Genomic DNA, 48224 nt, shown 5'->3' with positions numbered 1-48224 from the left:
GTGCCGTCGCCACCAGAGTCCGGTGGCGACGGCACCCCGGTGGTGCCGTACGCCGAACTGCACGCGCACTCGAACTTCAGCTTTCTCGACGGAGCTTCATCTCCCGAAGAGTTGCTCGAAGAGGCGGCACGGCTCCGGATGCACGGCATCGCCCTCACCGATCACGACGGCTTCTACGGGGTGGTGCACCTGGCCGAGGCGGCCGAGGCATACCCGAGCGTTGCCACCGTGTTCGGCGCGGAACTGTCGCTCGGGCTCAGCAAACCGCAGAACGGATTTGCCGACCCCGAAGGCACCCATCTCGTGATTCTGGCGCGCAGACAGGAGGGCTACCACCGACTCTCGGCGGCGATCACCACCGCGCAGCTGGCGGGTGGGGCTGAGAAGGGGCGCCCGCTGTACGACCTCGAGCTGCTCGCAGACCAGGCCCGGGGTGGCAGCGGGGCCGACGGCAGCGAGGTGCAGGCGGGCTGGGCAGGCGCTGGCACAGGCTCGGGTGCGGGCTCACCCCGGGCATCCGGAAGCGTCGCATGGACCGTGCTGACCGGCTGCCGCAAAGGTGCCGTGCGGCAGGCGCTCGAGGCAGAGGGGCTGCCCGGTGCGTCGCGCGAACTCGACCGACTCGTGGCTCTGTTCGGGCGCGACAACGTACTGGTCGAACTGTTCGACCACGGTAATCCGCTCGACAGCGACGCGAACGATGCGCTCTATGAGTTGGCTCTCAAACACAAGGTCAACGCGGTGGCGACCGGCAATGTGCATTACGCGACGCCAAAACAGTTTCCGCTTGCGCAGGCACTGGCGGCCGTACGGGCCCGCCGCAGCCTCGATGACCTCGAGGGGTGGCTGCCGGCTTCGGCCGGGTCGCACCTGCGCTCGGGCGCCGAGATGGCGGCGCGCTTCGGCCGTTACCCGGGGGTTGTCGAACGAACGGTCGAGGTGGCCGATGACCTGTCGTTTCAGCTGCGCACGGCGAAACCACGGCTGCCTCGGCAGGAGGTTCCCGAGGGGCACACGCCCATGTCGTACCTGCGTCACCTGGTCGACGAGAACATGGCGAGCCATTACCCGCACGCAACCGCCGCCGACCGCCAGCGAATCGAGAGCGAGCTGGCAGTCATCGAGCAAAAAGACTTTCCCGGCTACTTTCTGATCGTATGGGACATCGTGCGCCACGCCCGGGAGCAGGGAATTCTCTGCCAGGGCCGGGGCTCGGCGGCCAACTCTGCGGTGTGCTTCATTCTCGACATCACCGCGGTCGACTCCATTTTCTTCAAGCTGCCATTCGAGCGGTTTCTGTCGAGCCTGCGTGACGAAGAGCCCGACATCGATGTGGATTTCGATTCGGGCAGACGGGAGGAGGTCATCCAGTACGTCTATACGAAGTACGGTCGCCGCAATGCTGCCCAGGTGGCGAACGTCATCACCTACCGGCCCAAGTTCGCGGTGCGCGACATGGCGAAGGCGCTGGGGCACAGCCCCGGGCAGCAAGACGCGTGGTCGAAGCAGATCGAGCGCTGGGGCCCTGCGATCGCCACGCAAGACCACGATATTCCTCCGGCGGTCGTGGGGCTGGCCGAGCAGGTGCTGAAGTTTCCACGCCACATGGGCATTCATTCGGGAGGAATGGTGCTCACCGACCGACCCGTGGGTGAGGTCTGCCCTATCGAGAACGGGCGAATGGATGGCCGAACCGTTCTGCAGTGGGACAAAGACGACTGCGCCTGGATGGGCCTCGTGAAGTTCGACCTGCTGGGCCTCGGCATGCTCTCGGCCCTGCAGCACTCGTTCGACCTCGTGCGCGAGAACCTCGGCGAAGACTGGAACCTCAAGAACATTCCCAAAGAAGAAGAGGGCGTGTACGACATGCTCTGCCGGGCCGACTCCATCGGCGTCTTCCAGGTCGAGAGCCGGGCGCAGATGGGCACGCTGCCGAGACTGCAGCCGCGCCGGTTCTACGACCTCGTGGTGGAGATCGCGCTGATTCGCCCGGGGCCGATTCAGGGCGGAGCCGTGCATCCGTACATCCGGCGCAAACTGGGCCTCGAACCCGTTACCTACCTGCACCCGTCGATGCAAGAATCTCTCGAACGAACGCTAGGGGTGCCGCTGTTTCAAGAGCAGCTCATGCAGGTCGCGCAGGCGGTGGGTAACTGCACACCCGAAGACGCCGACCTGCTGCGCCGGGCCATGGGGTCGAAGCGCGGTATCGAGAAGATCTCGTCGCTGAAGGAGAAACTCTTCGCCGGAATGGCCGAGAACGGCATCGAACCCGATGTGGCCGAAGAGATCTACCAGAAGATCGAGGCCTTCGCGAACTTCGGGTTCGCCGAAAGCCATTCGAACAGCTTCGCCCTGCTCGTCTATGCGAGCTCGTGGTTCAAGCTGCACTACCCCGCCGCGTTTCTGGCGTCACTGCTGCGCGCCCAACCCATGGGCTTCTACTCGCCGCAGACCCTGGTGGCGGATGCTCGTCGGCACGGCGTTGTGGTGCACCGACCCGACATTCAGCGCTCCGGCGTTCAGGCGGGGCTCGAGCCGCGGCAGGCACCGGACTCCGCCACCAATCTCGTTACCCCCACCGGTATGCCCGCCTGCGCCGTGTTCGAGCAGCCTCCGGTCAGCGGGAAGTTCGACCGCGATGCCGTTGCCGCCGCCGACGTCGCAGTTCACACCGCTCGGCACCGACGCGACGGCACCCTCGATGTGCGGCTGGGCCTCGCCGATATCACCTCCATCGGCGAGAAGGTGGGCCAGCGTATCGTCGCCGAACGCGACCGCGGCGGCCCCTACCGCAGCATGGCCGACGTGGCCCGGCGCAACGATCTGAACACCACGCAGATGGAGGCCCTCGCGTCGGCGGGGGCGTTCACCAGCCTCAACCTCACCCGGCGCGAGGCGCTGTGGGAGGCGGGCAACGCCGCGCAAGACAAGTCCGAATACCTGCCGGGCACGTTCGTCAGCGTTCAGCCGCCGCTGCTGCCGATGTTGAGCCCCACCGAGCAGGTGATCTACGACCTCTGGAGCACAGGCATCTCGCCCGACGATCATCCGGTGTCGCATTCGAGAGAACTGTTGAGCGATCGGGGTGCCCTGCCGATCTCTGCGCTGATGACCACCGAAAATGGGCGGCGCATCGAGGTGGGCGGTGTGGTGACGCACCGGCAGCGGCCGGCAACGGCGAGCGGAATGACCTTCGTGAACCTCGAAGACGAGACGGGCATCCTGAACGTGATCTGCAGCGTGGGAGTGTGGGATCGCTACCGCCGGGTAGCGCGGGAGGCGCCGGCGATGATCGTGCGCGGCATCATCGAGCGCTCGCCCGAAGGCATCCTGAACCTCATCGCTGACCGCTTCGAGCTGCTGCCGCTCGGCGCCCCCACTCGCTCCCGCGACTTTCGCTGACCGGCCGAGCCGCACGTCGCACGTCGCCCTTCGCCCTTCGCTCGACTGATCGTTGAGGTACGGGTTTTGCGCACCTGCACCGTCGCAAACCGGGCAAAACCCGTACCTCAACGGCAGCGGAGAGCGCGGCGACAACGCGGCGGCGGAACCTAGTGCGCCGCCTCGTTCCAGTTCTGCCCGCGACCGAGCTGCACGTCGAGCGGAACCTTCAGTTCGGCCGCGGTCGACATGCGGGCGGTCACGATGGCGGCCAGTTCGTTCCACTCGCCGGGGTACACGTCGAAGACCAGCTCGTCGTGCACCTGCAGCAGCATGCGCGACTTCAGCTGGTGCACCTGCAGGTCGGCCGCGATGTTCACCATGGCGATCTTCAGGATGTCGGCGGCCGTGCCCTGGATGGGCGCGTTCAGCGCCGCCCGTTCGGCGTTGTCTCGCAGCACCCGGTTGGGGCTGTTCAGGTCGGGGAACATACGGCGACGCCCGAAGATGGTCTCGGTGTAACCGTCTTCGCGCGCCTGAACCACTACGTTCCGGAGGTAGTCGCGCACTGCGCCGAAACGTTCGAAGTAGTCGCTCATCAGCTGTTTGGCTTCGGAGGTGGGAATGCGCAGCTGTTTCGACAGGCCGAACGCCGAGAGGCCATAGGCAAGACCGTACGACATGGCCTTCACCTTCGATCGCATCGCCGAGCTGACATCGGCCGGCTCGACACCGAAGATGCGCGCGCCGACGAACCGGTGCAGGTCTTCGCCCGACTGGAACGCGGCGATGAGCCCCTCGTCTTCGGAGAGGTGCGCCATGATGCGCATCTCGATCTGCGAGTAGTCGGTCGTGAGCAGGGTCTCGAAGCTCTCGCCCACCATGAAGGCCTCGCGGATGCGGCGGCCCTCCTCGGTGCGAACCGGGATGTTCTGCAGGTTCGGGTCGGTCGAGGAGATACGACCGGTGGAGCTGCCGGTCTGCACGTAGGTCGTGTGGATGCGCCGATCGGACGCGATCGACTTGTCGAGTGTCTCGACGATCTGGTTGAGCTTCGTGGCGTCGCGGTGTGACAACAGCAGGTCGAGAAACGGATGCGGCGAGCTCGCCTGCAGATCGGCCAGCGACACGGCATCGGTCGAGTACCCCGTCTTCGTGGCCCGGGTCTTGGGCATACCGAGCTGCTCGAAGAGCACCTCCTGGATCTGCTTGGGCGACCCGAGGTTGATCTCCCGCTCGATGATGGCGAACGCTTCGGCAGCGAGGGCGTTGGCGCGTGTGCTCAGCTCGCCCGAGAGTTCGGAGAGCTGCGCATGGCTGACGGCGACGCCGTCGAGCTCCATCTGCGCGAGTACCGCGAGCACGGGCATCTCGATGTCGACGAGTACCGATCGTGAGCCCTCGTCGAGCCGCTCGTTCAGGGCGCGGGCGACGCGGCCGATGTACCAGGCCTGTACGGCCGGACCGATGACCGAGTCGTCGTCGGGTACGAGCTGGTTGGGGTCAGGGGTCGGCAGGGTCTCGCCGAGCTGCCGGTCGACGAGGTCGGCCAAAGTGGGCGGGGTACCGTCGGATTTCAGCAGCCACGCAGCGATCGACGTGTCGAAAGTGATGCCCGTGGTCGGGAGCCCTGCCGAGATCATCGCTTTGATCTGGTGTTTCGCGCCGTGCATGATCTTCGGCGAATCGCTGGCCAGCCAGTTCTCGAACGGCAGGTAGTCGCGGCTGTCGGGCGACCAGGGCACAAACACGGCCGCGTCGGAGGCGGCGACTCCGAAGCCGATGGGCCGGCCATCCAGTATCTCGGCCGACAAGGCGAGCCCGAACGGCTCGGCGGCGCTGTGCCGGGTGAGCCACGCGCCGAGCTCTTCGTCGAGCTCGTTGCTCGGCACCGGTACGACGACGGCCTGCTCGTCGATGAGTGAGCCAGCAGAGCCAGCCCCGCCGCCACCGGATGCCCCACCCCCGTCGACCGTGATGCCGTCGAGTTTGAACACCCGCTCGAGCAGCGTGCGAAACTCAAGGCGCGCGAACAGATCGCGCACGGCCTGCTCGTTGACGGGCTTGCGGTCGAAGTCGGCGGGGCCTGCGCCCAGCTCGACATCGGTGAGCAGCCGGTTCAGCCGGCGGTTGCGCACCGCATTCTCCTGGAATTCGCGGAGGCTCTCGCCCACCTTGCCGCCGATCTCGTCGGAGCGGCGAAGAATCTCGTCGAGACTGCCGAACTGGTTCAGCCACTTGACGGCGGTCTTCTCGCCGACCTTCGGAATGCCGGGCAGGTTGTCGCTCGTCTCGCCCACCAGCGCGGCGATCTCGGGGTACTGGTGCGGCTCGATACCGTAGCGCTCGAAGACCTTGTCACGGTCGTACCGGGTGAGGTCTGTCACGCCCTGGCGTGACGGGTACAGCAGGGTGACGTCATCGGTCACGAGCTGAATGGCGTCGCGGTCGCCCGAGACGACCAACACGCGAAAGCCCTGCTCAGAGCCCTGTCGGGCGAGGGTTGCGAGAATGTCGTCGGCCTCGAAGTCTTCTTTTTCGAGGGTTTCGATGTTCATGGCATGCAGTACATCTTTGAGCAGGGGAATCTGGCCGATGAACTCGGCCGGGGTCTCACCGCGGGTGCCCTTGTACTCGGGGTATTCACGCGTACGAAAGGAGAACCGAGAGATATCGAACGCAACTGCCAGGTGTGTGGGCTTCTCGTTTTTCAGCAGGTTGAGCAGCATGGAGATGAAGCCGTGAATGGCGTTGGTGTGCTGCCCGTCGCGGGTCTGAAAACTGTCGACCGGCAGAGCGTAGAAGGCACGGAACGCCAGCGAATGACCGTCGATGAGCAGAAGAGTGGGGGGAACGTTGTCAGGCACAGCCCCAGCCTACTAGCGGGCTCCGACACCCCGTGGGGCTCTCGACCTACGGAAGGTCGCGCAGAAAATTCGTGATGCGAACGGTTGAAAGCCGCCGCCCGGCCTCGTCGGAGACGACGATTTCGTGCACCGTGAGGTTTCGCCCGAGCTTGATGGCCGTGCACACTCCGGTGACGACACCGGCCGACGCCGAGCCCGTGTGGCTCGCGTTGATCTCGATGCCCATGGCCAGTCGGCCCTCGCCCGCGAAGATGTTCGCAGCGAACGACCCGAGGCTCTCGGCGAGCACCACGTACGCACCCCCGTGCACCACGCCGAACGGCTGTGTGTTGCCCTCGACCGGCATGGTCGCGACCGAGCGTTCAGGGCTCAGCTCGAGAAACTCGATGCCCATCTTCTCGGCCAGGGCGCCACTGCCGCGCCCGAACAGTTCGGTCATGTCGAGGGGGGTCAGGGCATCCGGATGCCCGGTGCCGGGTGGTGTCGTCATGAGGCTCTGAAGCGTGCGGCCGTTGCCGGTGCCTCTGCGGCTACTTCTTGACCGACAGCTGCTCGATGATGGCCTGGGCCACATCGTGCATGGTGAGCCGGCGATCCATGGAGGCCTTCTGGATCCACCGGAACGCCTCAGGCTCGGTGAGCCCCATCTTCTCGTTGAGCAGGCCCTTGGCCCGGTCGACGAGCTTGCGGGTCTCGAAGCGCTCGACCAGGTCGGCGACCTCGGCCTCGAGCGTGATGATCTGGGTGTAACGCGAGAGCGCGATCTCGATGGCCGGCAGCAGGTCGCTCGGCGTGAACGGCTTCACCACGTAGGCGAGGGCGCCGGCTTCGGTTGCCCGCTCGACCAGTTCTTTCTGGCTGAAGGCGGTGAGCAGCACGACGGGGGCGATGTGACCCTTGCTGAGCCTCTCGGCTGCCGAGATGCCATCGAGAAGCGGCATCTTGACATCCATGATGACGAGGTCGGGGCGAAGTTCGGTCGCAAGCGCGACAGCGGTCTCGCCGTCGCCCGCTTCTCCTACAACTTCAAAACCGTTGTCACGGAGAATCTCGACGATGTCGAGGCGGATAAGGGATTCGTCTTCTGCAACAACCACACGACGGGGTGCGGGAGTCGACGCGGGTTGGTCAGTCACAAACACAACCCTACGGTATTCTTGTGAATGTTGACGCGAGCCGGTGTGGCGGAATGGTAGACGCGGCGCACTCAAAATGCGTTGTTGCAAAACGTGTGGGTTCGAGTCCCACCACCGGTACTCAACGTCACGGAGCACAGCTCTGGTCTACGAAGGTGGCCGAACCGGGCGCCGTGAGGCTGTGGTCTCGCACCATTGTGCTGCGGGGCCTCGGCGAAGTTGCACAGACGTGAGCAATGGCCGCGGTGAGATCTGTGCTTGAGGCCGCGCCAGCGCCGCCGGAGCCCCCGAGATTCTCGGCGTATTCGATGTCGATGACATTCTCTCCGTAGACAGCAGCGTACGCCTCGCACTCGGCGAAGCGGATGCACTCCTCTGCTACAGCGAAGTCGAACCCGGCAGCGCTGTGGGCGCGGGCGGCGAGATCGGGGGCGTTCTTCTGCCCCGCAGCCAGGTTGTTCGTGTGGGCGAGGGTCACGAGCTGCGTGGCGAACGCCAGGGCGTCGTCGACGGTGAGGGCACCGTTCGAGCGGGTGTACGAGTCGAGGTTGTCGAACTCCACGGCGCGGTAGCCGGCGGCCGAGCATCCGGAAACCGTGGCGGTGAGACGCGCAAGCAGTTCGGTGCGATTGGCGGCAGTCGAGGTGTCGAAGATCGACTCGTCGGGCCAGCCGGGGTCGCGAAGGGGGGCTCCAGATGCGTCGTGCAGCACCAGCGCGCTCGGCCAGTCGACGCCGGGCTGGCTCTGAAAGGCGTTGACGTAGCAGATCGAATAGAGGCCCGGAGCCGGCGGCGCAGTGCTATCGCGGGTGACGACCATCACAGCGGAAGCCGGAGGGAATGCCCCGCCCAGCTGGTAGTCGGCCGGTGCCCCGGCAGGCGGGAGTGCAATGCCTGCTGCGGGGCTCGAGCTCGCCGGCGACGTAGCCGACGTAGATGCCGATGTAGATGTAGATGTAGATGCTGACGCAGACGCCGACGTACTGCCTGACACCGGTTCTCCCCCGGCGCACCCGGTCAGCGCCACCACAACCACCCCGCAGCAAACCATGAAGGAGCCCAACGCTTTCACGCCGGACTCCTTCATGGTGCGACTCGAATCGCCGATGTGCAGACCTAGTGGTCGAGCGCGTCGGGGTCGGGCTTCTGCGGGTTGTGGCCTTCACCGATGATGTGCACGCGCATGTCGTTGGTGGTGCCGGCTTTTCCGGGAGGCGAACCGGAGATGACGACCACGCGGTCACCGAGCTCGGCCAGTTTCTCTCCGAGCAGAACGTCATCGACCTGAACCATGAGCTGGTCTGTGTGGTTGACGCGAGCGACCAGGTACGACTCGACACCCCACGAGAGTGCCATGCGGTTGCGGATGCCCGCCTCAGGCGTGAGCCCGATGATGGGGATGCTCGACCGAAGCCGGGTCATGCGGCGAACCGAGTCGCCCGACTCGGTGAACACCACGAGGAACTTCGCGCCGACGAAGTCGGCGACCTCGGCTGCGGCGAGCGTGATGGCGCCGGCCTGGGTGCGCGGCTTGGTGCCGAGCGCGGGGATGCGCTCGAGGCCGTGGATCTCGGTCGACTCGACGATGCGTGCCATGGTCTGCACCGTGATGATGGGGTACTCCCCCACGCTGGTCTCGCCCGAGAGCATGACCGCGTCGGCGCCGTCGAGCACCGCGTTCGCGACGTCAGACGTCTCGGCACGGGTCGGGATGGGGCTCGAGATCATCGATTCGAGCATCTGCGTTGCAACGATGACGGGCTTCGCCATGCGGCGTGACAGCTCGATGGCGCGCTTCTGCACGATGGGTACGGCTTCAAGCGGAAGCTCGACACCGAGGTCACCGCGGGCGACCATGATGCTGTCGAACGCATCGATGATCTCTTCGAGGTTGTCGACGGCCTGCGGCTTCTCGATCTTCGCGCAGACGGGAACCTTGCGGCCCTCCTCTGCCATGATCTCGTGCACGCGGGTGATGTCTGCTGCGTCGCGAACGAAGGAGAGGGCGATGAGGTCGGCGCCGAGGCGGAGGCCCCAGCGGAGGTCTGCTTCGTCTTTCTCCGACAGGGCAGGCACGTTCACGGCGACGCCGGGAAGGTTGATGCCCTTGTTGTTCGACACGTTGCCGGCCACGATGACCTCGGTCGTGACGACGGTACCGTCGGTCTCGAGAACCTTGACCTTCACCTTGCCATCGTCGATCAGCAGGAAGTCGCCGGGGGCGACGTCTTGCGGCAGGCCCTTGAACGTGGTGCCCGAGAGCTCACGGGTACCGATAACGTCGTCGGTGGTGATCTTGAAGATGTCGCCCTGGGCCAGGTAGTACGGGCCGCCCTCGAACTTGCCGAGGCGGATCTTGGGGCCCTGCAGGTCGACCAGCACCGCGACGGCGCGACCCGAGTCTGCGGCCGCCTTGCGCACGGTGGCGTAGATGCCTTCGTGTACGTCGTACGAACCGTGGCTGAGGTTCATGCGGCAGACATCAACTCCGGCGTCAATGATGGCCCGGATGTTCTCGTATGACGAGGTCGCCGGCCCGAGGGTGGCGACGATCTTTGCGCGTCTCATTCTGTGTGGTACTCCATGCTTCTGCGCGGTGTGCGCATCGGTTTGGTTCTATTAGATCGCGATTGCGCGGTCGGTTGGGGAAACGGGGAAAGGCAGTTCGGTGTCGCCTTCAAGGTACCGGTCGACACTCGAGGCCGCAGCGCGACCCTCGGCGATGGCCCAGACGATGAGCGACTGGCCGCGACCGGCGTCACCGGCAACATACAGGCCCGGGATGCTCGTGGAGTAGTCGGCACCGCGCTCGACGTTTCCGCGGGTGTCGAACACCGCCCCGACCTGGTGCGTGAGGTCATGGGTTTCGGGCCCGGTGAAGCCGAGCGCCAGCAGTACGAGGTCGGCGGGGATCTCACGTTCGGTGCCCGCTTTGGGTACGCGGCGGCCATCCAGATACTCGGTCTCGGCCACGCGGATGGCGCGAACCTCGCCCGACTCGTTGGAGAGGAACTCGACGGTGGAGGCCAGGAAGACCCGCTCGCCGCCCTCTTCGTGGGCACTCGAGACCTCGAAGAGGTTCGGAACCATGGGCCAGGGCTGGCTCTCGGCACGCTCGGTCGGTGGCTGCTGGCCGATGGCAAGGTTGGTCACAGAGAGGGCCTGCTGGCGGTGCGCGGTGCCGATGCAGTCTGCTCCGGTGTCGCCGCCGCCGAGAACGACGACGTGCTTGCCTTCAGCAGTGATCTGATCGGTGACGGTGTCGCCAGCGCCCACCTTGTTACCCTGAACGAGGAACTCCATGGCGTGGTGCACGCCCTCGAGATCGCGGCCGGGGATGACGAGGTCGCGTGGAACGGTCGCACCCGTGCAGACGATGACCGCGTCATAACGCGAACGGAGGTCGGCCCAGGTGATGTCGACGCCGATGTTGATGCCGGCGCGAAAGCGGGTGCCCTCAGCCATCATCTGCGTGAGACGCGACTCGAGGTGCTTCTTCTCCATTTTGAAGTCGGGGATGCCGTACCGCAGCAGCCCGCCGATGCGGTCGTCACGCTCGTACACGGCCACCGTGTGGCCGGCGCGGGTGAGCTGCTGTGCCGCGGCGAGACCGGCCGGGCCGGATCCGACGACGGCGACCGTCTTGCCGGTGAGACGCTCTGGCGGGTGCGGGGTGACCCAACCGTTGGCGAAGGCCTGGTCGATGATCGACACCTCGACCTGCTTGATGGTGACAGCAGGCTGGTTGATGCCGAGCACACACGAGCTCTCGCACGGTGCCGGGCAGAGCCGACCCGTGAACTCGGGGAAGTTGTTCGTGGCGTGCAGGCGCTCGATGGCCTGCCGGCCCTCGCCGCGCCACGTGAGGTCGTTCCACTCGGGAATCAGGTTGCCGAGCGGGCAGCCGTGGTGGCAGAACGGAATACCGCAGTCCATGCAGCGACCGGCCTGGCGGCGGGTCTCCGACGGGTCGGCGGCCTCGTAGACCTCTTTCCAGTCCATCAGTCGAATCGGAACGGGCCGCCGCTTGGGCACCTCACGCTCAGTGACCTTCAAGAACCCCTTGGGATCAGCCACCGGTTACCTCCAGAATTCTCTCCCAGACAACATCGCCGTCGGGGTCGAGACCCTCGTCGAGCGCCGTCTGGCGGGTTGCAAGCACAGCCGCGTAGTCACGCGGCAGCACCTTCACAAAATCACGAGCGGTCTCGTCGAAGTTCTGAAGCATCGAGGCGGCCACGGCCGAACCGGTCTCCGACTCGTGTTCGGTGAGAAGCGAACGCAGCAGGTCGTTGTCGGCCGCATCGAGCGGCAGCAGCTGCAGTTCGCCGCTGGCCACCGAGTCGGCGTTCATGAGCTCGGGGCGAAGCTTGTAGACGTAAGCAGTACCACCTGACATGCCCGCACCGAGGTTTCGCCCGGTCTCGCCGAGAATCAGCGCAATGCCACCGGTCATGTATTCGAGGGCGTGGTCGCCCACTCCCTCGGCCACGGCGATCGCACCCGAGTTGCGCACGAGAAAACGCTCACCGACGATGCCCCGGATGAACATGCTGCCGCTCGTCGCGCCGTAGCCGATCACGTTGCCGGCGATCACATTGTCTTCGGCGGCGAAGGTCGACGCACGGTTCGGCCGCACGATGACGCGGCCGCCGGAGAGGCCCTTGCCCACGTAGTCGTTGGAGTCGCCTTCAAGGCGCAGCGTGATGCCCGAGGGCAGGAACGCACCGAGCGACTGGCCGGCCGAGCCGAGCAGCGTGATCTGGATGGTGTCGTCGGGCAGGCCGTTCTCACCGTGCCGGACCGTCACCTCGTGGCCGAGCATGGTGCCGACGGCGCGCTCGGTGTTGCGGATGGGCAGGGTGATGACGACGGGCTCGCCGAACTCCAGCGCCTCTGCCGCGTCACGGATGAGGCGGTTGTCGAAGTGCTTCTCGAGCTCGTGCTCCTGCTGACGACGGTTGACGCGCGGCTCGGAGTCGGAGAACGTCGGGCCGACCAGAATGGGGCTGAGGTCGAGGCCGTCGGCCTTCCAGTGTGTGAGGGCGTTGTCGACATTCAGCAGTTCGTGGTGGCCGATGGCCTCTTCGAGCGTGCGGAACCCGAGCTCGGCCAGGTACTCGCGTACCTCCTGGGCGAGAAACTCGAAGAAGTTGACGATGTACTCTGGCTTGCCGCTGAAGCGCGCACGAAGCTCGGGGTTCTGCGTCGCGACGCCCACGGGGCAGGTGTCGAGGTGGCAGACCCGCATCATGACGCAGCCGGAGACGACGAGCGGTGCGGTGGCGAAACCGAACTCCTCCGCCCCCAACAGCGCGCCCACGATGACGTCGCGGCCGGTCTTCATCTGGCCGTCGACCTGAACCACGACGCGGTCGCGCATGCCGTTCAGCATGAGCGTCTGCTGGGTCTCTGCGAGGCCCAGCTCCCACGGGGTGCCGGCATGCTTCAAGGAGTTGAGCGGGCTCGCACCCGTTCCGCCGTCGTGGCCGGAGACCAGTACGACGTCGGCCAGGGCCTTCGTGACACCGGCCGCAACCGCGCCGATGCCGTTCTGGCTCACGAGCTTGACATGTACACGAGCTTCGGGGTTGGCGCGCTTGAGATCGAAGATGAGCTGCTTGAGGTCTTCGATGGAATAGATGTCGTGGTGTGGGGGCGGCGAGATGAGACCCACACCGGCGGTGGCGTGGCGCGTACGCGCGATCCACGGGTAGACCTTCATGGGCGGCAGCTGGCCGCCTTCGCCGGGTTTGGCACCCTGCGCCATCTTGATCTGGATGTCTGTAGCGTGCGTCAGGTACATGCTGGTCACACCGAAGCGGCCGGATGCAACCTGCTTGATCGAGCTGCGGCGTTCGGGGTCGAGAAGGCGGGCGACGTCTTCTCCGCCCTCACCGGTATTCGACTTCGCGCCGAGCCTGTTCATGGCGATGGCGAGCGTCTCGTGCGCCTCCTGCGAGATGGAGCCGTAGCTCATAGCGCCGGTGGAGAACCGCTTGACGATGGATGCGACCGATTCGACCTCGTCGAGAGCGACGGGGGGCCGGGCATCCGTGCGCAGCGTGAACAGGCCGCGGAGGGTCATCAGCTCTGCAGCCTGGTCGTCGACCAGCTTGGTGTACTCGCGAAAGATGTCGTATCGGCGCGCGCGGGTGGAGTGCTGCAGGCGGAAGACGGTGTCGGGGTTGAAGAGGTGCGGCGGGCCTTCGCGGCGCCACTGGTACTCGCCGCCGACGGCGAGCGGTTCGTGAACCGTGACGCTGCCGTCTTCGGGGTACGCGGCCGCGTGCCGGTTGGCGCTCTCGGCCGCGATGACGTCGATGCCGATGCCGCCGAGCTTCGATGAGGTGCCGGTGAAGTACTCGGAGACGAACGCCTTGTCGAGACCGACGGCCTCGAACGCCTGGGCGCCTGCGTACGACGACACCGTGGAGATGCCCATCTTCGACATGATCTTCAGAACGCCCTTGCCGAGCGCCTTGATCACGTTCTTCACGGCCTTCTCGGGCGTGATACCGGTGATCATTCCCGAGCGCACGAGGTTCTCGCACGTTTCCATGGCGAGGTACGGGTTGATCGCAGACGCACCGAAACCGATGAGGAGCGCGACGTGGTGCACCTCGCGAACGTCGCCGGCCTCGACGATCAGGCCCACCTTCATGCGATTCTGGGTGCGGATGAGGTGGTGGTGAACGCCAGAGAGCATCAGCAGCGAGGGAACAGGTGCGTGGTCTTTGTTCGAGTCACGGTCGCTCAGCACGATGAACTTGGCGCCGCGCGCGATGGCCTCGTCTGCCTCGGCGCACATCTCGGTGATGCGCTCCTGCATGGCCGACGGGCCGTTCTCCACCCGGTAGAGACCCTTGATGGTCGTGGTGGTCGAGCTGCCGGAGACGCCGTCGATGTGCTGGATCTTCGCGAGTTCGTCGTTGTCGATGACGGGAAAGTCGAGCACGACCTGGCCGGTGTGGCCGGGCGTCGCGTCGAGCAGGTTGCGCTCGGGGCCGAGGCCGAGGCGAAGAGAGGTGACGACTTCTTCACGAATGGAGTCGAGCGGCGGGTTCGTCACCTGGGCGAACTGCTGCGTGAAGTAGTCGAAGAGCAGCCGCGGGCGCTTCGAGAGCACCGCGATGGGAGTGTCGGAGCCCATGGCCCCGAGCGGCTCTGCGCCGTTCTTGGCCATCGGGGTGAGCAGAATGCGGATCTCTTCTTCGGTGAACCCGAACGTGCGCTGACGACGGGTGACCGAGGCCGGCGTGTGCACGATGTGCTCGCGCTCGGGCAGGTCGCGCAGATTGATGCGCCCCTCGTCAAGCCACTGGGCCCATGGCTCGCTTGCTGCGAGAGAGTCTTTGATCTCGTCGTCTTCGATGAGGCGACCGGCCTCGGTGTCGACGAGGAACATCTTTCCGGGGCGGAGCCGCCCCTTGCGAACGACCTTCGAGGGGTCGACGTCGAGCACGCCGATCTCGCTGGCGAGCACAACCAGGCCGTCGTCGGTGACCAGGTAGCGACCGGGGCGCAGGCCGTTGCGGTCGAGCGTGGCACCGACGAGCGTGCCGTCGGTGAAGACCAGCGCAGCCGGGCCGTCCCACGGCTCCATCAGGGTGGAGTGGAACTCGTAGAAGGCGCGCCGCTGCGGGTCGAAGGCAGCGTTGTTCTCCCACGCCTCGGGAACCATCATCATGATGGCGTGCGGCAGCGGTCGGCCAGCCAGGGTCAGCAGTTCGACGACCTCATCGAACGAGGCCGAGTCGCTGGCACCGGGCGTGACGATCGGCAGCAGGGGGGCCATGTCGCCGAGAGCAGCGCTCTTCAGCTGCGACTGGCGCGCGCGCATCCAGTTGCGGTTGCCCTGCACGGTGTTGATCTCACCGTTGTGCGCCATCATGCGAAGCGGCTGCGCGAGCGGCCACGACGGGAACGTGTTGGTGGAGTAGCGCGAGTGAACGAGCGCCAGCTTCGAGGCGAACCGTTCGTCAGAGAGGTCGGGGTAGAACGGCTCGAGCTGCAGGGTGGTGACCATGCCCTTGTACGTCAGCGTGCGCGCCGACAGCGACATGAAGTACACCTCGTGCTCGTGCTCGATGCGCTTGCGCAGGCGATAGGTGAGCCTGTCGAGCTGGATGCCCGAAGCCTTGGCCCCGTTCGCATCGTGGTGTTTCGCCTCGACGTACAGCTGCCAGATGGCAGGCATCGCTTCACGTGCCAGGCGGCCGAGCTCGTCGGGGTGCACCGGAACCTCGCGCCAGCCCAGAACCGCCAGGCCCTCTTCTTCGGCGACCTCGGTGAGCCGCTCGAGAACGGTGTCTCGTTCGGCCTTGTCAAGCGGCAGAAAAGCGTTGCCCACGGCGTAGAAGCCGACCTCGGGCAGGTCGAAGCCCGCCACAGCGCGCAGAAATTCGTCGGGAATCTGGGTGAGGATGCCCGCACCGTCGCCGGTGCCCGCATCGGAGCCGACCGCGCCGCGGTGTTCGAGGTTTCGAAGCGCGGTGAGCGCGGTCACGATGATGTCGTGACCGGCTGTTCCACGCAGCGTTGCGACCATGGCCAGGCCACAGGCGTCTTTCTCATTGCTCGGGTCGTACAGACCCTGCGACGACGGAAGCGCACTGAAGCTGAAAGCGCTGGTGGAGGAAGAGGTAGTGCTCTCAACCATAAGAATCCATCCCCCCGGAGAACTGCAACCGGGTAGCTGTGATTGGGACGCCGGCGGCCCGAGGTGAAAGGGTGGTACGAAGTGTCTACTGCTGTCGACTGGTCGTGTTGTTGTCTACAGCGTGCGTTTCGCCCCGGCCGTGCTTGTGGCACTCGGTTCGCGATCGTGAGGAAGCGGGTTGACTTCGGGGGTGTTGTCTTCAGAACTGTTGTCTTCGGAGTCTGACTCATTCGAAGCGTCGTCGCCCCGGAGATCTTCGTCTGAATACGTCTCTTTGGAGTCTACTGCAGCCGTTGCCGCCGACCACACAGTGCCGGAGGTGTACGGGCCGCGCTCGACACCGGGGTGGCGGCGCGTCTGAACGATGATGATGATGAGGCCCACCGCGATGGCGGCCCACGCGGCCCAGACGTTCGTGCGAACGCCGAAGAAGATCTCGCTCGGGTCGATGCGGATGGTCTCCCAGACGCTGCGGCCGGCGCCGTACCAGATGAGGTACGCGCCGAACAGCTTGCCCCACTGCAGGCTCAGCTTCTTGCCGATGAAGAGCAGGAACAGCACGCCCAGAACGTTCCAGATGACCTCGTATGCAAACGTGGGCTGAAAGAGGGTGCCCGGCGCGAGGCCGATCGGAATAGCAGTGTTGGGAGACGCGATCTCGAGGCCCCACCAGCCATCGGTGGGAAAACCGAAGAGTTCCTGGTTGAAATAGTTGCCGAACCTGCCGAAGGCCTGCGCGAGCAGCAGCCCGGGTGCGAGGGCGTCGGCAAAGGTCCAGAATCGGATGCCCGACAACCGGCACCCGATCATTGCGCCGATGCCACCGCCGATCAGCCCGCCGAAGATGGCGATGCCGCCCTCCCAGATGTACAGCGTCTTCGCCAGGTCTGCGCCGGGGTAGAAGTAGTCGCCAGGGTGCGTGAGTACGTGAAAGACGCGTGCCCCGATGATGCCGAGCGGCACGGCCCACAGAATGATGTCGAGAACGATGCCCGGCTCGGCCCCGCGCTTGGTGAGGCGGCGAGACGTCATGATGGTGGCGATGATGATGCCGAACAGAATGCAGAGCGCATAGATGCGGATGTTCAGCGTGAACGGCAGGTCGATACCCAGGGTCTGGAGCCAACCCGTGATGTCAAGCGAGTTGATCGACGGGCTGGGAATGCTTTGAGGCAGAAACACCGGGGTTGAAACCTTCCGTACGGGAGCAGGCGGCGAGGCGCGCGGCCAGCATCGCCAAGTGTATTCGAGTTCGCTACCTGCGCGTACCGGCAGCCAGCTCGGCGGCCACACGGGCAACTCCGGCAACGCCGTGCTCGGAGAGCGCCCGAACGAGTGCTGAGCCGACGATCGCCCCATCGGCGTACGCCAAAACCTCAGCAACCTGGTCGCCCGTCGAGATGCCGATGCCCACGCAGGCGCTGGCGGTCGAGGTGGATGCCCCGACCTCCCGCAGTCGATCGACCAGTGTTCGCGCTGCCGAGTCGACGTCGCCCCGAGCACCCGTGACGCCCATGGTCGATACGACGTAGACGAACCCGCGACTGTGGTCGACGGCGAGCTTCAGGCGCTCACTCGTGGAGGTGGGTGCGGTGAGAAACACGCGGTCGAGCCCCGTGCGGTCGCTTGTGGCGAGCCATTCTGCGCCGGAGTCGACGGTGAGGTCGGGCGTGATGAGCCCCGCGCCGCCGGCCGATACGAGGTCGTCGGCAAAACGGTCGATACCGTACTGCACGATGGGGTTGTAGTACGTCATGAGCAGAATGGGGGCATCCACTCGCGCCCTGATGGCCTCGACCGCCGTGAACGCGTCTCGCAGGCGAAACCCATTCTCGAGGGCGGTCTGGGTGGCGCGCTGGATGACCGGGCCATCCATCACCGGGTCGGTGTACGGCAACCCGAGTTCGAGTACATCGACACCGTTCTCGACCAGGGCCACGGCCGCATCGATGCTGCCGGCGAGGGTGGGGAATCCCACGGGCAGGTAGCCGATGAGCGCCCCCGCACGGTCGGAGTTGGCGCGAGCGATAGTGCGGCCGACGGGCGAGGCTGCTGCTGAGGCGGAGCCAGCGGTTGGGCCTGCTGCACTCGTGACGGCGGTCATCGCTGAACCCCTTCGGCTTCGTCGGCCTCGATGGCATCGAGTTCGGTGGCGACCAGCGCAGCTTCGTCGAGCACACCGAAGTAGCGCCCGGCGGTCTCCACGTCTTTGTCGCCGCGGCCACTGAGGTTGATGAGAATGGTGGCACCCGGGCCGAGCCTCTTGCCGAGGTCGAGCGCACCCGCCAGAGCATGGGCCGACTCGATGGCCGGAATGATGCCCTCGGTCACGCAGAGCAGCCGGAACGCGTTCATAGCCTCGGCGTCGGTGATGGGCAGGTACGTGGCCCGGCCGATCGAGGAGAGCCACGCGTGTTCTGGACCAACCCCAGGGTAGTCGAGGCCGGCCGAGATGGAGTGCGAGTCGCTGGTCTGGCCGTCAGCGTCTTGCAACATCAGGCTTCGCGAGCCGTGCAGCACGCCGGGGCGGCCGCGCGAGATGGTGGCGGCGTGCCGATCGGTGTCGACACCGTCACCCGCTGCTTCGTAGCCGTAGAGCTCGACATCGGGGTCGTCGAGAAAGGCGTGGAAGATGCCGATGGCGTTCGAGCCACCGCCCACGCAGGCGACCACGGCGGTGGGCAGGGCGCCCGTGAGGGCGAGCACCTGCTCGCGGGCCTCTTCACCGATGACCTTGTGAAAGTCGCGCACCATCACCGGAAACGGGTGCGGGCCGGCCACGGTTCCGAGCAGGTAGTGGGTGTCTTCGACGTTCGCCACCCAGTCGCGGAAGGCCTCGTTCAGGGCGTCTTTCAGCGTGCGCGTGCCGGTGGTGACCGAGACGACCTCGGCGCCGAGCAGGCGCATGCGGGCCACGTTCAGCGCCTGGCGCTCAGTGTCGACCTCGCCCATGTAGACCACGCAGCTCATCCCGAACAGGGCGGCGGCCGTGGCCGTGGCGACGCCGTGCTGGCCGGCACCGGTCTCGGCGATCAGTCGGGTCTTGCCGAGCCGCTGTGCGAGCAGGGCCTGGCCGAGCACGTTGTTGATCTTGTGCGAACCGGTGTGGTTCAGGTCTTCGCGCTTCAAAATGATGCGCGCGCCGCCGGCGTGTTCGGCGAACCGGGGAGCCTCGGTGATGATCGAGGGGCGACCGGTGTACGTGCGGTGAAGTGCTGCCAGCTCAGCAGCGAACGACGGGTCGTTCTTCGCCTCGTCGTAGGCGGCCGAGATCTCGTCGAGAGCGGCGATGAGCGATTCGGGCATGAACCGCCCGCCGAACTCGCCGAAGAAGGGGCCCTGTTCGTCGCGCAGGTGGGTGGTCATCGAACTCCAGTCATGAAATACCGAGAAATTCTTCGAGCGTGCGTGCCGGGTCGCCCGTGACGAGGGCTTCGCCCACGAGTACCACGTCGGCTCCGCTCGAGCGGTAGTGGCTGACATCGGCCGCGGTCTTCACGGCAGACTCGGCCACGCGGATGATGCCGGCAGGAATGCGGTCGGCGAGTCGCCCGAACAGGTCTTGATCGAGCTCGAAGGTGCTGAGGTTGCGTGCGTTGACACCGATCAGCGAGGCGCCGAGGTCGAGCGCACGCTCTACCTCGTCGGCGGAGTGCGTCTCGACGAGCGCGGTCATGCCGAGCGACGTGATCAGCTCGTGCAGGTGCACCAGCTCGGGCTGCTCGAGAGCAGCCACGATCAGCAGAACGAGGTCGGCGCCGGCGGCACGGGCCTCGAAGACCTGGTAGTCGAGCGTGATGAAATCTTTTCGCAGCACCGGAATCGACACCGCATCGCGCACGAGTTCGAGATCTTCGAGGGAACCCTTGAACTTGCGGCCCTCGGTGAGCACGCTGACCGTGCTCGCGCCCGCCGACTGGTACGTCGAGGCGAGGGCTGCCGGGTCGGTGATCGTGGCCAGGGCCCCGCGGCTCGGGCTCGAGCGCTTGACTTCGGCGATGATCTTGACGCGTTCAGCGGGAGCAAGGAAGGCCAGGGCATCCAGGGCCGGCGTCTGCTCGTGGGCGCGCTGTTCTATGTCGTCGAAAGAGACGAGCTGCTGCCGGGCTGCTGCATCTTCAGCGGCACCGGCGGTGAGATCTCGAAGCACCGGCGTCAGTGACTCTTCGAGACGGTTTTCGAGCCGCCCACGCCATAGCCGGCCTTCGCCAGCACGATGCCGGTGAGCAGGCCGAGGATGAGAAGACCAGCCGAAGCCCAGACGAGCCACACGATGCTGAAGAAGAAAGCGGTGGTGCCGATGGCGAAGGCCACCAGCATGATGACCACCGCCGTCCACGAGGCAGTGGAGCTGCCGTGGCCCGGTTCTGCTGACTCAATACTCATTGTGCGTGATGCTCCTCGGTGCTGTGCGCGCGGCTGCGCTGGTCGAATTCAAGTGTATCTGGTGACGGCAGCGTTGTTTGGGGCTGGCGTCGTTGTTTGGGGCTGGCGTCAGCTGGTGGGGTCGGTGCCGCGTGTGAGGCTGTCCCAATTGTCGACGGCCGCATTCTTGCTGCTGATGGCGACTTCGTCGGGGTCGACCGGGTTCGCGGGCTCAGTCTCGTCATCGGCCTTATCGTCATCGGGCTCGAGCAGGTCTGCCGGGTTCGACGAGGTGCGGCCGTCGGCGGCGGCGAACTGAACCGGCTGGTAGCGGCGGCCCGACACGGGCCAGCGGCGCAGTGACACCATGATCAGGATGCCCGTGAGGGCCATCAGCACGCCGACCACCACAGCGAGGTAGGGCCAGAGCGTGGGGCTCGCTGCCGACACGATCGCCTTGATCGAGCCCGACCCTGCCACGCCCGTAGCCGTCGTCACGGCGGCCTGGCTAGCGCCGGCAGGATCAGCAAGGGCGCTGATCGATGAGAACGCAATGGAGGCGCCCAGCACGAGTTCGAGAAAGCCGAGCACGGCGCGTACGACGGTTCCGGCGATGGCGAGGGCAGCTGACAGGGCGAGGCCGGCCAGAGCCAGGGCCGAGAGTGCGGGCCCTGCGATGCTGCCCTGCACGCTGATGGTGAGGCTGTCACCGGCCCGCCCGCTGGCGGTCAGGCTGAACCAGGGCTGCGACCAGGCCAAGAAGACGAGGGCACTCCAGAGCACCACAGCCAGAATCGTGAACGACTTCAAGCGGCGGGCCTTGGCGGCCATTGCATCCGGGGTCTCGCGTGCGTCGCTCATACGACCCGCTTCATGGCGTTGGCGATGGCGACGGCCCGCAGCGGGGCGGCCGCCTTGTTCTGCGACTCGATGAACTCGGAGTCGGGGTCGGAGTCGGCCACGATTCCGCCGCCCGCCTGCACACGAGCCGTGCCCCCTGCGATCACCGCGGTGCGGATGGCGATGGCGAGGTCGGCGTCGCCGGCGAAGTCGAAGTAGCCCACGACTCCCCCGTAGACGCCGCGCTGGGCGGGTTCGAGCTCGTCGATGATCTGCAGCGCGCGCGGTTTCGGCGCACCCGAGAGCGTGCCGGCAGGGAAGGTGGCGCGGAACACATCGACCGCGGTGACGTCGGGTGAGAGCATCCCCTCGACCGACGACACGATGTGCATGATGTGGCTGAACCGCTCGATGCGCATGAACTCGGTCACCTCGACCGACCCGGCGCGGCAGACCTTCAGCAGGTCGTTGCGGGCGAGGTCGACGAGCATCAGGTGCTCTGCGCGCTCTTTGGGGTCTGCCAGCAGGTCGGTCTCATAGGCCAGGTCTTCGTCGGTCGTGCGACCCCTGGGGCGGGAGCCAGCAATGGGGTGGGTGAAGGCCCGCGAACCTTCGACCTTGACCAGAGCCTCAGGGCTTGAACCGACAATGGCGTACGGCTCGCCGCCCGGGGTCTCGAGGTTCAGCAGGTACAGGTAGGGGCTCGGGTTCAGCGTGCGCAGCACACGGTACACCTCGATGGGCTCCGCCTCGCACGCCAGGTCGAACCGCTGCGAGACGACCACCTGAAAGATGTCGCCCTCGCGAATGTGTTCTTTGGCCACCTCGATCGACTCAAGGAACGCGCTGCGGTCGGTGCGTGCCACCGGCGCGGCACTGAGCGAGAAGTCGGCATCGGCGAGCCACGCCTCGGCGGGCTGGGCGAGCCGCAGTTGCATGGCGTCGAGCCGCGCGACGGCATCGGCCCAGAGCTCGTCGGGATCGGCACTGTGCCCACCGGCATCGCCCGACCCGCCCGCGAGGTCACCGTCGGCCAGTACGGCTGAGATGAGGGTGACCGTGCCGAGAAGATGATCGACGGCCACGAGATCGGCGACGAACGTCAGCGCCTGGCTCGGAACCTCGATGTCGGCGGCCGGCTGGTCGGGCAGGCGCTCGATCTGGCGAACGGTCTCCCAGCCGATGAAGCCGACGAGGCCCCCGGTCAGCGGCGGGTGGCCGTCGACGGCTGGGGTCTTCCACTCTTCGTAGAGTTCGGCCAGGGCCTCGAGCGGTGTGCCCGGCATACCGTGCGGAAACGCTCGCGCGGCACTGAGCCCGGAATCGAGCCACACCGAACGGTCATCCTGAGCGCTGAGCACACCGTAGCTCGACACGCCGATGAACGAGAACCGCGACCACACCCCACCCTGGCTGGCCGACTCGAGCAGAAAGGTGCCCGGCCGGTTGTCGCTCAGCTTGCGGTAGATGCCCACGGGCGTCTCGCCGTCGGCGAAGAGGGTGCGGATGACCGGGATCACCCGGTGCGTGCCGAGCAGTTCGTCGAACTGCTCACGCGTGGTGCTGTGCACTGCGGTCTGGGGCATCAGATGTCTCGTTCTGCTGGTTCTGCTGGTTCTGTGTGTGTTGGCGCTGGTGCTTCCGGCCTCGGTGCTGCGGGAGCATTGCCCACGACGGGGTGCAGGTGGTCGGCGTCGAAGCACGTGCGGTCACCGGTGTGGCACGCGGCGCCCACTTGGTCGACCTCTACAAGAAGCGTATCCCCGTCACAGTCGAGGGCGGCAGACTTCACGAACTGCGCGTGGCCGGAAGTGTCGCCCTTTCGCCAGTACTCCTGGCGGGAGCGCGACCAGAACGTCACCCGGCCGCTGGTGTACGTGCGGCGTAGGGCTTCGGCGTCCATCCAGCCGAGCATCAGCACCTCGCGGGTGTCGAACTGCTGGATGACGGCGGGCAGCAGGCCCTTGCCGTTGAAGCTCGCGCGGCTGATGATGGCGTCGAGGGCACTGTCGGCGCTCGTGTCATCACTCACGCTCGTGTCGTTGCCCGTACTGTTGCCCGTGCTGCTGCTCATCGCACCACCACCCCGCTCTCGGTGAGGGCCGACTTGACGTCGGCGATGGTGAGCTCGCGGTTGTGGAACACCGATGCGGCGAGAACGGCGTCGGCCCCCGCGGCGATGGCGTCGGGAAAGTCGCTCACGCGCCCGGCGCCGCCCGACGCGATCACGGGCACGGAGCTGATGGCCCGCATCAACCGGATCAGTTCGAGGTCATAGCCGTCTTTCGTGCCGTCGGCGTCGATGGAGTTCACGAGCAGTTCGCCCGCCCCCAGCTCGATAGCGCGGGTGGCCCAGGCCAGGGCATCCAGTTCGGTCTCGCGGCGACCGCCGTGCGTGGTCACGACGAAACCCGAGCCGCGGCGCGCAGCCTCGCTCGTCGAGCGTTTGATGTCGAGCGACAGCACCAGAACCTGTGCGCCGAACCGGTCGGCGATCTCGCCGATGAGCTCGGGGCGGGCGATGGCGGCGCTATTCACGCCCACCTTGTCGGCCCCGCTGGCGAGCAGGCGGGCCACGTCGTCGGTGCTTCGCACTCCCCCGCCGACGGTGAGCGGAATGAAGACCTGCTCGGCGGTCTGGCGCACGATGTCGTACATCGTGGCGCGCTCGTCGACGGTGGCGGTCACGTCGAGAAAGGTGATCTCGTCGGCGCCCTGTGCGGCGTACAGGCCGGCCAGTTCGACAGGGTCACCGGCATCACGCAGGTTCTCGAAGTTGACGCCCTTCACCACGCGACCGGCGGCCACATCGAGACACGGAATCACCCGCACTGCAAGTGTCATGACTAGATTCTCGCAGCGTGAATGGGGCTGACCAGAATGGCGCGCGCGCCGACCTCCCACAGGGCGTCCATGACGAGGTTCATGTCGTGGCGCGGAACCATCGCGCGCACCGCAACCCAGTCGGGGTCGGCAAGGGGCGAGATGGTGGGCGATTCGATGCCGGGCGTGAGTGCGGCGGCGGCATCGAGGTGGGCGCGGGGCACGTCGTAGTCCATCAGCACATACTGGCGGGCCACGAGAACGCCCTGCAGCCGGCGCAGCAGAGTGTCGGCGCCCGGGTTCTGGATGCCCGAACTGATGAGTACTGCCGTCGACTCGAGAATGACGGGGCCGAAGATCTCGAGACCAGCCTTTCGCAGGGTGCTGCCCGTCGAGACCACGTCGGCAACGGCATCCGCCACCCCGAGCCGCACGGCAGACTCGACGGCCCCGTCGAGCTTCACCAGCGTGGCGGTGACGTTCGACTTCGCGAGGAATGCCGCGACGAGGCCCGGGTAGCTCGTGGCGACCCGGCGGCCCTGCAACTGCTCGAGCGTGCTGAACTCGCCGGCCGGGCTCGCGAAACGAAAGGTCGAGCCGCCGAAGTTCAGTTCGGCAACCTCGGTGGCGGGCGACTCGGAGTCGAGCAGCAGGTCGCGGCCGGTGATACCCACATCGAGGGCGCCCGAGCCGACGTACGTGGCGATGTCGCGAGGCCGCAGGTAGAAGAATTCGACGCCGTTCGCCGGGTCGGCGGTGACCAGTTCGCGGGGGTCGCGGCGGCCGTGGTAACCGGCCTCGGCGAGCATCTGGGCAGCGGTTTCAGACAGGGAGCCCTTGTTGGGCACCGCGATTTTCAGCATGGCAAGATCTTTCAGAAGAAGTGTGGTGGCTACGGTCTGCAGTGAGGTGGGCGTTCGAGGCCCGCCGCTGTTCGTTTGACGCGGCAGTGTGTGTCGAACGGTTGGCGTCCGTGTGATGCGGCAGTACGTGTCGAACGGTTGGCGTCCGTCTGATGCGGCGGGGACGCATCACACAATCAACTACAGATGTCGGTAGATGTCGGCCGGAGTGAGGCCTTTTGCGAGCATCATCACCTGCACGTGGTAGATCAGCTGGGACATCTCTTCGGCGGCTTCGGCATCGCTCTGAAACTCGGCGGCCATCCACACCTCGGCGGCCTCTTCGACGATCTTCTTGCCGATGGCGTGCACGCCGGCATCGAGTTCACGAACGGTGCCCGACCCTTCGGGGCGCGACGCCTGCTTCTCGCTCAGCTCGGCAAACAGTTCGTCGAAGGTTTTCACGCTTCTAGGTTAGCCGGTCTGCAGTGGGCGGGGTGCCGGTCGGTGCGGGTGTGCTGCTTGGTGCGGGTGTGCTGCTTGGTGCGGGTGTGCTGCTTGGTGCGGATGCGCGGCTCAGTGCGTGTGCGCGCCGGCGGCCGAGCGAGCGAGCTCGCGCAGCAGCGCTATCTGCTCTGCAGCGTTCTCGGCACCGAACACGCTCGATCCGGCGACGAATGTGTTCGCCCCCGCGGCCGACGCCAGCTCGATCGTCTTCTCGCTGATGCCGCCGTCGACCTGCAGCCACACATCGAGCCCGCTTGCCGCGACGGCTTCGGATGCCCGGCTGAGCTTGGGCATGGTGCTCTGCATGAACGACTGCCCACCGAACCCCGGCTCAACCGTCATGATGAGCAGCATGTCGAACTCGGGCAACAACTCGAGGTACGGGGCGATATCGGTGTCGGGCTTCACCGCGAGCCCGGCACGGGCACCGATCTGGCGGAGCCGCCGGGCCGTGGCCACCACATCGGCCGCCGCCTCGGCGTGGAACGTGACCGAGTACGCCCCGGTCTCGGCGTACACCGGGGCCCAGCGGTCGGCGTCGGAGATCATCAGGTGCAGGTCGAGCGGCAGCGGCGACACTCGCTGCAGGCTCTCGACCACCGGCAGCCCGAGGGTCAGGTTCGGCACGAAATGGTTGTCCATCACATCGACGTGAATGAGGTCGGCCGTCGCCACCCGGGCGATCTCCGCCTCCAGGTTCGCAAAATCGGCGGCCAGAATACTCGGATCGATGCGCACAGCCATACCTCCAACCCTAGACGAGCCCGGCGCCCGGCCCGGTCTGCTCCGGGCCCGGGCTGTATCGGCCCTGGTGCTGCTGATGCGGTGCAGGGAGCTCGCTCAGCACCCCGTCTGCGGTGCGTTCCCACGTGATGTTCGCTCGGTCGGTGAAGGTCATGCTCTGCACCCGCCACGTTTCGCTCATCCAGATCGGTCTGCACTCAGACTCCACCGATTCGGGGAAGGCCCACTTGTACTTCGCTTCGCACGTGGCATCACTCTTCTTCTCGCTCTGTAAAGATGCTTCTCCGTCGGTTGCCCTGCGGTTTCTCCTCGCACCCTGCGCTGCGAAGTAGTGGCCGGGCGGCAGCACGCGAAGTGCGAGCGGGGCATACGCGGTGCCGTCGAGCATGCGCACATAGATTGTCACGTCTGTCACGTCTGTCACCGGCGAGGTCGAGCCGTTCAGTATCTCGACGCCGTACTGCTTGGCCCTCGTCTGACCTGTCGCAGTCGGACGCTCTGATACCCACGACGAGATGTGCAGCGCCTGAGAGCGCGCGTCTCTCCGTCGTTCGATTTCGACCACTCTCCAGGCGGCAATACCGGCCGCCACAGCGGCGGCCAAAGCCCCGGCGGAGATGATCGAGGTGAACACGCCGAGAAGATCTGACATCGCCACAACGTACCAGTTACCTGACGAATGCTCACATGCACTGTGACAATCATGTGCGGAGCAGTGTTCGGCGGATACGAGACGAATGGGTGGGCATCCAGTGCCGGTGGGCTGTGGACAGCCAGGGTGGGGCCTTGATGTGAGGGACTCCAGCGAGCATGGCGACCTCCCAGCCCGAGGATTCGATGCTGCGGTGGTGGAACCAGCAGAGCAGAACCCCGTTGTCGGTGTGGGTGGCGCCGCCGTCGGCGTGGGCGGTGACGTGGTGGATCTCGCACCAGGCGGCCGGAATCTGACAGCCGGGGATGACGCAGCCGCCATCGCGGAGAGTGATAGCGCGTCGCTGCCAGCCCGTGAAGCAGCGTTCGGGTGAGCCCAGGGAGAGTACCCGGCCCGTCTCGCCGAGAACCACCTTCTGCGTGCCGCCCGAACAGGCGAGCTGTCTGACGGCGTGGATCGACAGGGGTACGTCGATGCCTTCGGCCCAGCCCACCCCGTGACCGGACTCGAGTTCGGTGGACTGAATGCTGACCAGCACGGTGGGTGCTGCTCCCCCGATGGTCGGCGTCTCGGCGCTGCGGGCGGCGGTTTCGAGGATGGCCGCCAAGACATCGTGGCGCTGTTGGTCGCGGGATCTCGTCTCGGGCATGTCGTCGACCTCCGCATGGCTCGCGGCGGCGGCGTTGTCGATGGTAGCCCGGGCGGAAACCCGATCGCAGCTGACTGAATCGTGGCTGATCGATTCGCGAGGGAACGCAACAGGACCGGAAGCGGGTGAGAGGTAGGTGTCGAAGAGGCGCTGGAGGCGAGCGGCGGTTTCGGGGAGCAGGTCGCCGGAGACGGGGATGACCCCGCGCCGCTCGGTGCCGAGCCGGAAGCCGCGCAGCTTCATGGCGCGTTCTTCAGCGGGAAGTGTGCCATCGGGGTCGAGGAGGGTGCACCACACTGCAGCCTGCAGGCGCAACTCTTCTGCGGTTGCGGGAACGGGGCTCTCGGGGCTTTCGCCACGCGCGGCCGAGACCAGCTCCCTTTCGGCGGCGGTGACGCCGTCACTACAGCTGAAGCTGTCAGAGCCGCTGAAGCTGTCAATACTGTCGGCGCCATCAGAACCAGCGGGGCCAGCGGGGTTATCGGAACCGGACGGGCCAGCGGGGTTATCAGGGTCATGGGGGCTGTTGGAGTCGCCGGAGCGTGAGCCGTCGAAGTTCACGGCGGAAGGGAAGCCGAACACCCTCACCGCCGGCCCGAGCCCGCGCACGATTGCGGTGGCGGCGTCGGCAGACAAGGCGCCCTCCCGGAGGGCCTGGGCGACACGAGGAAAGCGCGGTGGAAGGGGCTCGCCGGTGAAGGAAGTCGAGGGGCGGGTGGCAGCGCCGACGGCGAGAAACTGAGTGGCAGCGGCGCCCGAGAGTGAGGTGAGTCGTTGGAGGAGTTCGGATGGAGTTCGGCAGCCACGCCGGGCAGAGAGCCGGGCTTCGCCGAGTTCTGCACGCGAACGCTCGCCGATCTCGCCTGCGACAGCGATCTGCAGTGCATCGATACGCGCCGAAACACGGCCGACGGCCGATGCGACACCCAGAAGTTCGTCGTCGCTCACCATTGCGGCGAAAGCACTCGCGCCCGCACCCCGTGCACCGTCGCCGCTCGCGGTCGCACCGTTGTCGCCCGCTTCGCTCGCGATGGCGCCCGCTTGGCTCGCGATGGCGCCGATGGCGCTGATGCGCATCGCGAGAGCGTCGAGCTCAGCGATGGTGCGCGCAGTTTCGGTGGTCGTTTGCATAATGCAATTCTCTCACGCACCACTGACATTCACTCAGTTATTGGCCTAACTGAGCGAATGTGTGGAGAACCGCGTTGTGCACAGGCCTGAGTGGGAGAGCCCGAGACGGAGCACACTCCGGCGAACACGAACACGAACCCGAACCGGGCCGCCCCCAGGCCGCCCCCGACCCGCCCCCATCCCTACTCCGCGACCTTCTGCAGCAGCGCGATGAACATGGCATCGGTACGGTGCCGATGCGGCCAGAGCTGCACCTGGGTGGGGTCGCTGCCGAGCACCAGCGGCTGCCCCGCGAACGACTGCAGCACCGACTGGGTCGACTGCGGCAGGGCGACGAGTGTGCCGGTGTGGCGCCGCAGAGCATCCGCAACCTGACCGCGCGTCTCGGCGACATGCGGCGAGCAGGTCACGTACGCCAGAATGCCTCCGGGCTTCAGCGCCGCGACTGCTGCATCGATGAGTTTCGCCTGCAGCAGCACGAGCTCGGCGACATCGCGTGGTGACTTGCGCCAGCGCGCCTCTGGCCGGCGGCGCAGTGCCCCGAGACCGGTGCACGGCGCGTCGACGAGAATGCGGTCGAAGTGGGCAGGAAAGGCGTCGCCCAGGGAGGTTCCGTCGAGCTCCCACACCTCGGGTGGTTCGGGTAGCGCGGCGACCGCATTGCGCACGAGCTCGGCCCGCGCCGCGATCGGCTCGTTCGCGATGACCGTAGCCCCGGCAAGCCCGGCCGACGCCGCGAGCACGGCCGTCTTGCCTCCGGGCCCGGCGCACATGTCGAGCCACAGCTCGCCCGCGGTCACGGGGGCAGCGTTCACGAGAGCCAGCGCAGCGAGCTGCGACCCCTCGTCTTGCACACGAACAGTGCCCTCACCCACCTGTGGAATGTCACGGGGGTCACCTGAATCGGTGATGAATCCGTACGGCGAATACGGTGCCGGATGCCCGTCTGCCCTGATCTCGCCCCGATCGGCCAGCCCGGGCAGGGCGATGAGCCCGAGCCGCGCGGCTTCGTTGTCGGCTTCGAGTAGTTCGATCAGGTCGACCTCCGCCTCGTCGGCTGTGGCGCCGTCGCTCAGCAGTGCGCGGCGGAACGCGCGGATGATCCAGGCCGGATGCGAGTACAGCACCTCGAGGCGCTCGTCGTCGTTCCGGGCCGACTCCAGCACCAGGTCTTGCCACTGCTCGGGCGTCGACCGGGTGAGGGTGCGCAGAACGCCGTTGACGAAGCCGGTGGATGATCGGGTGCCGACGGTTCGCGCCAGCTCGACGGCCTCGTTCACGGCCGCGTGACTGGCTACGCGCAGCGACAGCAGCTGGTGTGCCGCAAGTTCGAGCACGTCGACGATCACTCCATCGATCTCGGTGATGGGGCGCCGCGCCGCGAGTTCGATGACGCGGTCGTAGTACCCGCGCATGCGCAGGGTGCCGTAGGTGAGCTCGGTGGCGAGACCCGCGTCGGCGGTGTTCAGCTTCGCGCGGCTGAGCTTCGTGGGAAGCAACAGGTTGGCGTAGGCGTCGTCTTCGCGCACGGCACGGATGACCTCGAACGCGATGCGGCGGGCGGGCTGTACGGCGGTGGCGCTCTGTGTGCGCTCGCGGGGGCCGGGAGCGGTGCCCGAGCGGTCGCGAGGGGCGCCGCCGCCCTGACGGCCGCGGTCGCGGGTCGCGTTGCTACTGCCGGAGCCGGAACCAGACCGCGAGCCCGAACTCGCATTCGTGCCGTCGCGTCGCGGGCTCGACCCGTTGCGGCCCTGGTTCGAGCCTGCTCGGCCGTGCTTGGGGCGATCGCCGTGGCTGCTCGAGCCGCCAGAGCTGCCCGAACCACCCGAACCACCCGAGCTGCCAGAACTACCCGAGCCACCAGAACCACCCGAGCCGCCCGAACCCGCCGCGCGCCCTTCGGCGCCGTTCTGCTCGTTCGACTCGCTCACTCTGCCACCACTTTCTCTGTCTCGCCGTTCTCCGTGTCGCCGCTGCCGTTGCCGTTGCCGCTACTGCTGATCCCGCGCCACCAGTCCTCGGCCCGCATGGGTTTCTTGCCGGCGGGCTGTACGCTCAGCAGCCGCAGTGGATGATCGCCGGTACCCACAACGACGGCCCCGCCCTGCAGCCCGAACTCGCCCGGCGGCAGCTGCACCGCATCACGCGCGGGCTCGGCTTCGAGAATCTTGAACCGCTGGCCGCTGAGGAAGGTGAACGCGCCGGGTTCTGGCGTGACGCCGCGGAGACGTTGGTAGAGGAGGGCCGAAGGCTCGTTCCAGTGCAGCCGGGCGTCGTCGAGCGAGAGCTTCGGTGCCAGGGTGGCCTCGCCCGTCTGCTCGCGCGCCACGGCAACTCCGCTGGCGAGTTCGTCGACCACGCGAGCCGTGAGCGCGGCGCCATCATCAGCGAGGGAGGTGAGGAGGTTGCCCGCGGTCTGGTGCGCCCCGATGGTCTGGGTGATGGTGCCGAACACGGCCCCAGCATCCATCGCCGGCACCAGCTGGAAGACGGCGGCACCCGTGACCGCGTCGCCCGCGATCACGGCGTGCTGCACGGGCGCCGCACCGCGCCAGCGTGGCAGCAGGGAGAAGTGCAGGTTCACCCAGCCGAGGCGCGGGATGCTCAGCAGCGGCTCGCGCACGAACCCGCCGTAGGCCACGATGACCCCGAGCTCCGGTTTGAGCGCGGCGATCTGTGCGGTGACGTCATCGTCGAGGCGATTCGCTTTGATCACGGGCAGGCCGAGCGAAACGGCGACATCAGCGATGGGTGACGGGGTGAGAATGCGGCGGCGGCCCTGCGGCGCGTCGAGCCGGGTGATGACGGCGACGATCTCGTGCTCGGCGGCGAGTCGGCGAAGCGTGGGTTCTGCCACGCTCGGGGTACCGGCGAAGACAATTTTCAATCGAGGATCTCCGTGTCGTCGAAACGAACCCGCAGGCTGGGTGGCGGGCGGAAGTTGGCGGGGCGGCCGGGTATTTTGCGCCTGCTGGTGGCGTTTCTGATGACAGCAGCCCGAAGGGTGGCGGCCACGACCTGGCCGACCGAGTAGTCGAACCGCACGATGGATCGCACGAAATCGTCTTCGTCGGGTACGGGGCCCAACACGTCTATCTTCGCGCTATCTTCACCGTGAACCGAATCGTGGAGTTCTTTCACAGCGCCGGCCACGGCCTCGGGTGTTCCCTTCACTGTGGCGACGCGCACGGCCGGTGGAAACCTCAGCCGGCGGCGGTCGGCGAGCTCGTCGCTGGCGAAGCGGTTCTGCTGCCAGGTGACGAGGGTGCGGGCGAGTTCTCCGCCCACGCCCACGATGATGGCGGGAGCTCGCGGAGCGGCAAGGGCGATGGCGTTCGACCACCACCGCAGGCAGTCTTCGGCGACGGTGAGCGACTCGCGGGCGAGCATCCGTTCGCCGTCGAGAAGCAGAACTGCATGGTAGCCGCCGGCTGCGACGGGCTCGGCCCCGCGGGTGGCGATGACGAGTGCGGGGGCTTCTGAGACATCGGTGAGCGAGCGGGTACCGTCGGAGACGATGATGCGGGTGGCCGGAAACGCACGGCCCAGTTCTTCGGCGGTTCGTGCGCTGCCCTGGCCGATGAGCCGAAACGTGGTGCCCTCACAGTGCCGACACTGCCACTGGGCGGCGATGGCGCCGCACAAGACGCAGGAGGGAGGCGAGTTCTTCGACTGTGTGCGCAGCGGCCCGTCGCAGACCAGGCAGTGCGCCGGGTTGGTACAGCTCGCGCAGGCCAGAACCGGGGCGTACCCGGGGCGGGCGACCTGAATCAGCACGGGGCCCGTCTCGAGCGCTTTGCGGGCGGCCATCCACGCAGACGATGGGATGCGCGCCGACTGGGCGAACGCGTCGCCAGACACCTGCGCCGAGGTGGGGATGACGTTCGGCAGGAACTTCGGGTTCTGTGGCACGTCGTCGACGAAGCCGAGTTCGACGAGTCGCTGCACCTCGCTGCTGCGCGAGTGCGACACGAATGCGAGCGCCGAGCCCGACTGCGCCTGGCGGATGAGAGCGACATCGCGCGACGAGACGTACGGACTGAGGGGTTCGTCGTGCAGGGGGTCGCCGTCGTCCCACAGTGCGATGAGCCCGAGCTCGAACGCCGGCGCGTACACAACAGAGCGGTTGCCGATGATGATGCGTGGCCGCTCTTCGAGGCACGACAGAAAGTGGGCGTAGCGTTCGGGGTTGGTCTGGCGGGCATCGAGCCGGGCGATGTCGGCGTCGTCGACGTGGGCGCGGAGGGCCGTCTCGAGCTGGTCTTGGTCGCGGTAGTCGGGAACGACGAGAATGGATGACCGGCCGAGCCCGAGGGTGAACGCAGCCATGGCTGCCATGGTCTCGGCCCAGGCGCCCACCCATTCGCCGGCCGAGGTCTGCCGCACGGTCGGTATCGCGGTGATCGACAGACGCGCCCGGCGGTACAGCGCGGTCTCGATCACGTTGTCGCCGTAGCCCGCGATGGGGGTGCGGTTGGGAGTGTCTCCAGAGGGATCTGCGCTTTCGGGCGACTCTGTGTTTCCAGCAGCAGCAACAACCGCCGCAGTAGCAGCCGCCTCCGCGGCCTTCGCCCGACGCGCCACGAACGCCTTCTCGACCCGAACCTGTCGCGGCGGAACCGCGAGCCGCACCACGTCGCTCGCGTTGCCGGCGGCACGGTCGGCCACACTGCGGGCGAGCGCCCACACCTCGGGGGTGAGCACGGGCACCGCGGAGACGACCTCTTCGAGCTCGCTGAGGGTTCCGCTGAAGTCGGCGTGCGCCGTGACCTCGACGATGTAGCCCGAGGTCATGCGGCCGGCGGAACGGAGGGGTACTTTGACCCGAACGCCCGGCCGGGCATCCGGTGCCAGACGCTCGGGGATCCGGTAGTCGAACAACCGGTCGAGCTGGGGCAGCAGCGATTCGAGCATCACCCGGGCGATGAGGGTGATGCCGCCGTCACTCACAACTTCGCGGCGACCTGCAGGGCTTCGACGCGGTCGAGACGCTCCCACGTGAAGTCGGGCAGCTCGCGCCCGAAGTGACCGTACGTCGAGGTCTGCGCGTAGATGGGCCGCAGCAGGTCGAGGTCGCGGATGATGGCGGCCGGCCGCAGGTCGAACACCTCGCCGATGGCCGCGATGATGTCGTCGTCGGGCAGGTGGCCCGTGCCGAATGTCTCGACGTAGAGACCGACCGGAGCCGACTTGCCGATGGCGTACGCCACCTGAATCTCGAGCTTGTCGGCGAAACCGGCCGCGACGGCGTTCTTTGCCACCCAGCGCATGGCGTATGCGGCAGAACGGTCGACCTTCGACGGGTCTTTGCCGCTGAAGGCGCCGCCGCCATGACGGCTCGCGCCGCCGTAGGTGTCGACGATGATCTTGCGGCCGGTGACCCCGGCGTCGCCCTGGGGGCCGCCGATCTCGAACCGACCGGTGGGGTTGATGAGCAGCTGAGCGCCCGACACGTCAAGCGGGGCGTCGGCGAGCACGGGCCGGATGATCAGCTCGGCGACATCGCGCTGCAACTGTTCGGTCGACACCCGCGGCGTGTGCTGGGTCGACAGCACGACAGTTTCGACCGTGCGCGGGATGTGGCCCTCGTAGCCGATGGTGACCTGCGTCTTGCCGTCGGGGCGGAGGTACTCGAGCTGGCCGGTCTTTCGCACCTCGGCGAGCTTCTCGCTGAGCCGATGCGCGAGCCAGATGGGAATCGGCATGAGCTGGGGGGTCTCGGTGGTGGCGAAGCCGAACATGATGCCCTGGTCGCCCGCGCCCTGGCGGTCGAGCGGGTCGCCGTCGCCGCCGTCGGCCGTCTGCCGGGTCTCCCACGCGTTGTTCACGCCCTGCGCGATGTCGGGTGACTGGGCCCCGATGGAGACGGAAACACCACAGCTGCTGCCGTCGAACCCGATGTCGGAGGACGTGTAGCCGATGGCGTTCACGCGGTCGCGAACGATGGTGGGGATGTCGACGTACCCCTTCGTCGTTACCTCACCGGCGACGTGCACGAGCCCGGTGGTGACCATGGTCTCGACGGCGACCCGGCTCGCCGGGTCGACCTCGAGCAACGCGTCGAGGATGCTGTCGGAGATCTGGTCGCAGATCTTGTCTGGGTGGCCTTCGGTGACCGATTCTGAGGTGAAAAGACGAAGTTTAGACATTCTTCTCCTGGTGGTTCGGGTGCGCGTGCGTGCGGCTGGGAACAGCCAACGCACTGAGTATGCTGTGGGCCACTGACAGCTTGCTGCCCGCGGCCTCGATCACTATATGCCCGGTGCGATCGAGCAGAACGACCGTGTTGTGGTCTGTGGTGAAACCTTCGCTCCAGCCCACCCTGTTGAGGACAAGATAGTCGCAGCCCTTGCGCGCGATCTTGGCCTGACCGAGTTCGAGCAGTTCGTCGCGCGTGGCGGCGGTCTCGGCGGCGAAGCCCACGATCACCTGGTCGTCAGCACGCTGCGACGACAACTCGGCAAGAATGTCGGCGTTCTTCACCAGCTCGAGCGTCAGCACGTCTCCCGCGACGTCTTTTTTGATTTTGCCTTCGGCCACCTCGCTTGGGCGGTAGTCGGCCACGGCGGCAGCCATGATGATGATGTCGGCTCCGCCCTGGAGCGCCAGCATTTCGACACGCAGTTCTTCGGCCGTCTCGACGGAGTGCAGTTCGGCTCCGCGCGGTGGTGGCACTTCGAGGTGGGCGCCGACGAACGTGACCCGCGCCCCCTCTGCAATGGCAGCATCGGCGAGGGCGACACCCTGCTTGCCGCTTGACCGGTTGCCGATGAAGCGCACGGGGTCGAGGGGCTCGCGGGTTCCGCCGGCCGAGATGAGGATGCGGAGGCCTGCGAGGCTGGAACCCGCAGCGGCAACACCCGAACCCGCAGAACTGGCGTCTGCCGGCTCGCGCCCGTCGACGACAGTCGCCACCAATGCGAGCCCCGCCGCCACGATCGCGTCGGGCTCCGAGAGCCGCCCCGGCCCCGAGTCGGCGCCGGTCAGCTGCCCGCTGTCAGGCCCGATGAAGTGAAACCCGCGCGAGCGGAGGGTGGCGACATTCGCGACCGTCGCCGGGTTCTGCCACATCTCGGTGTGCATGGCAGGGGCCAGAAGAATGGGCGCGCGACTGGCCAGTATGGTGTTGCCGAGCAGATCATCCGCAATGCCGGCCGCGAGTTTGGCCAGGCTGTTCGCCGTGGTCGGTGCGATCACGATGAGGTCGGCGGCCTGGCCGATCGCCACGTGCCGCACCTCGGCGACACCCTCGTAGAGGTCGGTGTGAACCGTATTGCGCGAGATGGCTTCGAGCGTCGGCTTGCCCACGAAACGCAGCGCGTGCTCGGTGGCGATGACCTGAACCGAGTGACCGGCCAGCACAAAACCGCGAATCACGCTCACCGCCTTGTACGCAGCGATGCCCCCGGTGATGCCGACGACGATATTCATGTACCTACTCTGGCAGATCGGCGGGGGCGACGGCCCGGCCGGGATGGGGTTGCCCCCGCGGTGAAAAAGATGAAGCCCGCCACAACCAAGCGACGGGCTCCACGAAAGAAAATATAAACGCTACTCAGGGATGGGCGCGTTGGCCTTGACCGTGAGCTTGTCTTCGTTGATCTCGTGCAGGGCGATCGACAGGGGCTTGTCGTCGATGCCGGAGTCGACCAGCGGGCCGACATTGTCGAACAGGCTGCCTTCGTGCAGGTCGGCGTAGTAGTCGTTGATCTGGCGCGCGCGCTTCGAGGCAAAGATGACCAGGGCGTACTTCGAATCGACTTTCGACAGCAGTTCGTCGATGGGCGGGTCGATGATGCCGAGTGGCTTGGCTGGCATGGTGATGCTCCTTGGTTCGGGATAGGGGGAGAATTGCAAAGACGGGAGGCGAACGTCAGCCTACGAAATATTCATCAAGTCTACGACCTCGCGGGCCGCCTCGTCGACTTTGTTGTTCACGACCCGAAAATCGAACTCATCCTGGGCTGCGAGTTCGACCTTCGCGGTGGCCAGTCGGCGGGCCTGTTCTTCGGGCGATTCTGTGCCGCGCCCGATGAGCCGGCGCACCAGCTCATCCCACGTGGGCGGCAGCAGAAACACCAGAACCGCTTCAGGCATGGATGCCCGTACCTGCCGTGCACCCTGGATGTCGATCTCCAGCAGTACGCTCTTGCCTTCGCGCAGCGCCCTCCGCACGGGGCTTCGCGGCGTACCGTACCGGGACTGGTTGTGCACCACAGCCCACTCCAGAAACTCGCCTGACTCGACCATGCGGTCGAACTCGTCGTCGGTGACGAAGTAGTAGCTCACCCCGTCGACCTCGCCGGGCCGCGGCGCGCGAGTGGTGGCCGACACCGACAGCTGTACGTCGGGGTAGTTCTCGCGAATGTAGGTCGACACCGTGCCCTTGCCCACCGCGGTGGGGCCGGCCAGAACGACCAGCTTCGTCGACACCTCCGTCGGCGGCAGAGCATACCCCGTGCCCGGGGCGCGCACAGCGAGGTAGTCGAGCAGCTTCACCTGCTGGTGCCGGCCGAGCCCGCCGATGCGTTTCGAGGGCGAGATGGCGAGTTTCTCGAGTGCCTTGTCGCCCCGAACGGGCCCGAGGCCCGGGATGCACAACAGCAGCTCTCGTACCCGCAACCCCGCTTCGGGCGTGTCTTTGTCGGCGAGCCCCACGGTCACGACGCTGCTCGCGCTCCGTTCACCGGAGACAACGGCGTTCTTCACGCTTGCCCGCGCTCGGCGGGCGGCAACGGCTGCCCGTGACGCCGCGACGCGGTCGACCTCGGGGGGCTTCACGAACGGGCTCCGGCCAGCGCGTCGGCGAGTTCGCCGCTCTGCCGGGTGATCGCGTCGGCCATGCCGGCGGTACCCGAGCCACTGGCTGAACCTGCGGCGAGCACCGAACGCGAGACGGCCACCACCGTGCCGGGCGTCAGCGGCCCGAACACCGAGTGCACGTCACTGAAGCGCGCACCCTGAAAACCGAACCCGGGTGCAAGCACCGGGGTCATCGGGTTGGCCGCGAGGGCGTCGCGGTCGATCGAGTAGTCGAGAAGATTTTTTGTCGCACCTAGCACCAGACCGATGTTACCGAGGTGCGAGCCGCCGCCCGACCGCGCGCGGTTGTGTGTGCTCACGTCGTGCGCAACCAGCCCGGCAACGGAGTAGTCAGCTGCTGCCGCTGCTGCCTTCGCAGCCGGTGTCGACGTCGCAGCCGTCGCGGCCGGTGTCGACGTCGCTCCTGATATCGTCGGCGCCCCGACCGTACGCGCTGACTGCAGCGTGAACGACTCGGGGTTCGACGTGGCGCTCAGCACGAACGCACCCTTGCCCGTACTCTCGGCCAGGTCGAACACGGCCTGCAGCGAGCCGACACCGGCGTACGCCGTCAGCGTCACGGCGTCGGCCTCGAGCGGTGACCCCGGTTGGAGCCACGCGCGCCCGTAGGCTTCGGCGCTGGTGCCGATATCTCCGCGTTTGGCGTCGGCGATCACCAGCAGGCCGGCCGCGCGGGCCGCGGCCATGACCTCTTCGAGCGCCGCCACCCCGGCCGAGCCGAACAGTTCGAAGAAGGCCACCTGCGGCTTGACGATGCCCACGCGGCCCGCGGCGGCATCCACCACGCGGAGCCCGAACTCACGAACCCCCGCGGCCGTTCGGGGCAGCTCCCACGCGTCGAGCAGGTAGTCGTGCGGATCGATGCCCACACAGAGCTGCCCGAGCGTCGCGAACGTGATCGCAAGCCGCTCACCGAACGGAACGGGAGTGGTCACTGCCCGGCGCCCGCCCGCACGAGCTCTTCGGCCCGCTCGAGCGATTCGGCGCGTTCCCACGCGTACTCCTGCATGCTGGTCACGGTGAAGCCGTCTTTCATGCCGTCGAACGACGCCACGGCCGCGCCGAGTTGCGCAATGGTGGTGAACAGCGGCTTGTCGGCCGCCACCGCCGCTGCTCGAATCTCGTAGCCGTCGGCCCGCGCCGAGCGACCGGAGGGCGTGTTGATGACGATGTCGACCTCGTTGCGATTGATGAGATCGACAATGGTCGGCTCATCGTTCGCCAGGTCGACGCCCTCACTGTACTTGCGAACGATTCGTGTGCGAATACCGTTGCGATTCAGCACCTCTGCGGTGCCGATGGTGGCCAGAATCTCGAAGCCGAGCTGCTGCAGCCGCAGCACCGGCAGCACGATCGCGCGCTTGTCGCGGTCGCTGACCGAGACGAACACGGCTCCGCTCAGCGGCAGCCCGCCGTACGCGGCCTCCTGGCTCTTCGCGAACGCCCGCGGGAAGTCGCGGTCGATGCCCATGACCTCACCGGTTGAGCGCATCTCCGGCCCGAGCACCGAGTCGACGACCAGACCCTCTTTCGTGCGAAAGCGTTTGAACGGCAGAACCGCTTCTTTGACCGAGACCGGCGCGTCGAACGGCACAATCGAGCCGTCGAGCTTCGGCAGCATGCCTTCGGCCTTCAACGCGGCGATCGAGTCGCCCACCATGATGCGCGAGGCCGCCTTGGCCAGCGGAATACCGAGTGCCTTCGACACGAACGGCACGGTTCTGGATGCCCGGGGGTTCGCCTCGAGCACATAGAGAACTCCCGCACCCACCGCGAACTGCACGTTCAGCAGCCCGCGCACACCCACGCCCTCTGCGATGCCGAGCGTGGCCTTCTTGACTCGGGCGATGACATCCTGACCCAGCGTCACGGGCGGAAGCGTGCAGCTCGAGTCACCCGAGTGAATACCGGCCTCTTCGATGTGCTCCATGATGCCGCCGATGTAGAGCTCGGTGCCGTCGTAGAGCGCGTCGACGTCGATCTCGATGGCGTCGTCGAGAAAACGGTCGACGAGCAGCGGATGCGTCGGCCCGACGATGCCCTGGCCGGCCACGCGCACAAAATAGTCTTCGAGCGAGGGGCTGTCGTAGACGATCTCCATGCCGCGACCGCCGAGCACGTACGACGGGCGCACGAGCACGGGGTAGCCGATCTCCTCGGCCACGACGACGGCCGAGTCGTAGTCGTGGGCGACGCCGTTCTTCGGTGCGAGCAGGCCCGCGGCATCGAGGATGCCCGCGAACAACCCGCGCTCTTCTGCAAGGTCGATCGCCTCAGGCGTGGTGCCGAGGATGGGCACGCCGGCCGCTTTGAGACCCTTTGCAAGCCCGAGCGCCGTCTGGCCGCCGAGCTGAACCACAACGCCGACCAGCTCGCCGCTCTGGCTCTCGGCGTTGATGACTTCGAGCACGTCTTCGAGCGTCAGCGGCTCGAAGTACAGCCGGTCGCTGGTGTCGTAGTCGGTCGAGACCGTTTCGGGGTTGCAGTTGATCATGATCGTCTCGTACCCGGCATCAGACAGGGCGAACGAGGCGTGCACACACGAGTAGTCGAATTCGACGCCCTGGCCGATGCGGTTCGGGCCCGAGCCCAGGATGACCACCTTGCGGCGTTCGCTCGGCATCACCTCGGTCTCTGAGTCGTACGACGAGTAGTGGTACGGCGTGAGCGCGGGGAACTCCCCCGCGCAGGTGTCGACCGTCTTGTAGACCGGGCGAACGCCGAGGCCGTAGCGAATCGCGCGGATCTCGTTTTCGGTCGTGCCGCGGAGCGCCGCGATCTGCACGTCGCTGAAGCCGTGGTCTTTCGCGAGCCGCAGCGTGTCTTCGTCGGTCAGGGGTGAGGCGGCGACCGCGTCGGCCACCTCGTTGATCAGCACGATCTGGTCGATGAACCAGGGGTCGATCTTGGTGGCTTCGAAGACCTCGTCGATGCTCGCACCGGCACGCAGGGCCTGCTGAACCGTCACGATGCGGCCGTCGGTCGGCACGGCGGCAACGGCGAGCAGCTCGTCTTTCGACAGTTCAGAGGCCGGCCCGTCCCAGTGGAACGACGATCCGCGCTTCTCGAGCGAACGCAGTGCCTTCTGCAGGGCGGTGGTGTAGTTGCGGCCGATGGCCATCGCCTCGCCGACCGACTTCATGGTGGTCGTGAGCGTCGCATCCGCTGCCGGGAACTTCTCGAACGCGAAACGCGGAACCTTCACGACCACGTAGTCAAGCGTGGGCTCGAACGACGCCGGAGTCACCTTCGTGATGTCGTTGGGAATCTCGTCGAGGCGGTAGCCGATGGCCAGCTTCGCCGCGATCTTGGCGATGGGAAAGCCGGTGGCCTTCGAGGCCAGGGCGGATGACCGGGAGACGCGCGGGTTCATCTCGATGACGATCACCCGGCCGTTCGAGGGGTCGATGGCGAACTGGATGTTGCAGCCGCCGGTGTCGACGCCCACCGCGCGGATGATGTCGATGCCGATGTTTCGGAGGTTCTGGTACTCACGGTCGGTCAGGGTCAGCGCGGGCGCAACCGTGATCGAGTCGCCCGTGTGCACACCCACCGGGTCGACGTTCTCGATCGAGCACACCACCACCGTGTTGTCGGCCGTGTCGCGCATGAGCTCTAGCTCGTACTCCTTCCAGCCGAGGATGCTCTCTTCGAGAAGCACCTCGGTGGTGGGGCTCTGGTGCAGGCCGTCGCCGACGATGCGGCGGAGCTCGGCCTCGGTGTACGCGAACCCCGAACCGAGCCCGCCCATGGTGAACGACGGGCGCACAACGAGCGGGTAGCCGAGGTCTTCGGCGAAGCCGACGGCCTCCTCCACGGTGTGCGCGATGTGCGAGCGGGCTACGTCGGCACCGCACTGCAGCACGAGTTCCTTGAAGATCTGGCGGTCTTCACCCTTGTTGATGGCCTCGAAGTTCGCGCCGATCAGCTCGACGTTGTACTTCTCGAGAATGCCGTGCTTGTGCAGGTCGATGGCCGCGTTCAGCGCGGTCTGGCCACCCAGGGTCGGCAGAATGGCATCCGGCTTCTCTTTGGCGATGATGCTCTCGATGACCCGCCAGGTGATGGGCTCGATGTACGTCGCATCGGCGAAGTCGGGGTCGGTCATGATCGTGGCCGGGTTCGAGTTCACCAGAATGACGCGTACGCCCTCTTCGCGAAGCACGCGGCAGGCCTGCGTGCCCGAGTAGTCGAACTCGCACGCCTGGCCGATCACAATGGGGCCGGAGCCGATGACCAGAACGCTCTTGATGTCTTCTCTCTTGGGCATTACTTGCTTTCCGTTTCGAGAGTTGCGGTTGAAATATCGAGTCTGCCCGTCAGCACCATTTCGCGAAAACGGTCGAACAGGTACATCGAGTCGTGCGGCCCCGCGGCCGCCTCGGGGTGGTACTGAACCGAGAACGCATTGATGTCGAGGCACCGGATGCCCTCCACCACGTCATCGTTCAGACTCACATGGCTCACCTCGACCCGGCCGAAACCGGCGGGCGACTCGGTGACGCCCTCGCGCGGCGCATCGACGGCGAAACCGTGGTTCTGGCTGGTGATCTCCACGCGGCCGGTCGTGCGGTCGAGCACGGGCTGGTTGATGCCGCGGTGGCCGAACGGCAGCTTGTAGGTGCCGAAGCCGAGCGCGCGGCCGAGCAGCTGGTTGCCGAAGCAGATGCCGAAGTACGGCACCCCGGCGCGCAGAACGTCTTGCAGAACCTGAACATGGCCTTCGGATGCCTCCGGGTCGCCGGGCCCGTTCGAGTAGAACAGCGCGCTCGGCTCGAGGGCGAGCACCTCGGCGGTGGTCGACGACTCGGGCAGCACCTCGACGTCGAATCCGCGGTCGGCGAGATAGTTGAGGGTCGACTTCTTCACGCCGAGGTCGAGCACGGCCACAGATCCGATGCGCTCGCCCACGGCGGGAACGGTGTACCGCACGGCCGTCGAGACGGTGCTCGAGAGGTTCAGGCCGGTCATCTCGGCTCCCTGGCGCACGAGGTCGAGCTGGGCATCCGGTGACAGAGCGAAGTCAGCACCGGAGAAGATGCCGGCGCGCATGGCCCCGGCCGAGCGGATGTGACGGGTCACGGCCCGCGTGTCGATGCCGCTGATGCCCACGACCTCGCCCTCAACCAGGTCGTCGTCGAGCGAACGGATGGCACGGTGGTTCGAGACGACGCGCGAGGGGTCGCGAACGACGAAGCCCGCCACCCAGATCTTGGCCGACTCGAGGTCTTCGTCGTTCGTACCGGTATTGCCGATGTGCGGGGCCGTCATCATGACGATCTGGCCGGCGTACGACGGGTCGGTGAGGGTCTCTTGGTAGCCGGTCATTCCAGTGGCGAAGACGGCCTCGCCGAACGTGCGGCCACGGGCGCCATACGCCTTGCCGACGTAGCGGTGGCCGTCTTCGAGAACGAATACGGCGGGTTCAGTTACGATCACGCGATCGAGCCTTCCTGCATCGGGAGTTGAGGTTTCTGAAGAAGCGACTGCACGGTGCTGAGCACGCGGATGCTGTCGCCTGAGTCGAGAATGCGGGCGTACGATTCGACATCGGCGGTGGTGGCGTCGCCTGTCGTTGTGATCTCTGAAATCCAGTCGAGGCGCACAAGGCCGCCGGACTCGACCACGCGGTCGATCGTGTACGTCGAGGTGCCGATCGAACGGATGCGCGCGAGAGGTACGAACACGTCGCGTTCGCCGTCGAGCGAGAGGGTGATGCCCTTCTCCCAGACGATGAACGTTCCGCGGGCGCGAAAGGCGAGGCCCGGGATGGTGAGGCGTTCGAGCGGCTGGTTCGCGGGGGTCGTCGCCACGTAGAGCATGGGGGCTTCGAGCAGCAGCTGCCCAGCATCCTGAGGCGTCTCGGGCGCGGCGCTGTACCCGGCCTGGCGGCGCTTGCGGGCACGCCAGCCGAGCGCCATGCCCGCGTACAACAGAAGCAGAATGGCGAGAACGATGAGGGCGGGGCCGAGTCTATCCATGGGTTCTGCCTGCTTTCCAGGCCGCGGCGCTGGCCGCGACGGTCGTGCTGTCAACAACGGTGCCGCCGAGAACCGTAGGGTAGCCGTGGTGGAAGGTGTACTGAACCCGGCCGGGGAGCGTCAGCCCGAGGTAGGGCGAATTCGTGCTCTTACCAGCGAGCCGGTCGAGGTCGAATGTGCTCGAGCTCGACGGGTCGTAGAGGGTGAAGTTCGCCGGGGCACCGGGTTCGAATGCATGCGAGTGGTCTGCCAGGCGGCCGATCTCGGCCGGTTTCTGCGAGAGCACGCGGGCGATGTCGGCCCACTGCAGCAGGCCCGTGTCGACCAGGGCAGTCTGAGCCACCGAGAGAGCCGACTCGAGACCCACCATGCCGAACGACGCGGCATCCCACTCCGACTCCTTCGACTCGGTCGGGTGCGGGGCGTGGTCGGTGGCGATGATGTCGATCGTGCCGTCGGCGAGGCCCGCCCGCAGCGCCTCGACGTCTTCGTCGCGTCGCAGCGGCGGGTTCACCTTGTAGCGCGCGTCGTAGCTTCGCACGAGATCTTCGGTGAGCAGCAGGTGGTGCGGAGTGGCCTCGGCCGTCACGACGATGCCGCGGCTCTTGGCCCACCGGATGACCTCGACCGAGCCGGCCGTCGAGACATGACACACGTGCAGGCGTGCGCCCACGTGTTCGGCGAGCAGCACGTCGCGGGCGATGATCGACTCCTCGGCCACGGCGGGCCAACCCTTCAGCCCGAGCTCGCTCGAGAGCGCACCCTCGTTCATCTGCGCGTTCTCGGTGAGGCGCGGGTCTTGGGCGTGCTGCGCGACCACACCGTCGAACGTCTTCACGTATTCGAGGGCGCGGCGCATCAGCAACGAGTCGTGGATGCACTTGCCATCGTCGGAGAAGACCCGAACCTGGGCGCGCGAGTGTGCCATCGCACCGATCTCGCTCAGTCGTTCGCCGGCGAGGCCCACGGTGACAGCCCCGATGGGCCGAACGGTGGCGAACCCCGCGTCGTCGCCCAGGGCCATGACCTGCTCGACGACGCCGGCGGTGTCGGAGACCGGCATGGTGTTCGCCATGGCGAAGACGCTCGTGAAACCGCCGGCTGCGGCGGCGCGCGAACCGGTCAGCACGGTCTCGCTCTGCTCGAATCCGGGTTCGCGAAGGTGGGTGTGCAGGTCGACGAGGCCGGGCAGCGCCACGAGGCCCTCAGCGTCGATGCGGATGGCGCCCGCCGTGTTGCTGTTCGACGTGTTCGGGGCGACGGGGGTGAGCCGGGCATCCTGAACCAGAAGATCAGTACGCTCGCCGGAGACAAGCGTGGCCCCGACTATGAGATAACTCGGGTTGCTCACGGTTGTACCTCTCGATCGCCAGACATGAGCAGGTAGAGAACTGCCATGCGTATTGACACCCCGTTCGTGACCTGCTCGAGTACCGTCGACTGGGCTGAGTCGGCGGCACCCGCCGAGATCTCGAGGCCGCGGTTCATCGGGCCGGGATGCATGACAATCGTATCGGGGCGAAGCGACGCGAGGCGTGCGTCGTCGAGGCCCCACTCGCGCGAATACTCGCGGGCGTTGGGAAAGAAGGCCGCGTTCATGCGTTCGCTCTGAATGCGCAGCATCATCACGACATCGGGGCGGGTGTCTCGAATGGTCTGGTCGAAGTCGTAGCTGATGCCCACGGGCCAGTCGGTTTCGGCGCCGAACGGTACCAGTGTGGCAGGAGCGACGAACGTGACGTGGGCGCCGAGCGTCTGCAGCAGCCAGAGGTTCGAGCGGGCGACCCGCGAGTGCATCACGTCGCCCACGATCACCACGCTGACGCCGTCGAGGTCGCGGCCACGACTTCTGTCGCCGAAGAGCCGGCGGCGAATGGTGAAGGCGTCGAGCAGGGCCTGGGTCGGATGCTCGTGGGTGCCGTCACCCGCGTTCACGATGGGTGCGTCGATCCAGTTGCTCTCGGCCAGAACGTGCGGAGCGCCGCTCGCATGGTGCCGAATGACCACGCCGTCGGCCCCCATTGCTGCCAGGGTCTGGGCGGTGTCTTTGAGGCTCTCTCCCTTCGAGACGCTCGAGCCTTTGGCACTGAAGTTGATCACGTCGGCGCTCAGCCGTTTAGCGGCCGCCTCGAACGAGATGCGGGTGCGGGTGGAGTCTTCGAAGAAGAGGTTGACCACAGTCTTCCCGCGGAGCGCGGGCAGCTTCTTGACCTCGCGCGTCGAGACGGCGGCCATGTCTTCGGCAACATCGAGAATCTGCAGCGCTTCGCCCTGGCTGAGGGTCTTGGTCGAGAGCAGGTGCCTCATCGGGTTCCCCCGTCGGGCTCGTCGCTGCCGTTGCCTGGTTCGGTGGGCTGCTCGGTGGGTTGTGCGGTGGGCTGCTCGGGCATCGTGCGGCTCTCGATGCTCACCTCTTCGACCTCGTCGACCTCGCTGAGGCGCACGTTGATACGTTCGTCGGTCGAGGTGGGCAGGTTCTTGCCCACGAAGTCGGCGCGAATCGGCAGCTCGCGATGCCCGCGGTCGACCAGCACAGCCAGTCGTACAACGCGGGGGCGCCCGATGTCGCTCAGCGCATCGAGCGCGGCACGAATGGTGCGGCCCGAGTAGAGCACATCGTCGACCAGCACGACGGTCTTGCCGTCGACTCCCCCGGCCGGAATCTGCGTCGGCTGCGGGGTACGCGTGACGTTGCGGCCCAGGTCGTCGCGGTACATCGTGGCGTCGAGGGCCCCCACGAGAGACGCCGGTGCGCCCGGTTCGATGCGCTGGATGATCGCAGCGATGCGCTGGGCCAGAAACACCCCGCGGGTCGGTACACCGAGGATGACAAGATCGCCGGCCCCCCGGTTCCACTCGAGGATCTCGTGCGAGATACGCGTCAACGCCCGGTTGATGTCAGCCTGAGACAGCACTACTCGTGCCATGACCGACTCCCTTCTCCGACTCACAGGCCGACTCTTAAAGGTTGTCTACGTCTTCCACACTATCGCACCGAATCGGTGCAACGAAGTTCTACTGCGTGACGCCCTTGGTCTGCGAGATCTTGGCCAGGATTCCATTGATGAAACCCGACGAGTCGTCTGTCGACATGAGCTGGGCAGCTTCGACGGCCTCGGAGATGGCCACAACATCCGGAACCCCGTCGTTGTAGAGAATCTCCCAGATACCGATGCGAAGAAGTGCACGGTCGATGTGCGGCATGCGGCCGAGGGTCCACCCCACGGCGTACGTCTCGATGAGCTCATCGATCTCGTAGCCGTGCTCGACCACGCCACCGACGATCTCGCGCGCGTACTCCCACGACGCCTCGCGGGCAGGCTCGGTGAGGGCGCGGGCAGCTTCGGCGGCCAGTGACTCGTTGATCGAGATCTGGCGCACGTCGGCGGCGTACAGAACGTCGAGGGCCCGCTTACGGGCCTTGGTTCGGGAACTCATCGGTGTTCGTCAGTCCCTAGTCGCTGACGCGGCCGAGGTAGTCGCCGGTACGCGTGTCGACCTTGACCTTCGTGCCCTGCTCGAGAAACAGCGGAACCTGGATCTCGTGGCCGGTCTCGACCGTGGCGGGCTTGGTGCCGCCGGTGGAGCGGTCGCCCTGCAGGCCCGGCTCGGTGTAGGTGATCTCGAGGATGACCGAGGCCGGCAGCTCGACGTAGAGCGGCGCGTCTTCGTGCAGAGCGATGGTGACGGGCTGGTTCTCGAGCATGTAGTTCTTGGCGTCGCCGACGACGGCGTCGGTCACGCTGAGCTGCTCGTAGGTCTCGGTGTCCATGAAGACGAAGTCTTGACCGTCGTTGTACGAGTAGGTGTAGTCGCGGCGGTCGACGTTGGCCGTCTCGATCTTCGCGCCCGCGTTGAACGTGCGGTCGACGACCTTGCCCGAGAGCACGTTCTTGATCTTGGTACGAACGAACGCACCACCCTTGCCGGGCTTGACGTGCTGAAACTCGATGACAGCCCACAGCTGGCCGTCGATCTTCATCACTACGCCGTTACGGATGTCGCTTGTCGAAGCCATAAAAAGGTGGTTCCATTCGGTTGAGAAAGTTCGGTCGTGCGGGTTTTCACCCGACAGTAGAGTGTAGTCGCTTTCGGCTACGAACCGATCTCCTGGTACGCGGCGAACAGCAGGGCGGTCTCCGGCCCCTGCAGAACGGTGGGCTTGGCGATGTCGTCGAGCACGATGAAACGCAGCATGCTGCCGCGCGCCTTCTTGTCACGTTGCATCGCTGCGAGCAGGGTGTTCCAGCGGCCCACGGGGTAGCTCGTGGGCAGGGTGAGCGATTCGAGCACGCTGCGGTGCCGGTCGACCGCGGCGTCTGACAGGCTGCCCGTCAATCGGCCGAGCTCTGCGGCGAACACCATGCCCACCGCCACGGCCGCACCGTGCCGCCACTGGTAGCGCTCGGTGTGCTCGATGGCGTGGCCGAGGGTGTGGCCGTAGTTGAGAATCTCCCGCAGGCCGGCTTCTTTGAAGTCTTCGCCCACGACGCGGGCCTTAAGGCCGATCGAGAGTTCGACCAGGCGCCGAAACTCGGGGCTGGTGGGGTCGGTTGCCTTCGTCACGTCAGCCTCGATGATGTCGAGGATCTCGGGTTCGGCGATGAAGCCCGCCTTCACCACTTCGGCGAAGCCGGCCAGCAGGTCATTACGCGGCAGGCTCACCAGGGTGTCGAGGTCGGCGATGACCTTGGTGGGCGCGTAGAAGGCGCCCACCAGGTTCTTGCCCTCGGCGGTGTTGATGCCGGTCTTGCCGCCGATGGCGGCGTCGACCATGCCGAGCAGCGTGGTGGGCATCTGGATGAGCTGCACCCCGCG

General features: G+C 66.5%; 39 protein-coding genes and 1 tRNA gene (1 of these 40 only partly in view). 2 read left to right on the top strand and 38 right to left on the bottom strand.

Annotated features, from left to right (window positions below; translation table 11 throughout):
- The gene (locus D4765_RS08035; protein WP_136641768.1) at positions 1-3405 is read left to right on the top strand and encodes an error-prone DNA polymerase; all 3405 of its coding nucleotides are present in this window, start codon (positions 1-3) and stop codon (positions 3403-3405) included.
- Positions 3406-3554: 149 nt separating this feature from the next.
- Here D4765_RS08035 and polA read toward each other — a convergent pair whose 3' ends face one another.
- The 3 genes from polA to D4765_RS08020 form a co-directional block, all read right to left on the bottom strand.
- Entirely contained in the window at positions 3555-6251 is a 2697-nt protein-coding gene (gene polA, locus D4765_RS08030) for a DNA polymerase I (RefSeq protein ID WP_136641767.1), read from the bottom strand.
- A 46-nt stretch (positions 6252-6297) separates the two neighbouring features.
- Complete coding sequence (locus D4765_RS08025; protein WP_136641774.1) at positions 6298-6690, bottom strand: PaaI family thioesterase; 393 nt, start codon at positions 6688-6690, stop codon at positions 6298-6300.
- A 91-nt stretch (positions 6691-6781) separates the two neighbouring features.
- Complete coding sequence (locus tag D4765_RS08020) at positions 6782-7387, bottom strand: ANTAR domain-containing response regulator (RefSeq protein ID WP_136641766.1); 606 nt, start codon at positions 7385-7387, stop codon at positions 6782-6784.
- A 39-nt stretch (positions 7388-7426) separates the two neighbouring features.
- On the opposite strand from D4765_RS08020, the gene D4765_RS08015 reads away from it, so the two are divergent.
- Positions 7427-7507: transfer RNA gene (locus D4765_RS08015), tRNA-Leu, on the top strand.
- Positions 7508-7514: 7 nt separating this feature from the next.
- Here D4765_RS08015 and D4765_RS08010 read toward each other — a convergent pair.
- From D4765_RS08010 to aroB, 35 genes are all read right to left on the bottom strand, one after another.
- Complete coding sequence (locus D4765_RS08010; RefSeq protein ID WP_136641765.1) at positions 7515-8474, bottom strand: endo alpha-1,4 polygalactosaminidase; 960 nt, start codon at positions 8472-8474, stop codon at positions 7515-7517.
- A 29-nt stretch (positions 8475-8503) separates the two neighbouring features.
- Positions 8504-9955, bottom strand: coding sequence for a pyruvate kinase (gene pyk / locus D4765_RS08005; RefSeq protein ID WP_136641764.1), 1452 nt, complete (start codon positions 9953-9955; stop codon positions 8504-8506).
- A gap of 51 nt (positions 9956-10006) precedes the next feature.
- Positions 10007-11464 (bottom strand): glutamate synthase subunit beta, encoded by a 1458-nt coding sequence (locus D4765_RS08000; protein ID WP_136641763.1) that lies wholly within the window; start codon positions 11462-11464, stop codon positions 10007-10009.
- Complete coding sequence (gene gltB / locus D4765_RS07995) at positions 11457-16049, bottom strand: glutamate synthase large subunit (RefSeq protein ID WP_136641762.1); 4593 nt, start codon at positions 16047-16049, stop codon at positions 11457-11459. The genes D4765_RS08000 and gltB overlap by 8 nt, the downstream gene beginning before the upstream one ends.
- A 114-nt stretch (positions 16050-16163) precedes the next feature.
- Entirely contained in the window at positions 16164-17231 is a 1068-nt protein-coding gene (gene lgt / locus D4765_RS07990; RefSeq protein WP_420824529.1) for a prolipoprotein diacylglyceryl transferase, read from the bottom strand.
- A 73-nt stretch (positions 17232-17304) separates the two neighbouring features.
- Positions 17305-18153 (bottom strand): tryptophan synthase subunit alpha, encoded by an 849-nt coding sequence (gene trpA, locus D4765_RS07985; RefSeq protein WP_136641760.1) that lies wholly within the window; start codon positions 18151-18153, stop codon positions 17305-17307.
- On the bottom strand, positions 18150-19415 hold the full coding sequence (gene trpB / locus D4765_RS07980; protein WP_136641759.1) for a tryptophan synthase subunit beta: 1266 nt from the start codon (positions 19413-19415) through the stop codon (positions 18150-18152). Before trpB ends, trpA begins: the two co-directional genes overlap by 4 nt.
- 10 nt (positions 19416-19425) lie before the next feature.
- Positions 19426-20199, bottom strand: coding sequence for an indole-3-glycerol phosphate synthase TrpC (gene trpC, locus D4765_RS07975; RefSeq protein ID WP_136641758.1), 774 nt, complete (start codon positions 20197-20199; stop codon positions 19426-19428).
- Between the two features lie 5 nt (positions 20200-20204).
- Entirely contained in the window at positions 20205-20435 is a 231-nt protein-coding gene (locus D4765_RS07970) for a DUF6704 family protein (RefSeq protein ID WP_136641757.1), read from the bottom strand.
- Between the two features lie 108 nt (positions 20436-20543).
- Positions 20544-21275: a Trp biosynthesis-associated membrane protein gene (locus D4765_RS07965; RefSeq protein ID WP_237280312.1), complete on the bottom strand. Its 732-nt coding sequence runs from the start codon at positions 21273-21275 to the stop codon at positions 20544-20546.
- Complete coding sequence (locus tag D4765_RS07960; protein WP_136641756.1) at positions 21272-22840, bottom strand: anthranilate synthase component I; 1569 nt, start codon at positions 22838-22840, stop codon at positions 21272-21274. The genes D4765_RS07965 and D4765_RS07960 overlap by 4 nt, the downstream gene beginning before the upstream one ends.
- On the bottom strand, positions 22840-23328 hold the full coding sequence (gene hisI / locus D4765_RS07955) for a phosphoribosyl-AMP cyclohydrolase (protein WP_136641755.1): 489 nt from the start codon (positions 23326-23328) through the stop codon (positions 22840-22842). Before hisI ends, D4765_RS07960 begins: the two co-directional genes overlap by 1 nt.
- The gene (gene hisF / locus D4765_RS07950) at positions 23325-24098 is read right to left on the bottom strand and encodes an imidazole glycerol phosphate synthase subunit HisF (RefSeq protein WP_136641754.1); all 774 of its coding nucleotides are present in this window, start codon (positions 24096-24098) and stop codon (positions 23325-23327) included. The genes hisI and hisF overlap by 4 nt, the downstream gene beginning before the upstream one ends.
- 2 nt (positions 24099-24100) lie before the next feature.
- A complete protein-coding gene (hisG, locus tag D4765_RS07945; RefSeq protein ID WP_136641753.1) occupies positions 24101-24940 on the bottom strand; it encodes an ATP phosphoribosyltransferase in 840 nt (279 codons plus the stop codon).
- Positions 24941-25120: 180 nt separating this feature from the next.
- Positions 25121-25384: a phosphoribosyl-ATP diphosphatase gene (locus D4765_RS07940; protein WP_136641752.1), complete on the bottom strand. Its 264-nt coding sequence runs from the start codon at positions 25382-25384 to the stop codon at positions 25121-25123.
- Between the two features lie 111 nt (positions 25385-25495).
- The gene (gene rpe, locus D4765_RS07930) at positions 25496-26170 is read right to left on the bottom strand and encodes a ribulose-phosphate 3-epimerase (RefSeq protein WP_136641751.1); all 675 of its coding nucleotides are present in this window, start codon (positions 26168-26170) and stop codon (positions 25496-25498) included.
- Between the two features lie 10 nt (positions 26171-26180).
- A complete protein-coding gene (locus D4765_RS07925) occupies positions 26181-26822 on the bottom strand; it encodes a hypothetical protein (RefSeq protein WP_136641750.1) in 642 nt (213 codons plus the stop codon).
- A gap of 49 nt (positions 26823-26871) precedes the next feature.
- Positions 26872-28602 (bottom strand): HNH endonuclease signature motif containing protein, encoded by a 1731-nt coding sequence (locus tag D4765_RS07920; protein WP_136641749.1) that lies wholly within the window; start codon positions 28600-28602, stop codon positions 26872-26874.
- 182 nt (positions 28603-28784) lie between these two features.
- Complete coding sequence (locus D4765_RS07915) at positions 28785-30155, bottom strand: RsmB/NOP family class I SAM-dependent RNA methyltransferase (RefSeq protein ID WP_136641772.1); 1371 nt, start codon at positions 30153-30155, stop codon at positions 28785-28787.
- Between the two features lie 374 nt (positions 30156-30529).
- Positions 30530-31489 (bottom strand): methionyl-tRNA formyltransferase, encoded by a 960-nt coding sequence (fmt, locus tag D4765_RS07910; protein WP_136641748.1) that lies wholly within the window; start codon positions 31487-31489, stop codon positions 30530-30532.
- Positions 31486-33552, bottom strand: a complete 2067-nt coding sequence (locus D4765_RS07905) for a primosomal protein N' family DNA-binding protein (protein WP_323512009.1) — start codon at positions 33550-33552, stop codon at positions 31486-31488. The genes fmt and D4765_RS07905 overlap by 4 nt, the downstream gene beginning before the upstream one ends.
- Positions 33549-34751 carry a methionine adenosyltransferase gene (gene metK / locus D4765_RS07900; RefSeq protein WP_136641747.1) on the bottom strand — a complete coding sequence of 401 codons (1203 nt, stop codon included), beginning with the start codon at positions 34749-34751 and terminating at the stop codon, positions 33549-33551. Before metK ends, D4765_RS07905 begins: the two co-directional genes overlap by 4 nt.
- Positions 34744-36033, bottom strand: a complete 1290-nt coding sequence (gene coaBC / locus D4765_RS07895) for a bifunctional phosphopantothenoylcysteine decarboxylase/phosphopantothenate--cysteine ligase CoaBC (protein WP_136641746.1) — start codon at positions 36031-36033, stop codon at positions 34744-34746. Before coaBC ends, metK begins: the two co-directional genes overlap by 8 nt.
- A 120-nt stretch (positions 36034-36153) precedes the next feature.
- Positions 36154-36420, bottom strand: coding sequence for a DNA-directed RNA polymerase subunit omega (gene rpoZ, locus D4765_RS07890; RefSeq protein WP_104243599.1), 267 nt, complete (start codon positions 36418-36420; stop codon positions 36154-36156).
- A gap of 60 nt (positions 36421-36480) precedes the next feature.
- Entirely contained in the window at positions 36481-37383 is a 903-nt protein-coding gene (gene gmk, locus D4765_RS07885; protein ID WP_136641745.1) for a guanylate kinase, read from the bottom strand.
- Positions 37380-38360 carry an orotidine-5'-phosphate decarboxylase gene (gene pyrF, locus D4765_RS07880; protein WP_136641744.1) on the bottom strand — a complete coding sequence of 327 codons (981 nt, stop codon included), beginning with the start codon at positions 38358-38360 and terminating at the stop codon, positions 37380-37382. Before pyrF ends, gmk begins: the two co-directional genes overlap by 4 nt.
- Complete coding sequence (gene carB / locus D4765_RS07875; protein ID WP_136641743.1) at positions 38357-41695, bottom strand: carbamoyl-phosphate synthase large subunit; 3339 nt, start codon at positions 41693-41695, stop codon at positions 38357-38359. The genes pyrF and carB overlap by 4 nt, the downstream gene beginning before the upstream one ends.
- Complete coding sequence (gene carA, locus D4765_RS07870) at positions 41695-42861, bottom strand: glutamine-hydrolyzing carbamoyl-phosphate synthase small subunit (RefSeq protein ID WP_136641770.1); 1167 nt, start codon at positions 42859-42861, stop codon at positions 41695-41697. The genes carB and carA overlap by 1 nt, the downstream gene beginning before the upstream one ends.
- Positions 42861-43406, bottom strand: a complete 546-nt coding sequence (locus D4765_RS07865; RefSeq protein ID WP_136641742.1) for a PH-like domain-containing protein — start codon at positions 43404-43406, stop codon at positions 42861-42863. The genes carA and D4765_RS07865 overlap by 1 nt, the downstream gene beginning before the upstream one ends.
- Positions 43399-44757, bottom strand: coding sequence for a dihydroorotase (locus D4765_RS07860; protein ID WP_136641741.1), 1359 nt, complete (start codon positions 44755-44757; stop codon positions 43399-43401). Before D4765_RS07860 ends, D4765_RS07865 begins: the two co-directional genes overlap by 8 nt.
- Entirely contained in the window at positions 44754-45713 is a 960-nt protein-coding gene (locus D4765_RS07855) for an aspartate carbamoyltransferase catalytic subunit (protein ID WP_136641740.1), read from the bottom strand. The genes D4765_RS07860 and D4765_RS07855 overlap by 4 nt, the downstream gene beginning before the upstream one ends.
- Positions 45710-46333 (bottom strand): bifunctional pyr operon transcriptional regulator/uracil phosphoribosyltransferase PyrR, encoded by a 624-nt coding sequence (gene pyrR / locus D4765_RS07850; RefSeq protein ID WP_136641739.1) that lies wholly within the window; start codon positions 46331-46333, stop codon positions 45710-45712. Before pyrR ends, D4765_RS07855 begins: the two co-directional genes overlap by 4 nt.
- Before the next feature lie 88 nt (positions 46334-46421).
- A complete protein-coding gene (gene nusB / locus D4765_RS07845) occupies positions 46422-46844 on the bottom strand; it encodes a transcription antitermination factor NusB (RefSeq protein ID WP_136641738.1) in 423 nt (140 codons plus the stop codon).
- Positions 46845-46860: 16 nt separating this feature from the next.
- Positions 46861-47424, bottom strand: a complete 564-nt coding sequence (gene efp, locus D4765_RS07840; RefSeq protein ID WP_136641737.1) for an elongation factor P — start codon at positions 47422-47424, stop codon at positions 46861-46863.
- 77 nt (positions 47425-47501) lie between these two features.
- Positions 47502-48224 carry the 3' portion of a 3-dehydroquinate synthase gene (gene aroB, locus D4765_RS07835; RefSeq protein ID WP_136641736.1) on the bottom strand. The gene runs 411 nt beyond the window's last position, so the window shows 723 of its 1134 coding nt (coding positions 412-1134); the start codon falls outside the window, past its right edge; its stop codon occupies positions 47502-47504.

Source organism: Subtercola vilae, assembly GCF_004923255.1.
Lineage (GTDB): Bacteria > Actinomycetota > Actinomycetes > Actinomycetales > Microbacteriaceae > Subtercola > Subtercola vilae.
The sequence above is the reverse complement of the archived record's forward strand: the minus strand, read 5'-3'. Positions and strand labels throughout refer to the sequence as shown.

Coding starts and splice junctions, on each gene's coding strand:
- D4765_RS08025 (WP_136641774.1), bottom strand. CDS start 6,690: ATGACCGAACTGTTCGGGCGCGGCAGTGGCGCCCTGGCCGAGAAGATG.
- D4765_RS08010 (WP_136641765.1), bottom strand. CDS start 8,474: ATGAAGGAGTCCGGCGTGAAAGCGTTGGGCTCCTTCATGGTTTGCTGC.
- pyk (WP_136641764.1), bottom strand. CDS start 9,955: ATGAGACGCGCAAAGATCGTCGCCACCCTCGGGCCGGCGACCTCGTCA.
- gltB (WP_136641762.1), bottom strand. CDS start 16,049: ATGGTTGAGAGCACTACCTCTTCCTCCACCAGCGCTTTCAGCTTCAGT.
- trpA (WP_136641760.1), bottom strand. CDS start 18,153: ATGACCGCCGTCACGAGTGCAGCAGGCCCAACCGCTGGCTCCGCCTCA.
- trpB (WP_136641759.1), bottom strand. CDS start 19,415: ATGACCACCCACCTGCGCGACGAACAGGGCCCCTTCTTCGGCGAGTTC.
- D4765_RS07970 (WP_136641757.1), bottom strand. CDS start 20,435: ATGAGTATTGAGTCAGCAGAACCGGGCCACGGCAGCTCCACTGCCTCG.
- D4765_RS07965 (WP_237280312.1), bottom strand. CDS start 21,275: ATGAGCGACGCACGCGAGACCCCGGATGCAATGGCCGCCAAGGCCCGC.
- D4765_RS07960 (WP_136641756.1), bottom strand. CDS start 22,840: ATGCCCCAGACCGCAGTGCACAGCACCACGCGTGAGCAGTTCGACGAA.
- hisI (WP_136641755.1), bottom strand. CDS start 23,328: ATGAGCAGCAGCACGGGCAACAGTACGGGCAACGACACGAGCGTGAGT.
- hisF (WP_136641754.1), bottom strand. CDS start 24,098: ATGACACTTGCAGTGCGGGTGATTCCGTGTCTCGATGTGGCCGCCGGT.
- hisG (WP_136641753.1), bottom strand. CDS start 24,940: ATGCTGAAAATCGCGGTGCCCAACAAGGGCTCCCTGTCTGAAACCGCT.
- rpe (WP_136641751.1), bottom strand. CDS start 26,170: ATGGCTGTGCGCATCGATCCGAGTATTCTGGCCGCCGATTTTGCGAAC.
- D4765_RS07925 (WP_136641750.1), bottom strand. CDS start 26,822: ATGTCAGATCTTCTCGGCGTGTTCACCTCGATCATCTCCGCCGGGGCT.
- D4765_RS07920 (WP_136641749.1), bottom strand. CDS start 28,602: ATGCAAACGACCACCGAAACTGCGCGCACCATCGCTGAGCTCGACGCT.
- metK (WP_136641747.1), bottom strand. CDS start 34,751: ATGTCTAAACTTCGTCTTTTCACCTCAGAATCGGTCACCGAAGGCCAC.
- coaBC (WP_136641746.1), bottom strand. CDS start 36,033: ATGAATATCGTCGTCGGCATCACCGGGGGCATCGCTGCGTACAAGGCG.
- rpoZ (WP_104243599.1), bottom strand. CDS start 36,420: ATGCCAGCCAAGCCACTCGGCATCATCGACCCGCCCATCGACGAACTG.
- carB (WP_136641743.1), bottom strand. CDS start 41,695: ATGCCCAAGAGAGAAGACATCAAGAGCGTTCTGGTCATCGGCTCCGGC.
- D4765_RS07865 (WP_136641742.1), bottom strand. CDS start 43,406: ATGGATAGACTCGGCCCCGCCCTCATCGTTCTCGCCATTCTGCTTCTG.
- D4765_RS07855 (WP_136641740.1), bottom strand. CDS start 45,713: ATGAGGCACCTGCTCTCGACCAAGACCCTCAGCCAGGGCGAAGCGCTG.
- pyrR (WP_136641739.1), bottom strand. CDS start 46,333: ATGGCACGAGTAGTGCTGTCTCAGGCTGACATCAACCGGGCGTTGACG.
- nusB (WP_136641738.1), bottom strand. CDS start 46,844: ATGAGTTCCCGAACCAAGGCCCGTAAGCGGGCCCTCGACGTTCTGTAC.
- efp (WP_136641737.1), bottom strand. CDS start 47,424: ATGGCTTCGACAAGCGACATCCGTAACGGCGTAGTGATGAAGATCGAC.